This is a genomic window from Bacillus benzoevorans (assembly GCF_014207535.1).
GTDB lineage: Bacteria > Bacillota > Bacilli > Bacillales > Cytobacillaceae > Bacillus_BD > Bacillus_BD benzoevorans.
In genome coordinates this window covers 57,672-115,342 of sequence record NZ_JACHGK010000008.1, presented here as the reverse complement: position 1 = coordinate 115,342, position 57,671 = coordinate 57,672, and the positions used below count along the sequence as shown (strand labels likewise).

Here is a 57,671-nt window from a genome sequence, read left to right as displayed (position 1 = left end):
ATGCCGATAATTCCGCCTAATTCCTCCCCCGCAAAAAGTGCCAGCATAATCATCAGCGGATGCATGTGCAGGCTCTTTCCTACAATCAATGGAGAGAGGACATTCCCCTCTAAGAACTGCATCGCAAATACAATTATGACAGTAATGACCATCATCTTCATTGAAATCGTTGAAGCAATAATGACAGCTGGTATCGCCCCGATCACCGGTCCGAAATACGGAATGATATTGGTAATACCGATAATAAGCCCCAGCAATAGCGGGTACTTCATATGGAAGAGCCAAAAGAGAAGTGCGGAAGCCGAGCCGATCAACACACACACAAGCAGCTGTCCCCTGATATAGCTGCCAAGTGATTGATCCACATCACGTAAAAACAAAATTCCTTCTTTTCTCCATTTCCTTGGCGTTAAATACCACACAGCTCTCTTGATTGTTGTATAGTCCTTCAGCATATAAAAGGAGATAAAAGGGATCAGGGCGATCGTAAAGACAGAGTTTACAACCTCAACCATTGAATTTAAGACATTGGTCAACATTTCATCGATCCCTTTTTCAACCGAGACGATACCAGCATCCACCCGTTCCTGGATTCCTTCCGGCCATGCTGATGTCTTTTCCTGAATCAGCGCAACAAAGCCTTTATACTGTTCCCCCAGCGCAGGAATGCTTGTCGTTAAATCCTTTATCTGTCTAACAATTTCCGGAAAACCCTTATAAACCGCAAAACCAATTCCACCGAAAAAAATAATATATATAATAAATACAGCTATTCCTCGATGAAAACCGCCGGCATGGATCCGTTCCACAATGGGATGCAGAAGATAGGTGATAAATGCCGAAATGACAAATGGCAGAAGAATATTGAAAACAACCGTGACGATCGGCAGCCAAATCCCCTGTAATTTGATAAAGATAAATACAGTAATAAATAAAAGGAGTAAAAATCCAAGACGGTAATACCATTTAATCCGGATATCCAATCAACTCGCCTCCTTTTACTATTGTGAAGACAAGTGATATTTTTATACATGAAAAGGGACAACCTGATACGGTCATCCCTTTGCCTTTAAAACATTGATTTGATTCCTTTTTTCAATCTTCTCATATTCCGGTTTGAAATGACATTATTTTTTTGGAGATAGTTATAGGCAACAAAACCTGCTCCTAAAGTCAGCATGGAAGTTAATGTTTTATTCATCATTTTCACCCCTGGATTTTATAAGATAAATCTCCGTTCATCCTCTTCAAACAAATCATCAAGGGAGCTTAAGGTGCCATCTTCTTCAACCTGATGGGTATGAATGAGACCTTTGGCTAAAGTCAATTCAATAAAACAATTCCAGCAATAATACTGATTGATGCCAATTTTGCCTATATCCTTGCTTTGGCAGTTGGGACATGTAAGCATCGGGAAAAAACACCTCACCATTATTTTACATTTATTATGATGGCGTCCTTCCCAATTGCTGGCGGCTGCTCGGCTCTGATCACACGTTTACCTTCCATAATATCTGAAAAGAAGCCATCCGATATCTCATACCCTATAATCGTTCCCACTTCTTCCAGAAAATATACATCCTCTAAAAAGCCGAGTCTCTCGCCCTCTGTTGTCATCATCATTCTGCCTAAAAGCCGTTCTCTATTTTCGATTGTGTAATTGTCTGATACCTGTAAAGGCTCCATTACAGCCCTATCTTCAATCATGACCCCATCAAAGCCAAACGAAGATACTTTTTGCACGTCTAAAAATAAGGTTTTTTTGAGTATTAGCCCTTTTTTTACGAGCAGTCCCTTAACCATTCCCTTACTGGATACACATAAATCATTGACTTCTCCGATTTTGGCACCTGTTTTTAATTCAAATATCGGAAGACCTTTTAATAACGAAAATGTCCGCAAAGTTAGTCCCACCCTTCGAACATTTATTATCTTTGGTCTTAATGCAAAAAATCATGTGAAGTAAGGTTTTCCATTCATTTTTAAGCCATAAAATGATACGGGGTGATATCATCCATGCCAATCATGGGATCGACATTCATCAGCATTTCTTCATAGGATAAATTCAACAATGGGTCTTGATCTTCTCCGCGGGCTTTTTCCGCAAGCGGGGGACATTCAGCGATCAGCTTTTCTGAAAGGGTCGTCAGACGGGTTTGCTCATCAGCCCGCTGAATTCCCTGCCTGAATGCTTCCTCTTCCCCGCATATAATCAAAAACCTTTTACTTCTTGTAATCGCCGTATAAATCAGATTTCTTCGCAACATCCGGTAATAGCTTTTGACGATTGGCAGGATCACAATTGGAAATTCACTTCCCTGTGATTTATGCACCGAACAGCTGTAAGCAAGGGTGATTTGGTTTAAATCCTGTCTAGTATACGTCACTTCTATCCCGTCAAAGGAAACGACCAGCATATCCTGCTTCTCCGTATTTTCCTTTGCATAAAATACAGCCACAACTTCCCCCATATCGCCATTAAAGACATGATTTTCCGGCTGGTTTACGAGCTGTAATACTTTATCGCCGACGCGGTATTTGGTATCGCCAAAGGAAAGTTCTTTCCGGGAACCGTCAGGGTTTCCATTTAATACTTCTTGAAGGATCGTATTAAGGCGGTCAATCCCGGCAGGTCCCTTGTACATCGGGGCCAGCACTTGAATATCACGGGGAGGAAATCCTTTTTTGACCGCGTTCAGGACCACTTTTTCAATCACATTGGCTACTTGTGCACTATTACATTTAATAAAGGACCGATCAGCCTGCTGGGCAGTGACATTTTCCGGAAGCCTTCCCTTTTTTATTTCATGCGCCAGGTCAATAATCGAAGACCCTTCTGCCTGGCGGTAAATATCGGTTAAACGAATAACAGGGATGACTTCAGAGCGAAGCAAATCCTTTAATACTTGTCCGGGACCGACCGATGGCAGCTGGTCTTCATCTCCGACAAGGATGACTTGAATTTTTTCCGGCAGCGCCTTAAATAAGCGGTTCGCCAGCCAGATATCGACCATCGAGGTTTCATCGACAATTAATATTTTTCCCTCTAATGGGTTTTCCTCATCATGATCAAAGCCGCCGCTTCCGTTCCAGCCTAATAAACGGTGAACCGTCACGGCAGGGAGTCCAGTGGATTCCGTCATTCTTTTAGCGGCCCTTCCCGTTGGGGCACAAAGGATGAAAGGAAATGGCTCTTCTTTCTTATAGTCTTTCGGATCGAGCGAACAGCCGTGAAGGTCCGCGTATAATTCAACAATCCCTTTAATGACCGTCGTTTTCCCAGTACCGGGACCACCGGTTAAGATTAACAAGGGGGACATTAATGCCGTTTGGATCGCCTCTTTTTGGGTTGGGGCATACTGGACGGAGATCCGTTCTTCCAGGTTTCCAAGTGCAAGCAGGAATTCCGACTCAGGAAATTGCTGTTCATATTCTGTTTGTTCAAGCAGTTTTTTGATGCTGGTTACGAGCCCTTTTTCGGAATAATAAAGAAAAGGCAAATAAAAGCGGCTCTCTTCCACAATCATTTTTCCTTCTTCCTCAAGCGCAAGCAATTGCTTATTGATATCGGCAAATCCAATTTGGTCACGTTGATTTTCTTCAAGGAGTTTCTGCACGCTGAGAAGCAGATTTTCCGCCTGGACATATACATGCCCCGTCTGCATGCATTCTCTTTCCAAAATATACAAACAGCCTGCTTTGATCCGATCAGGATGATTACCGCTGATTCCGAGCTGGAATCCAAGTTCATCGGCACGGGCGAAGCCGATTCCTTCCACATCTTCGACCAATTTATATGGATTCGTCTGAATCACATCAATGGTGGTTTCTTTGTAAGCCTGATAAATTTTCATCGATAATTGCGGCCCAAAGCCGTATTGATTTAAGATAATCATTGCCTGCTCAAGCCCTTGATGCTCCATGAGAGTATCGTATAACTCCTTCGCTTTATCAGGGGCCAGTCTCGGAACCGTATCTAATAAAGAGGGCTGATTTAAAATCTTGGAAATGGCGTTTTCCCCCAGCGTTTCAACAATTTTTTCAGCTGTTTTCTTTCCAATCCCTTTAAACAACTCACTGGAAAGATAACTGATCACTCCTTGCTTTGTCTGTGGGATATCCTTGCGGAAATGGGTGGCATGAAATTGTAGTCCAAATTTAGGGTGATCCTTTAGTTCACCAAAAAACATATAATTCTCATGCTCATGAATTTTTGGAAAATAGCCGGTGATCACCGCTTCTTTATCATGATAATCTTCATTCGTCTCTTCCAGTCGAATGCGCAAAACAGTATATAAATTTTGCTCATTATGAAAAATCGTGACAAGCGGCTGCCCTTTCATAAACTTTCCTTGTTCGGCAAATAAATCAAGCGAATCCTGCCTTTCCACTAAAAACACCCCCTTTATATAGTCGAAATCGAAGCTGTGCAAACAATCTTTTAACTTGGTACTATTAATGCTTCAAATGGTCAATTCCCTTTTCGATTAAATCTTTGCCATAGCCTGCTAATAAATGGTCCGGCTGAATTTGCAGTGCTTTTTCAAACATTAAGAGCGCCTTGTCGCCTTTTTCTTTATAGCCGTAAGCAACACCTAAATTATAATAGGCATCGGCATGCTCAGGCTCCATACTGATGCATTTCTCAAATTGAACCATCGACTCTTCGATATACAGCTGATTTGCGAGGCAAAGTCCATACTGGAAGAAGCCTTCTGCATCGTTTGGATTTAATTCAGTGCATCTTTGAAAATACGGGAGAGCCTGAAGATGCTGCTCGAGACCAAGCAGCGACATGCCAAGCATAAAAAAGTTATCGGCTGTATCCAATCCTTTTTTCAGGGCCGTTTCATAAAAAACTTTTGCCTGCTCGTAATCTTCCTTTTCATAAAATAAGTTCCCTGCGCTGTAATAAGCAGCAGCGGAATTTTCATCTAAAGAAATCGCTTTTTGGAAAAATTTTAGCGCCTTGTCATCATTACCTGTTGCTGACAGAACATTGCCGAAATTTATGTATAAAACAGGGTTTTCCGGATCTGCCTCGATCGCTTCCATAAAGGCCTTCGCGGCCTCTTCCCATTTTCCTTCCTGCATATATTGAATTCCTAATTGGTTCTTATCCATTTTTTCACTCCATCTTATCGTCATAAATAGTCTTTTTTCTAACATAAAAGTATAGCATAGTTTTATCGATAAAATAACAATAACCCTGATTCTGTGCAGAATCAGGGCAAACTTTTAGCCAACATAAGTAAGACGTTCATTATTTTTAAAAACATGATCAATAGTTCCGCCGCCAAGACATTCGTCCCCGTTGTAAAAGACAACAGCCTGTCCAGGTGTAACGGCGCGAATCGGTTCAGCAAAGATCACTTTCACCTTTTGATCCTCTAATATTTCAACCGTTACCTCATTGTCCGGCTGGCGGTATCTGAATTTCGCCGTACAAGAAAAACTTGCCGGCTTTTCACTGTCAGACACCCAGCTGACGTTGACGCCGATAATAGAGGTGGAATATAGTTTTTCATGATGGAAGCCCTGCCCGACATAGAGAACATTCCGCTTTAAGTCTTTGCCAATGGCAAACCACGGCTCCCCTGCACCGCCGATGCCAAGACCGTGGCGCTGACCGATCGTATAATACATGAGACCATCATGCCGGCCGACCACTTTGCCATCAAATGTTTCCATATTCCCCGGCTGGGCTGGCAAATACTGACTCAAAAATTCTTTGAAATTTCGTTCCCCAATAAAACATATGCCGGTACTGTCCTTTTTCGCTGCCGTTGCCAGGTTTGCCTCTCTGGCGATCTCTCTTACTCTTGATTTTGGCAAATCACCAATTGGAAACATCACCTTAGATAATTGCTCATGTGTCAGCTGATTCAAAAAATAGGTCTGATCCTTATTCTCATCTACACCACGAAGCATTTTATACTCACCATCGCGGAATTCCACTCTGGCATAATGTCCTGTTGCCAGATAATCAGCTCCGAGATTCATCGCATGCTCCAAGAAGGCTTTGAATTTAATCTCCTTATTGCACATCACATCAGGGTTTGGTGTTCTGCCTGCTTTATATTCATCTAAAAAGTAAGTAAATACTTTGTCCCAATATTGCTTTTCAAAATTTACAGCATAGTATGGAATGCCGATTTGGTTGCATACCCGGATCACGTCATTATAATCCTCTGTGGCAGTACAAACACCAAACTCGTCTGTATCATCCCAGTTTTTCATAAAAATGCCAATGACATCATATCCTTGCTGCTTTAACAATAGGGCAGCAACTGAAGAGTCGACACCTCCGGACATCCCCACAACTACACGTGTATCCTTTGGTTCCTTCACAGTGTCTCCCCCTTTCTATCCTTTTATTTTTTCGTCAGACGGCGAACGATTTTCACCATCTCTTCTCCGACCTGTTTTATCTGTTCTTCTGTATTATCCATTCCAAAACTAAAACGAATAGAATTTGTCAATTCCTCTCTATCCTCGCCAAACATGGCGACAAGGACGTGGGAAGGTTCAACAGATCCCGCTGTACATGCCGAACCGCTGGACGCTGCAATTCCGGCCAAATCAAGATTAACAAGCAGTGCTTCCACATTTGTACCAGGAAAGCTGATATTGATCACATGAGGCAGGGATTTCTCTAACGTGCCATTCAAATGAAACGCGGCGTTTCCAGCCTCTAATTCTCCTAGCAGTATTTGTTTAAATTGTGAAAGTTGTTGTTTTTTGGCATGAAGCTGCTCCCCAGCGATTTGAGCTGCTGTGAAAAAACCAGCAATAGCAGGAACATTTTCTGTCCCTGCACGTCGTTTTCGTTCCTGTTCTCCGCCGTAAAGACGCGGGGACAACTTCAAACCTGACTTCACATATAAAAAACCAATGCCCTTCGGACCATTGATTTTATGGGCTGAAGCACTTAGCAAATCCACTTTAAGCTCATGAACATCAAGCTTCTCCACTCCATAAGCCTGTACAGCATCTGTATGAAATAAGGCCTGATGCCCGGCAAGCAATTCCCCTATTTCGGCAATCGGCTGAATGGTTCCGACTTCATTATTTCCATACATAATCGTAACCAATATGGTTTCATCACGCAGTGCCTGACTGAAGTCAGCAAGTGAGATGGCACCTGTTTCATCGACAGGTAAATAAGTCACCTCATAGCCTCTTTTCTCTAATTCATGGCAGGCATGAAGAACGGCGTGATGCTCGACTTGAGTTGTAATAATATGGTTTCCCTTATGAATATTTACCTCAGCGGCACCAAAGATAGCGAAATTATCGGCCTCTGTACCGCCGCTGGTAAAAACGATCTCCGCTTCATCAGCACCAATACTTTTGGCAATACCGAAACGAGCTTCATCAACTATTTTCCTTGCCTCCCGTCCAAAGGAGTGAATACTGGATGGGTTTCCAAAAATATCTTTCATCGTCTGTGTTATTTTTTCAATAACTGCCGGGTGCATGGGTGTTGTTGCCGCATGATCGACATAAATCCGTTCCAAATTTTCCACCTTCTTTTAAATGTAGAACATATACGAATCGACATCGCCTTCGTCTTTATGGTTAGCCAAATCTTCGATCGTTGTACTGTCTAGTACATCTTTGACAGCATCCCTGATTCTTATCCATAATGCCCGTTTTACCGGTTCTTCATCTTCAATTCCCTCAACCGGGGTAATCGGTCCTTCGAGAACGCGGATAATATCGCCTGTTGTAATTTTTGATGGCTTATCCGCTAAAATATAGCCGCCATAGGCGCCGCGGATGCTTTTTACCAGTCCCGCATTACGAAGCGGAGCAATCAGCTGCTCCAAATAATGTTCGGACAGGTCATTCGCTTGGGCAATGGATTTAAGCGAAACAGGTCCCTCGCCGTATTTTTTTGCCAATTCAATCATAATGGTCAGGCCATAACGACCTTTAGTAGATATTTTCATCATTGCACCTCTCTTTAAAGATTAATAAATTCCTTGATGAGTCTCTTTATTTAATTTTGTTAAAATGATATCCGTCAAACGCTGGCATTGCGGCAGAGCATAACCAGAAATCGTGCCAAGCATAAAGCTAATCACAATCGTTCCCCAATATACCGGACCGCCTATGAGCCAGCCGGAAATTAACGCAAGGATCTCCATGGCATTTCGGACATACCCGATCTTCCAGCCTGTTTTCGAAGTTACCGCCAGCATTAGGCTGTCCCGGGGTCCTGCCCCCAGCTGGGCCGAAATATAGATCCCCATCCCATAGGCGCTGAGGATTAAGCCGGTGGCAAACATCAATATTTTTCCAATAAGAAAAGATGGAGTTTGCATAAAAGGCAACAGCATATACATATCGATAAACAAACCAACGAGAATCATATTAAGAAATGCACCAAATTGTGGTATTGATTTGGAAATAAGGGCTGAAAGCGTTAAAATAAAAAGACCTGCGATAATATTCCAGGTTCCAATTGTTAAACCAAATTGCAAAAATAATCCTACATGCAGTACATCCCAAGGTGATGGTCCAAGATCCGCGATAATGAGGAAAACAATTCCTAAAGACATAATTAATAAACCGATAAGGTAAATCATAAACCGCGGACCAATTTGACCTTTTCTTTTTTGCATCAATATTTCCAACCTTATTTTATAAAATAAAAAGCCGATAATCCGTAGTATTTAAATAGACTTTTACAATTATATCACAAATTCTATAAATAAGGCACCGTTTTAAAGGAAAGCCGAAGCCGTTAGCTCCTTAGCGATATTCATGTCTATTGCTGCTTTTTAAATTGCTGCAGTTTATGATAAATCGCCGCCATTCTTTTTTCTTCCCCCGCGTCCAGCGGATGATAATATTCGGTCCCTTTTAAATTAGAAGGTAAATAATCCTGATTCACCCAGCCGCCAAAGGTACCGAGCGGAAAATCATGCGGGTACTGATAACCAGTATGACCAAGCTCCTTCGCCCCTGCATAGTGGGCATCGCGCAAATGTTTTGGAATTTCTCCTACTTTCCCCTTGCGTATCCCGTCAATCGCCTCATCTAATGCTTTATAGGCTGAATTGGATTTCGAAGATAAGCACATTTCCACCACGGCCGCTGCAAGCGGGATCCTTGCTTCAGGCAGACCAAGACGTTCACTAGCCATGGCCGCCGCCAGTACATGACTTCCGACAGCAGGATTGGCAAGACCAATGTCTTCAAAAGCAATAACCAGCAAACGGCGGTTAACGGAAACTAAATCGCCGCTCTCTAACAGGTGGGCTAAATAATATAGGGCGGCGTTGACATCACTGCCGCGGATGCTTTTCTGCAGGCTTGATAATAAATTATAATAATGCGAGCCCTTCTTATCCCCATACACACCGACTTTAGTAATCATCCCTGCAATCGTCTCATTCTCTATGATAAATGTTTCATTTTCCTGATCGGAAGCGTACACAATCGATTCAAGCATGGTAAGGGCTTTGCGGGCATCGCCGTTCGCTCCTTCGGCGATCATCTCAATCTGCTTGTCACTTATTTGGATCGCGTGTTTTCCAAGACCCTTTTTCTCATCTTTTATCGCTCTTTGAATTACTTCTGCAATATCCGCACTTGTCAGCCGTGTCAGCTGCAGAATTTGTCCGCAGCGGCTGCGAATGGCCGGATTCACATCATGGAATGGATTTTCTGTGGTTGCTCCAATTAATACAATGGTTCCATTCTCTACATGCGGGAGAAGATAATCCTGCTGTGCCTTATTAAAACGGTGGATCTCATCTAAAAACAGGATCAACTTACCAGTCAGGCGTGCTTCCTGGACAACCTCCTCAACATCTTTTTTCCCTGATGTTGTAGCATTTAAGGCAATAAAGGGGATTTTTGTTGTACCTGCAATGGCATGTGCCAAGGATGTCTTTCCAATTCCCGGTTCGCCGTATAACAGCATCGACGGGACATAGCCATTTTTGATCATTTTATAAAGGGAAGTATTCTTTCCAATAATATCCTTTTGACCGGCAACCTCATCAATCGATTCCGGCCGCATGCGATACGCCAGTGGTTCTCCATTCAATCCGATAACCCCCATTTAACTTCTTTACCAATTATATCGTAAAGTCCAATCCCATTAAAGCTAGCTGACCGATTAGAAATGCCGCAATGAAGCGATAAAACAGAAGGAGAGTTATCCGAAAAAGTGCAAAAAAGACGCTGGATTTAAGCGTCTTTTACATCTTTAACCGTTTGGATTTTAATATCGCTTAGTAACTGCCTTACCACATAGCTAGCCATGATCAGTCCGGCCACGGAAGGGACAAAGGCATTGGAGGAAGGAGGCATTTGTGCCTTGCGGATTTCTGCGTCATCTTTTCCAACCACCTTGCGCACATCTTCACGGATGACAATCGGACTTTCATCTGAAAAAACAACCGGAATGCCTTTCTTTATTCCCTCTTTTCTTAAACGGGTGCGAATCACTTTAGCGATTGGATCGGTATGGGTTTTTGAAATATCGGCAATTTGGAAGCGAGTTGGGTCCATTTTATTGGCCGCTCCCATGCTTGAAATCAGCGGAATTTTTCTTGCTAGACATTCTTTCATCAAATGAATTTTATATGAAATTGTATCAGAAGCATCGACAACAAAATCCAATTGATGAGAGAAAATCTCCTCATATGTTTCTTCTGTATAAAACATCTTCAACGCAATAACTTCACAATCCGGATTAATATCAGCGATTCTTTCCTTCATTAATTCTACCTTTGGTCTGCCAACCGTCGAAAGCAAAGCGATAATCTGACGGTTCACATTGGTAATATCGACATCATCCTTATCAATCAGAACCAGTTTGCCGACACCCGAACGTGCCAGCGCCTCAGCAGAAAAAGTACCAACTCCGCCAATACCCAAAATGGCCACGGTGCTGTTTTTTAACTTTTCCAAGCCTTCTTTTCCTATCGCTAATTCGTTTCGTGAAAATTGATGTAACATAAAACCAACTCTCCCCTAATATCCTACTTATCTTATATATTTTCCTGATAATTAATATATCATACCTCAGGTGAATTCGAAATTCATATTTCAGCAAGAGTCATGAAAAAAAACCATGCGATAATCGCATGGTTTTTAATACTTAAATTATGTATTGAGAGAGTCCCAATTGTGCCGTAGTTAGATTCCCTCGTTTTGATCCTGCTCTCAGCAGGTGGGTATTCTGTCCCGATTGTTGTAAGTCCTCGTGGAAAGGCATTTACGCCAAACGGTCACTCCGAATTCCCAAGGGTAAAATGTTAGGTCAAAATTTCAGGTTACCCAACGAACACTTCAGGACTCTCTTAAAGCTTGTCTTTATGATAGCATAATTCTAACATTCATTCAATAAAATCACTTGTGAATCTTCTGTTCACTTTTTGATATTTGTTGAAAGATGCAGTTCAATTAATTGCGCGGTACTTACTTCACTAGGCGCATCTGTAAGCAAATCGCTGGCGCTCGCCGTTTTCGGGAATGCGATTGTATCACGCAGATTTGTTCTTCCTGCCAGCAGCATGACAAATCGGTCAAGACCCAGGGCAATTCCGCCGTGCGGAGGAGTACCGTAATCAAAGGCATCTAATAGGAAGCCGAATTGACTGATTGCTTCTTCCTCTGTAAAACCTAATGCTTTAAACATTTTGTTTTGTACATCTCTTTCATAAATACGCAGAGAGCCTCCGCCAAGCTCGTAGCCGTTTAAGACAATATCATACGCTTGAGCACGTACTTTTTCCGGTTCTGTTTCAAGAAGAGGAACGTCTTCGCGTACAGGCATTGTAAATGGATGGTGGGCCGCAGAGAAACGGCGTGCATCTTCATCATACTCCAAGAGCGGCCAATCTGTAACCCAAAGGAAATTGAATTTACTTTCATCAATTAAGCCCATATCTTTTCCAATTTTTAAACGTAATGCTCCTAATGCATCGGCAACAATTTTCTTCTTATCGGCAACAAAAAGAATCAGGTCATCTTTTTCTACACCCAAAACTGTATTCAATGCTGCAAGCTCTTCTTCACTAAAGAATTTCACAATTGGCCCTTTTAAGCCGTCATCTTCGGCTTTTAACCACGCAAGTCCTTTCGCGCCATAACGAGCTGCAAATTCAGTCAGACCGTCAATATCTTTACGTGAGTATTGAACCGCGCCGCCTTTGACATTAAGTGCTTTAACCTGTCCGCCTTTTGCCACGGCACCGGCAAATACTTTAAAACTGGAGTTTTGGAATACTTCGGAAAGATCATTTAATTTCAGTTCAAATCTCGTATCCGGTTTATCTGAACCATAGCTTCCCATTGCTTCATCATACGAAATACGAGGGAATGGAGCCGGAATATCGAGACCTTTTACTTCCTTCATAATTCTTACGATCATCTTTTCAGTGAGCGTTTGGATTTCCTCAGCACTTAAAAAGCTTGTTTCCACATCCAGCTGGGTAAACTCAGGCTGGCGGTCTGCGCGCAAATCCTCATCACGGAAGCAGCGGGCAATTTGATAATAACGTTCCACACCGCTGACCATCAATAATTGCTTGAATATTTGCGGAGACTGTGGCAGCGCATAAAATTCACCTGGATGCACACGGCTTGGCACTAAATAGTCACGGGCACCTTCCGGAGTACTTTTCGTTAAAATAGGTGTTTCGATATCAAGGAAGCCTTCCCCATCAAGATAATCGCGCATCACTTTTGTTACTTGATGGCGCATTTTCAACGTATTAAACATCGCCGGTCTTCTTAAATCGAGGTAACGATATTTCAAACGTACATCTTCTGAAACCTCTACATCATCTTCAATCATAAATGGCGGTGTTTTTGATTCGTTAATCACCGTCATTCTATCAACCTGCACCTCAATCGTTCCTGTTGATAGATTTGGATTGTAGGTTTCTTCAGCACGGGCAATAACCGTACCTTCTACTTCAACAACATATTCACTGCGGACTCTTTCCGCAACTTCTAATGCAGCTTTATTCACTTCAGGATTAAACACAACCTGTACAATTCCAGTTCGGTCACGTAAATGGATAAAAATTAAACCGCCAAGATCGCGGCGTCGTTGCACCCATCCTTTTAAAATTACTTTCTCACCTATTGCATTTGCAGGTACTTCTCCGCAAAAATATGTTCTTCCTTGCATGGATACTTCCTCCTATTGGTTCAGTTCTTGAAATTTTTCAACAAAGCTTTCTAAATCAATCTGTTTCTGTTCCCCAGATTCCATGTGCTTCACATTGATCACTTTATTATTCAATTCTTCATCGCCTAAAATTGCGACATATTTCGCATTTAAGCGGTCAGCTGCCTTCATTTGCGCTTTAATTTTGCGTTCTAAATAATCGCGCTCCGCAGAAAAACCAGCTAGACGAAGTTTTTGTAAAAGGACGACGGTATAATCCTTTGCATCTTCTCCTAAAGAAACAAGATAGCAATCGATGCCTTTGTTTACCGGAAGTTCAATCCCCTCGGCATTTAAAGCAGCAATGAAACGTTCAATACTAAAGGCAAAGCCTATTCCCGGCGTTTCGGGTCCGCCAATTTCCTCGGTAAGACCATTATAACGGCCTCCGCCGCACAACGTCGTAATCGCGCCGAAGCCCTCTGCATCACTCATAATTTCAAATGCTGTATGATTGTAATAATCCAGTCCTCTTACGAGATTTGGATCGACCGTAAAGGGAATATGTAAATCCGTTAAATATTTTTGCACCTTCGCAAAATATTCTTTGGATTCAGCGTTTAAATAGTCAATGATCGACGGAGCCGATTTCATTAGTTCATGGTCTCTGTCCTGTTTACAGTCTAAAATCCGCATCGGATTCTTTTGCAGGCGGCTTTGACAGTCTTTACAGAACTCACCAATTCTTGGTGTGAAGTGCTCCATTAGTGCAGCGCGATGAGCAGCACGGCTTTCTTTATCACCAAGACTGTTGATAATAAGCTTCAATTTCTTCAAGCCCATACTGTGATAAATGGACATCGCGAGGGAAATAACTTCGGCATCAATCGCCGGGTCTTTGCTGCCTAATGCCTCTACACCGAATTGGACAAATTGGCGGAAACGGCCTGCCTGCGGGCGTTCATAGCGGAACATCGGTCCCATATAAAACAGCTTGACCGGTTGATTGGGACTGCCATACATTTTATGTTCAACAAACGAACGGACCGTTGATGCTGTTCCTTCCGGGCGTAATGTCAGGCTGCGGTCCCCGCGATCCGTAAAGGTATACATTTCTTTTTGCACAATATCAGTTGTGTCTCCTACTCCTCTAGTAAACAATTCCGTATGTTCAAAAATTGGAGTTCGAATTTCGTTATATTGAAATTTTCCACAAAGCTCACGGGCTTTGTTTTCAATATATTGCCACTTTTCTACTTCGCCAGGCAAGATATCCTGGGTTCCTCTTGGTATTTGAATAGACATATAGGTCACTCCTTTCCTTCTATCAGCTCACCTTTATCCTTAAGGCATAACGGAATATGCCCGAAACAATTGGTCTAGAGCAAAAGATAATCAAGTAAAAGTTTTTTCCTTTATAAAGAAGCATACGCAGCAGAAATCTATGAAAGCAAAATAAAAAAGCCCCCGCCGCTTGTATTCATCTGTAATACAAGGGACGAGAGCCTGATTCCCGTGGTGCCACCCTAATTGAAACAATAAATCATTGATCATTTATCATTTCCACTTTTCCAGTTAACGCCTGTACACGTTCCGCCCCTAATAGAGCCATCAAGCATGGATCCTCGTTCAGGGAGAAGCCTTCGAAGTGTTCTTCATTAAGTCATCATGCAGAATCGCTTTCAGCCTACGGCGGTTCTTCTCTATCCATGTGAGATTTAATTACTTTTCTTCATCATCAGCTATTGAATATTTCATTTTCATTTTATCTCTATAATATTACGAAGCTTCCTAACAAATGTCAATAGTGTACAGCTAATTTCGTTCCATTTGCTTCTTCATTTTTCTTACTTCATTGGTAGAAATGCCAAATTCCGAAGCTAATTCCGTGAGACAAGCATTTTGATCTTTTTGGATAAAATCATGAAAATCCATGCCATATAATTGATTTTCACCGGCATGAACAGCCATCCCTTTATTGTTTAACCGCATGTATTGCCCTCCGTTTCATTTAACGGTTATTTTGTTATTTCATCTTCCATAGTTAGTTTTCCCAGATTCCGTAAAAATTTTCATGCGCCGTTTATTTATTCAATTACTTCGAATCTATCTATTCCGATATTCAAGCAGGAAAAGGTCCGTATTGAAGCGAAATATATGACAGACCTGCCTTTGACTTCTGAACTCACGAATGATGATAAAGGGGGATTTGGTCTTGAAGACAAAGTCTGCCATGAAGTGGCTTTTCTGCATTGTTTTCTTACTTCCATGGATAACACCCGAAACGAAAGCAAAGGAACCTGAAAGTACTGTTACAGTAGAAACTGATGATTTAAATGTCAGAAGCGGTCCGGGAATGCACCATGATATCGTCACTACATTAGCAAAAGGGAAGAAGTATCCATTTATTCAACGAGAAAAGGATTGGATTCAAATTCAACTGCCAGATGAAAAAAAAGGCTGGGTTGCCGATTTCCTCGTCACCGTCAATCCAGCTGATGATGGATCCGAAAAAAAATTTACCCATACAACACTGAGTATTTTACATAACGGGACGAATATTAGACAAAGTCCGAGTACTCAGGCGATGATTGTGGAACGGTCCAATGAAGGCGATACGTACGAAGCCGTCCAATTAAAAGATAGCTGGTATCAAATCAAGCTGTCTAATGGGGAAAGCGGTTATGTCGCCAGCTGGATTGTTTCTGAAATAAGCGCTGATTCAAGGACAAAAAAAGAACAGCAAGACAGCAGAGTTTCATTAAAAAATAAAACGATTGTCATAGACCCCGGTCATGGAGGAGAAGATGGGGGGACAGTCGGGAAATACGGCACATTAGAAAAAAGGCTGACTCTCGAAACAGCCAAACAATTAAGCCGTAAATTAGAGGAAGCCGGGGCAAATGTGATTTTAACAAGGAACGGCGATCTCTATCTCCCCTTAACATCAAGAGTCGAAACAGGGTACTACAGAAATGCTGATGCCTTTATCAGCATCCATTATGACAACTCTAAGGATAAAAGTGTCCGCGGCTTAACAACCTACTTTTATCATTCATGGCAAAAAGAACTGGCGGTTGAGCTTCATTCAGCTGCAGTGGATCAAACAAAACAGGAAAACCGCGGAGTCCGTTTCGGCGACTACTACGTCATCCGGGAAAATAATAAAAAAGCCGTGTTAATTGAACTTGGTTACTTAAGCAACCCAGCCGAAGAACTGCTGGTTCGTTCCGATGAATACCAGAAATCCGCCGCAACCGGGATTTACGAAGGTTTAGGGCGCTACTTTAATGAATAGAAAAAAGAGAGCAGACCCATTTAAGTCGGTCAGCTCTCTTTTTTTCAACTCTCCAATAGTAATGTTACCGGTCCGTCATTAATCAATTGAACATCCATCATCGCACCAAATTCTCCCGTTTCCACTTGAACCCCTTTCAAGCGCAGGAGTTCATTAAAGCGTTGATAAAGTTCCAAGGCATAATCGGGCTTTGCTGCGGCCATAAAATTCGGACGACGTCCTTTGCGGCAGTCTCCGTACAAAGTAAACTGAGATACGGAAAGAATACTGCCGCCAACATCTAAGAGTGACAAATTCATCTTGTCGTGCTCATCTTCAAAGATGCGGAGATTAACCACTTTGTCGGCAAGAAATACAGCATCCTCTTCTGTATCATCATGGGTAATCCCGACAAGCAGGACAAGCCCTTTGGCAATACTCCCGACTAGTCTTTCATTTACTTTAACACTTGCTTCCTTGCTTCTTTGGACAACAATGCGCACACGATCACCTTAATTCATAATTCTTCGCACCGCATACAAATCAGGGATTTGTTTAATACGGTCTACTACCTTTTGTAAATGGCTGACATTTAAGATCGAAATCGACATCGTAATCGTCACCATCTTATTGCGGTCTGTCTTCCCTGACACAGCTGAAATATCCGTTTTTGTCTCATTGACTGCCTGAAGTACCTCATTTAGCAGACCTCTTCTGTCGAAACCGGTTATTTCAATTTCCACATTATATTCTTTGCGATCATTCAAGCCGGATTCCCACTCTACCGGGATCAGTCTATCCTTTGCATCATCTGCGACAATGTTTGGGCAGTCTTTTCTGTGCACAGAGACACCACGGCCTTTTGTGATAAAACCAACAATTTCATCCCCTGGTACAGGATTACAGCAGCGGGAGAGACGAATGAGCAAATTCTCAATGCCTTCTACTCTGACCCCGGATTCCCGTTTTTTCTTCGGAGGCAAAGTCTTTAATTCCGATACTGCTTTTGCGACATTTGCTATCTGCTCCTGATCCCGCTTTTTACGCCACTTCTCTGTCAAACGATTTGCCACCTGAAGCGCCGTAATGCCATTATAGCCAACAGCCGCATACATATCTTCTTCGCCGGTAAAATTGAACTTTTCTACGACGCGCTTGACATTATCAGCTGCTAAAATTTCCTTTAAATCAAACTCCATCAAGCGGATCTCTTTTTCAACCGCTTCACGGCCTTTTTCAATATTTTCTTCTCTTCTTTGCTTTTTGAAAAACGCTCGTATTTTATTTTTCGCTTGTGAGGTTTGAGCCAGCTTAATCCAGTCCTGGCTTGGACCGTAAGAATGCTTCGAAGTGAGAATCTCAATGATATCCCCTGTTTTCAATTTGTAATCGAGGGTGACCATCTTTCCATTCACCTTGGCCCCGATTGTTTTGTTGCCGATTTCCGAGTGGATGCGGTAAGCAAAATCAATCGGCACTGAACCGGCAGGAAGTTCAATGACATCCCCTTTTGGGGTAAAGACATAAAGCATGTCAGAGAATAAATCTACTTTCAGCGATTCCATAAATTCCTCGGCATTTGCCGTATCATCCTGGAATTCAAGAATTTCCCGGAACCACGTCAAATTATCCTTAAAGGAGGAACCTTCATTGATCGTTTTTCCTTCTTTGTACGCCCAGTGTGCAGCAATCCCGAACTCAGCTGTGCGGTGCATTTCAAACGTTCGAATCTGGACCTCAAGAGGTTCACCTTTCGGACCAATGACGGTTGTATGCAATGACTGATACATATTAGGCTTTGGCATCGCAATATAGTCCTTGAATCTGCCCGGCATCGGCTTCCAACAGGTATGAATAATCCCTAGTACGGCATAGCAGTCCTTAATCGAATTCACAATGATTCTTATCGCAAGCAAGTCATAAATCTCATTAAATTGCTTATTTTGCAGCGCCATTTTTCGATATATACTGTAAATATGTTTCGGGCGTCCGGAAATATCCGCTTTAATCCCGACATCGTCCATCTGCCCGCGGATTTCCACAACCACATCATCTAAATATTGCAGCCGTTCGGCCCGCTTTTTTTTCATTAAGTTGACAATGCGGTAGTATTGCTGCGGGTTTAAGTATCGTAATGCCGTATCCTCAAGCTCCCATTTTATCTTTGAAATCCCGAGCCTGTTTGCCAGCGGTGCAAAGATTTCCAACGTTTCATTGGAGATTCGTCTTTGCTTTTCAGCCGGGAGATGCTTTAATGTCCGCATATTATGAAGCCTGTCAGCTAATTTAATCATGATGACCCGGATCTCTTTAGCCATAGCGACAAACATTTTACGGTGATTCTCCGCCTGTTGTTCTTCATGTGATTTATATTTAATTTTACCGAGCTTCGTAACGCCATCGACCAGCATTGCCACTTCGTCGCTGAAGGTCTCTTTTAAATCAGCAAGAGTTGCTTCTGTATCTTCAACTACATCGTGGAGAAATCCGGCGGCCACTGTAGGAGGATCCATTTCCAAATCAGCAAGAATTCCTGCCACTTGTATGGGATGGATAATATAGGGTTCACCAGATTTTCTATATTGAAAACGATGAGCATGCAAAGCAAATTCATAAGCCTTTTTAACAAACTCTACATCCTCATCTTTTAAATATGCCCTTGTTCGGTCGATGACTTGTTCGGCGGTTAAAACTTGATCGTTCGCCATAGAATCACCTTTTTATTCAAAATAATCCTTCTTTCATGCTGAATGAAGTTTAAAAGATTGTATTTATTATCGAAAAAAATAGTCAATATGTAAAGCAATAGATTTCATTTTCCAGCAAATAATAAAAATAGAGTAAATACAGCAAAAGAGCGCCCTTTTTTGTAAGCGCTCTTAACCTCTTAAAATGACATTAAGGTTAAAATATTATGACCTTCAAGTTTGCTGCGTCCATCTAATTCAGTTAGTTCAATGAGGAACGCAATTCCCGCTACAACGCCGCCTAACTTTTCCACCAATTGAATTGTAGCTTGAATTGTGCCCCCTGTAGCGAGCAAATCATCTGTAATGAGCACTCTCTGTCCAGGCTGAATGGCATCCTTATGGATCGCCAAAACATCATGACCGTATTCAAGACCATAATTTACTTTAATCGTTTCACGAGGCAGCTTGCCTTCTTTGCGGACGGGTGAAAACCCTAAACCAAGGGCATAGGCCACAGGACAGCCGACAATAAAGCCCCTTGCCTCAGGTCCTACAATCAAATCCACATTCCGTTCACGGGCATACTCTGCAATTTGATTAGTAGCGTATTTAAATGCTTCTCCATTATCCATTAATGGTGTAATATCCTTAAAGCTTATGCCAGGTTTCGGATAATCTTCCACAATTTTAATAAACTTTTTTAAGTCCATTCTTACTTTCTGCCTCCTCTAATTTCACCGCTCCATGAATGACCTGATCAAACCAATTTTTCAATTGCGGATACGATGAAAATAACAATTCCTTTTCCAGTTGAATCTGCGACTGTTTTTTCTGATAGGAAAAGGACTCTGCTAGATCACGTTTAGGTACATTTTTATTTAAAGTAATGAGTCCATTGTTTATTGTAACAAAATCAAGTTCAAAAAACACCTTTGACATAAAATCTACCGTTTCTCTGGTCCAGCCGCGATGCTTTGCCAAATCATTCCCGTATTGCTTCAAGTCAAATGGATTCCTTTTCAGTAATAGGGCATAATACCATTTAAAATGCTCTCTTGTCGGCATAGTCGAGAAAAAGTCGCTTTCTTGTTTATAAAAATGAGCATAGATTCTAGCCGTTTGTTTCCCGGACAGCAGACTGAGCAGCAAATCCTTCTTGTACGGTAAATCAAACAGGACAACATTGCATAAATCAAGGACAGTTTCTTCAGCATATGCAGCGGAGGAAATCCAGATAATTTGCTCATTCGCAATTTTTTTCTGTAATGGAATGACGTTTTCCTGTTGGAAGACAATCCATTTCGTTTGTTCCTGCGGTAGGGTCTCTGACAGTTGCTGAAGATTTCTCGTCCCGCGGCAGTCAAATAACTGCCACTCCTTCACGGACAGATCCTGAACAAAAATTTGCGGCTTTTTTATATTATTCCATTCATTTACAGATAGTTCCCCAATCACCGAAATCTTTGAAGCTGGAGAAATATGATCAGTTAGTTCTCCCAGACCAAAACCAACACCGTCCAGTTTGCTGCCTTCCTGTTCAAATGTGATCTTTAAATGGTTCTTATCTGAACCGATTTTCCTCAGGTTAGCATAATCAACATCATGAATCACAACTTTCGGCTTCGGATTATCCATTCCGTATGGAGCCAATTTATTCATTTCCGCAATCGATTGCAAATGGATATCCGCAAGTCTTACTTCCGTATCAATATTGGTGACTGGAATCAAGTCCTCTTCTTTCAGCTGTTCGTGTGCCAGCTGATTTAACCGAGTGCGTAATTCCTCCACATCACTAATCTGTAATGTCATACCGGCAGCCATTGTATGGCCGCCAAAATGAGGCAGAATATCACGGCAGGTGGACAGGTTTTCAAATAAGTCGAATCCGAGAATGCTTCTTGCCGAACCTTTTGCAAGCCCTTTTTCATTATCATAGCTGAACACAATGGTCGGACGATAATATTTTTCCACAAGCTTCGAAGCAACGATTCCGATCACGCCGGAATTCCAGCCTTCATTCCCGACGATAAGAAAGCGGTTTTCCGCAATGGGGAATTGTTCCTCTACCATTCTCACTGCCTCTTCTGTAATCGCATTGACCAATTCTTTTCGTTCTTTGTTCAATTGTTCAATTTCTTCAGCCATCATTTCAGCCTCAAACGGATCATCAGAAAGCAATAATTGAACAGCCTGATCAGCACTGTCCAGCCTTCCTGCTGCATTAATCCTAGGGGCAATGGAAAAACCGATGGACTCTTCATTCACCGCTGGCTGCTCCACGCTAGCCATTTTAAACAGTGCCTTCAGACCAATATTTTCCGTGTTTTTTAGTTTCTTTAATCCCTTTTGCACAATCAGGCGGTTTTCACCCTTTAGCGGCACTAGGTCAGCAATGGTTCCAATCGCGGCAAACTCAATTAAATGATCAGGCACGCTGCCTAAGAGGGCATGGGCGAATTTAAAGGCGGTTCCTACTCCAGCCAGATGGTGAAAGGGATACGTGCCATTGATAAGCTTAGGATGAATAATAGCTTCCGCCAGAGGCAATTCCGGGCCGGGTTCATGGTGATCCGTGATGATTAAATCGATGCCCAATTCCTTTGCCACAGCTGCTTCATGAAGTGCGGCAATTCCAGTATCAACGGTAATAATGATGCGGAAACCCATCTCATGCGCATGGCGGAAAGCTCCTTCATTCGGTCCGTAGCCTTCAGTAAAACGGTTCGGGATATAAAAATCCACCTGGGCGCCGAGTTCCCTAAGCGTTTTCATCATCACCGTTGTACTCGTTACCCCGTCACAATCATAATCGCCAAAAATCAAAATCGGCTCTTCCTTTTCAATGGCACGGCGAATTCGATTGACTGCACGCTCCATTCCGTCAAAGAGAAATGGATCATGAAACTCCTGCTGCTCGGTATATAAAAAGGCTTTAGCTTCTTCCGGTTCCACTAAGCCTCGATTGACAAGAAGCGATGCCACTAATGGTGTTACTTGTATAGTTTCCGCCAGCCGTTCAATTTGATCTTGTCTGGTTTTTTGCACCATCCAGCGCGTTTTAGATTTTAACATACGTTCACCTCTTTAGATTTCTCATTATACAAAAGTGTTTGTCCAGTTTCAATTTATCTTCCTTCGAGGGACCAATAACAGCTCGAAAAAATAATAACCGCAGTAATTAGATACTGCGGTTAAAGGTGAAAGGATTAAACGACCGGTTCGTCCGTGCGTTTTTTCTTCTCTTTAAATGTAACAAGAACGCCTTTCTTTTTCAATTCCTTCTGTTTCCATTCCACCCAAAGCGGTGTGGCAATGAAAACGGAAGAATACGTACCCACCAAAAGGCCGATTGTTAACGCAACGGCAAAAGAACGAATCGATTCATTGCCGAAAATCATCATGGCAACAACAGAAAGGACAACCATTAATACGGTATTAATGGAACGGCCCAGGGTTTGGCGTAAACTCACGTTGGCAATTTCAATAATTTCCTCTTTCGTTTTGATTTTTCTCCGTTTCTGCATATTTTCCCGCATCCGGTCAAAGGTAACGATCGTATCATTGATCGCATAACCGACAACGGTCAATAATGCCGCAATAAAGGTTAAATCTACCTCCATCCTTGTAATGCTGAAGAATGGAATAATGAAGAATGATGCATAAAGCAAAGCGATTACCGCGGCAACCGCCATTGGCAGTTCAAATCTGAAGGCAACGAAAATAATTAAACCAAGGCATGTAATCAAAAGTCCTTTAAGAGCATTTTTAGCAATTTCTTTTCCGACCGCTGGTGTCACATTGCTGACGTTCGTATCTGCTCCCCATTCCTTGTTAAAATGTGCTTTAATTTCAGCAACCTTCGTTTTGGATAAAAATTCTTCTTTGTCCCCTTTGAAGCGTGCCACCCCGATATTTTGCTTATCTCCGGAAATGACAATGTCATCTGTTACCAGATCCAGCTTCTTCAACTCAGCGGCGACTTCCTCTTTTGTGATCGACTCATTGGCCAAAATTTCTACCCGGGATCCACTGGTAAAGTCTATCGCTAAATTCAATTTCAAGACGGCCAGTAAGATAATTCCGAGTACGAGTAATGCCGCAGAAGCAGTAAGGAATTTTTTCCGCGGTTTAATAAAATCAAAGCGGTCAAATTTAGTTGAAAGGTCAAGCGTATCGATATTTTCTTTCAAATCATGGATGGCTGATTTTTTCACACCGAACCAGAAAGGTTTATCAAATAAACCGCTGTTGACAAATAAACCTAAAAGCCAGCGGGACAAATATACGTTTGTAAAGAAGCTTCCTAATGTCCCAATGATCAATCCTGTAGCAAACCCTTTTACCGAGCTTGTTCCATAAAAGAACAGAACAACAGCCGCTAATAGGAGTGTCATATTGGCATCGGTAACTGTTGAAAATGAATTCGTATTTCCCGCTTTAAAGGCGGATTTAATCGATCGCCCAACTCTTATTTCTTCTTTAATCCGTTCTGCGGTGATAATATTGGCATCAACTGCCGTACCAACCCCGAGAATCAATGCCGCGATCCCCGGCAGCGTCAAGACGACATTCATCCAGTCGAAGATGAGAACCGTTAAAAATAAATAAACGACTAACGTAATGGTGGCAACAAAACCAGGCAAACGATAGTAAAAAATCATAAAGAGGAAAATGGCGGCAATACCAATAATCCCGGCGAAAATCGTTTGCTGCATCGCATGCTCACCGAATTGCGCACCGACGGAAGTTGAATAGATTTCATTTAGTTTTACAGGAAGAGCACCTGCATCTAATATGTCGGCAAGATTAGCCGCTTCTTCGATTGTAAAATTGCCGACAATCGATACGGTATCTTGAGTAAAGACTTCTTTTACAGTTGGAGCCGAAATAAATTTTGGCTTTTCCTTCGCGACTTCATTCTTGAAGGAATCTTTTCCTTCTTCATAGTCTAGCCAAATAACAAGGTAGTTGTTAGGTGCCATACTTACAATTTCCCGGCTGACATCCTCAAATTTCTTGGCACTTTTCAGTTTTAAGGAAACACTTGGATTTCCATTTTGATCGAAGGTTTGCTTTGCCCCGCCTTCCGCCAGGTCAGCACCATCCATCATCAGGCGGTCGTTCGCATCACGAAATGTAAGGTTGGCTTCCGTTGAAAGAATTTCTCTTGCCTGATCCTGGTCTTTCACCCCGGCCAGCTGTACGCGGATCCGGTTATTGCCCTCAATATCAATCTTTGGCTCACTGACACCAAGAACGTCAATACGGCGGTTTAAAGCTTGGACCGTACTGGTCATGACCTCATGATCAATTTTCTGTCCTTTTTTAGCCGGTTGTACTTCATAAAGCACCTCAAAGCCGCCTTGAAGGTCCAGACCTAATTTGATATTACCCAGTATATCTTTTCCTGTTGTCCCAATTAAACCTCCCATCAGGATCATAAAGAGCACAAAGGTAACAATTCGACTTTTTTTCACCATTATGTAAAGCTCCTCCCTAAATCAAAAGCAATAAATAAGAACATAGCAAACTGCCCTGCAAGCTTAAACATCCAGAGTTCGGCAGGCATTATTCTTATTCTGGAAAAATTTGAAATATCCTTCGAGTCAATATTTACATTATGAAACTTTTTATTCTCACTGTCAATTTTGTTCACAAAAACAAAAAAGGTTTGGATATATTATCCTAACCCTTAAACTAAATTCAGTATGATTATTTAAGAAGTTCCAAACGTTCTTCCTCATTTTCCAGTGAAAAATCCGCTGTTTTTAATGCCTCAATGGCAGCAAAGTTCATGTATTCTCCTACTTTAAGAGCAAGAATTTGCTGCACCATTTCATGCAGCTTTAGCGGCTCTGCCGCTTTACGCCATTTTTTCCTTCGCAAATATTCCCAAATATCATCTTCAGTTACATTATCGTAACCGATAAGGAAAAATTCCTCCTGCTTACTTCTCAAAGCCGGGCTGACCTCGATCTTGATTCGATCATATTCATGGCTGCCTTCCATTTAGCCGCCTCCCCTTTTTCTTGTCATGCTTCATCCATGTACAAGCATATAGATAATTGTAAATGATATTACCTTTTTTGAGAAGGCAGGGAATGCAATGTCGAAGTTTTTAAAAGGGACGATAATTTTATTAGCAGCAGGACTTATAACACGTGTACTAGGATTTATTAACCGCATTGTGATTGCCCGTTTTATCGGGGAAGAAGGGGTCGGATTGTATATGATGGCCGTGCCGACCTTTATTCTTGCCATTACCATCACCCAAATCGGGCTGCCTGTAGCCATCTCAAAAAATGTCGCAGAAGCTGAGGCAGCAGGTGATACAGGCAAAATAAAAAAAATACTCGTCGTTTCATTAGCCACGACGATTACTTTATCGATTATTTTCACGCCCATATTGCTTTTCGTTGCACCGCTCTTGGCTGAGACGCTATTAACCGATTCAAGAACATTAATGCCCCTTTTAGCCGTGGCTCCGGTGGTGCCGATCGTCGCCATTTCGTCTGTGATCAGGGGCTACTTTCAGGGCAGACAGAACATGAAACCTGCGGCATTATCACAGTTAATGGAACAAGTTGTCCGGATTGCCCTGATTGCCCTCTTAACAAAAATGTTTTTGCCTTACGGGATTGAATACGCCGCTGCGGGGGCGATGGCTGCATCGGTTGTTGGCGAACTGGCCTCGCTCCTCTATCTCCTAACTACTTTTAAACTGAAAAAAAAATTCCGTGTCAGAAGGCAATTTTTCAGTTTCGTTAAATCAGGCAAACAAACATTTAAAGAATTAATGAGTATTGCTATGCCTACAACAGGGAGCAGACTAATCGGTAACCTTGCCTGGTTTTTTGAGCCGATAGTCGTCGCACACAGCCTGGCAATAGCCGGTGTGGCAACGATTGAAGCAACGAAGCAATACGGAGCCCTGACAGGCTTTGCCCTGCCGCTGTTAATGCTCCCTTCTTTCGTCACTCAGTCATTAGCCACGGCTCTCGTTCCTGCCATCAGCGAAGCCAATGCGCAGAATAATCAGGGTCTGATCGAATACCGGCTGCAGCAGGCATTAAGATTGTCCCTCTTGACCGGAGGATTGGCTGTCATCATTCTCTTTGTCCTGTCTCATCCCTTAATGCTGGTCATGTACGGCTCGGCCAGCGGGGCAGGGTTTATTCAATTGATGGCCCCTTTTTTTATTTTATTTTATTTTCAGGCACCGCTTCAGGCAACTCTGCAGGCACTTAATTTAGCAAGAGCGGCCATGATTAACAGCCTGATAGGTGCTCTTGCGAAAACCGCCGTCATTTTTGTACTGGCCAGCCAGCCGGCTTTTGGAATCTATGGAGTAGCAATGGGACTTCTTGTTGGATTTGTTCTTGTCACTTTGCTCCATTTTGCCACCATTTTGAAAAAGATTTCATTTACTTTTTATATTCGTGATTATGTAAAAACCTTTCTCATTATGGCTCTATCCGGCTGGACAGGCTCTTGGTTTTTCCTTCATTTCCCGCTCCAAACCGGATTAGCACTGAAGGTATTGCTTGTGACCATTGTCATCAGTATCCTCTACTTTTTCATGCTTCTGCTTTTAGGTTTGCTGCATAAAGAAGAACTAAACCGCATTCCATGGATCGGAAAACCATTAGCAAAACTGACCTTCCGCTGAATCTAAAGCAGCCGGGCCTCCCGGACTGCTTTCCTTATTCCTTGTGAAACGTATCAATATAGAACTGGTTATTTTGGTAGCTGCAAAAAGAAATATTATGGATATCCTTTTGATCAAAACCCTTTTTCTGCAATTCTTTTCTTAACCAGTCCTCTGTTTTTTGGATTCTTTCTAAATGATCTTGTTGAATGATACCATCTATAATGAGCGGCAGTGTTATATCTCCGTCCTTATTGCTGTTCTCTCTTTCAAAAACAGATAATTTTCCAGAGGGCTCGAGAATGGCAAATTCTACATCTGAAATGTTCCGTACGTCTTTTTCACGTAATTGCTGCAGTAAGTCATCAAAATTATAACGCTGTTTTTTCATCGCTTCTTCGTCAATCTCGCCTTTATTAATGATAATCGTTGGTGAACCGTCTATGAGATCCCGGAACTTTTTGCTTTTGAGCGACAGCCGAGCCATACCAATCTGGATGATCATTAATAAAAAAATCGGCACAACGGCAGCCGCCAGGGAAAAATCCTTTTCATCTATCGCCATCACAGCCATTTCAGCAATCATGATATTTACCACTAAATCAAATACACTGAGTTCACCAATTTCTCTTTTTCCCATTAAACGAAAGACAAATAATATCACAAAATATAATAATAACGTTCTTAAGATCATTGTCCAAATATCGTTCATGGTCTTTTCCCCCCTTCTTCCTCAACAAGTTTATTCTGTGCTGTAAAGTTAAAAACATGATAAGAAAAATCACTTCTATTTCGGACATTTCCTGAATAAGCATGTACAAAGTAAAAGGGTTGAAATTTCTATTCGGCCTGAAGTAACTTAAAAGGGGATGGGTATCATAGAAGAATCAAAAAATTTAGCCAGTGCGATACTATTTGGAACGTTAACCATCTTTATCTTCCTTATATCATGCAGTATTATTTTTTCTATATTATTAAGATTTACATCGCTGCAGGAGTCATCCATCCAATGGTTAGTAACGGCCATTTCATTTATAGCGATATTTACCGGGGGCTTTATTTCAGGAGGAAGAGGAAAGGAAAAAGGGTGGCTGCTCGGAGGGATGACAGGGTTTATCTATTCGCTTATTATTTTTCTATTTCAATTTCTCGGCTTAAACAGCCTCTTTGACTTTGAACAAATCATTTATCATATTTGCTATATTTTAATTGCCATGATGGGGGGCATATTAGGGGTCAACCTGGGAGGAAGCTCACGGTCAGCAGTCTAGTGTAATGGAACAGGAAACCGCTTATAACCATTCTGATATATAAAAAATAGGAAGCTAATAGCGCTTCCTATTTTTTATATATCATGAAAATTATTGCGCAGATTCTACTACTTCGCGGACTGCGTTTCTGTCATATGTGAGACGGCTTCCATCACCGCATTTAACGACGATTTTACCTTCATCAACAGAATCAACAATCCCATGAAGACCGCCGATCGTTACGATCTTGTCACCCTTCTTTAATTCGTTCTGCATTTGTGAAACAGCTTTTTGTCTCTTCTGCTGCGGGCGAATTAATAAGAAATAAAATAGGACAAACATTAAAATAATGGGTCCTAAAGTTGTTAACATCTCCATTATTTTCCCTCCTTTCGAAATCTATTTAAAAGTTTTTCGCATTCGGCTTATTAAACCCATATTCTTCAAAAAACTCTTCTCTAAAGTCCCCAAGACGATCTTCTCTTATCGCTTGTCTGACTTGCTCCATTAATTTTAACAGAAAATATAGGTTATGATAAGAAGTAAGCCTTATTCCGAAAGTTTCGTCACAACGAATCAGGTGGCGGATATAAGCACGGCTGTAATTGCGGCATGTATAGCAGTCGCATTTCTCATCGATTGGTCCAAAATCTCGGGCATATTTCGCGTTTTTCACAACAAGCCGGCCGCTTGATGTCATTAAGGTGCCATTTCTGGCAATGCGGGTCGGCAGAACGCAGTCAAACATATCAATTCCGCGGATGGCTCCATCCACTAATGAATCTGGAGAACCTACTCCCATTAAATAGCGCGGTTTATTTGCCGGCAGCAGCGGTGTCGTATACTCCAGCATGGCGTTCATTACATCTTTTGGTTCACCGACCGAAAGACCGCCAATCGCATAGCCCGGAAAATCAAGCGACACTAAATCTTTAGCGCTCCGCTTCCGCAATTCTTCATATCCTCCGCCTTGAACAATCCCGAATAACCCTTGTTCATTCGGCCGTTGATGGGCTTTTAAGCATCTTTCCGCCCAACGGGATGTTCGATCCACTGATTTCAGCATATAGTCATATTCGGCCGGGTATGGAGGACATTCATCAAATGCCATCATAATATCAGAGCCAAGAGCATTTTGAATCTCCATCGCTTTTTCAGGCGAGAGAAACAGTTTGTCTCCATTCAAATGATTGCGGAAATGAACCCCTTCTTCTTCAATTTTGCGGAACTCACTTAAACTAAACACCTGAAAGCCCCCGGAATCCGTCAATATCGGACGATCCCAGTTCATAAACGAATGCAGGCCCCCTGCTTCTTTGACAATATCATGTCCCGGACGGAGCCATAAATGATAGGTGTTGCTTAAGATAATCCCGGCTCCCATTTCCTTCAGCTCTTCCGGAGACATCGTTTTAACCGTTGCCAAAGTACCGACAGGCATAAATGCCGGCGTTTCAAAGGAGCCGTGCGGTGTATGAACACGGCCTAATCTGGCACCTGTCTGCTTACAAGTTTTAATTAATTCATAGGTTACGGCTGTCAATGAAAATTTCTCCTTCTTGTCTTAATCTTTTAAAAAATTTGCTTAAATAATGAGCATCGCATCGCCGAAGCTAAAGAAACGATATTTTTCGCCCACAGCGGTCTCATATGCATGAAGGACCGATTCCCTGCCCGCTAAGGAGCTGACCAGCATAATCAGCGTTGATTTGGGCAAATGAAAATTTGTAATCATGCCATCAATCGCCTTAAACTCGTATCCCGGATAAATAAAGATATCCGTCCAGCCGCTCATTTCCTTAAAATGACCGCTGCACGCGGATGCTATCGTTTCAAGTGTCCGGGTCGAAGTCGTGCCAACAGAAATAATCCTTCCGCCTTTTTCTCTTGTCTCATTCAACATATGCGCAGTGCCGGCTGTCATTTGATAAAATTCCGAGTGCATTTCGTGCTTGTCAATATCATCGACACTGACAGGGCGGAATGTTCCTAAACCGACATGAAGGGTAATAAAAGCAATGCTAATTCCGGCTTCTTTTATTTCCTGCAGCAATTCTTCGGTAAAATGCAGCCCTGCCGTCGGCGCAGCAGCAGAGCCGCGCTCCCTGGCATAAACAGTCTGATAGCGTTCCTTATCCTCCAGCTGCTCCTTAATATACGGCGGCAGCGGCATTTCGCCAAGCTTGTCAAGCACTTCATAGAAAATACCCTCATATTGAAAATCGAAAATCCGACCGCCATGCTCTAATTCCTCCGTACAAACGGCCGCTAACAGCCCATTGCCGAAATGGATTTTCGTTCCCTTTTTTATCCGCTTCGCCGGCTTCACCAAGGTTTCCCATGTATCGCCCTCCATTTGTTTCAACAGCAGCACTTCAATTTTTGCTCCCGTATCTTCTTTTTCGCCAAACAACCGGGCCGGAAGCACCTTGGTATCATTCAGGACAAGGCAGTCACCCGGCTGTATATAGGTTCTAATATTTTTAAAAATATCATGCTCAATCTGACCGGTCTTTTTCCGCAGCACCATCAGCCTGCTGCTTGAACGGTCTGCCAGCGGCGTTTGCGCAATCAGTTCATCTGGTAAGTGAAAATCAAATAAATCTACTTTCATGCTGTTTGTCACCCAATCTATTAACGAAATTTCCCAATAAAATAAAAAATCAAAGATAGCACAATACTTAAAATAATCGACGTCATAATCGGAAAATAAAAGGTTGCATTCCCTTTTTTAATGACAATATCCCCTGGCAGCTTGCCAATATGGATAAATTGCATAAGAAAACCAATAATAAAAAGGACAGCACCGACGATCATAAGCAATTTGGCCATTCCCGTCACTTCCCAGGCACCTCCCGCCCTAAATGACGATAGGCAAGGTCCGTAACGATTCTGCCTCTTGGTGTCCGCTGTAAAAAACCAATTTGCAGCAAATAGGGTTCATAGACATCTTCAATCGTAGCAGCTTCTTCACCAATAGTAGCCGCTATCGTTTCCAGCCCTGCCGGACCGCCGCGAAAACGATCGATGATCGCTATTAGTAATTTATGGTCAATATGGTCTAATCCTAAACGGTCTACCTGCAAAAGCTCAAGGGATTTACGGGCTATCTCCATATCAATAAACCCATTTCCCCGCACCTGAGCAAAATCCCGCACTCTTTTTAACAGCCTGTTGGCAATCCGCGGTGTCCCGCGGGAACGCCCGGCTATTTCGACTGCAGCAGATTGGTCGATTTCCGTTTCCAATACATCAGAAGTCCGGATCACAATCTCCTCTAGCTGCTCCTTCGTATAGTATTCCAGGCGGCAATGCACACCAAAACGATCGCGTAATGGAGCAGATAAAGCCCCTGCTCTGGTGGTTGCACCTACTAAAGTAAATGGAGGCAAATCAAGGCGGATGGAACGGGCACTCGGACCTTTTCCGATCACAATATCAAGACAAAAATCTTCCATTGCCGGATACAGCACTTCCTCTATCGCACGAGGCAAACGGTGAATTTCATCAATAAACAATACATCACCCGGTTGTAAAGATGATAAAATCGCCGCCAGGTCACCCGTTCGTTCGATAGCGGGCCCGGCTGTTGTCCTGATATGGACGTTCATTTCATTTGCAATGATAGAAGCCAGGGTTGTTTTCCCCAGGCCCGGCGGACCGTAGAGCAGCACATGATCCAGTGTTTCCTGACGGAGCTTAGCTGCTTCAATAAAGACAGACAGATTTTCCTTCACTTTATCCTGTCCGATATATTGCTGCAATCTCTGCGGACGGAGACTGGATTCAAATGATAACTCGCCTATATCGGCCTCACTTGAAATAATACGTTCTTCCATTCATTTTCACCTCCGGCTAATCAAGCAAATTTTTACGCTCGAAGCAGCAATTGGAGCCCTTTGCGAATGTATTGATCCGTTGTCATTTCTTCTCTGCTTAACTCTGCTGAGATTTTTTTAATTTCCTTTTCAGAGTAACCAAGGGCTTTTAATGCCAGAATCGCTTCTTCGAATTCTGCGTGCTGACGAGGGTTACCTGCTTCCAATTCCGGATGAAATAAATCAGGGAAAAAGTCCGGCAGCACATCCGGCAGCTTCCCTTTTAAATCGAGAATCATTTGCCGTGCCGTTTTTTTGCCCACACCCGGGAATTTTACAAGGAACGCTTCATCCTCGTTTTCGATGGCCTGTACCACTTGCTGCGGTTCTCCGTAAGCTAGAATCGCCAATGCCCCTTTAGGACCAATCCCCGATACATTTAACAGCTTTAGAAACAGCATTTTTTCTTCCCGTGATTGAAAACCGTATAAAGCAAGAATATCTTCTCTGACATATGTATAGGTATAGATCGTGATCTCCTGCCCAAATTGCTTCGTATAGCTGAATGGATTTGGCGTAGCAACTTGATAGCCAATTCCATTATTTTCAATGACAATATATTCAGGTCCAATATATTGAACCGTTCCCTTTATAAACTCATACAATATCCTCTCTCCCTTAATCGCTGTACATCATTTTATCATACAATACATTGCCGAATAAGGGAAATGTTACAATTATCTTATTATTCCTAACCTTCCTTAATAGAAAGGCTCTATTAAAATTGGTTGTTGATTTCCGTTCCAGGCACTTCGCTTTCCGCGGGCGACCGCCGAGCCTCCTCGCCACTTCGTGCCTGCGGGGTCTCGTCTGTCTCGCTGTTCCCGCAGGACATTGAATAAGCTTCCTCGAATCCGCCCACGCACGATGAAAATGCGCAGCATTTTCGGAGGAGTCTTCGTGCCTTCCACTCCAATCAACAAGGGAATAAATATCAACATTGACATTTAAACAAACAGAAAAAAAGAACCTGACACAAGGTTCTTTATCGCGCTTCCATTTCCTCCAACGTATATGATTTAAAGGTCTCTAATACTTTAACATACCGGTCCTTTGTTTTAATTGGGATACCTTTTAATAATTCCTCTCTTTTTCTGCTTTCCAATTTCCCGACATCAATTTGGAAGAACGAATGAATAATATTTGATTTATACGGTCTGCCATTAAAGATAGTCAGAATGCCGTCCTCCGTAACACCAAAATATCCGTTCGTTTTTAATAAGGGTGAAATATCATCGACTTTTTTTTGAAAAACCATTCTATCATTCTCCATACCGACAAATTGCCATTCATCGAATTTAGCCCAAAAGTTTTCATAACTGTAAATCGTCTCTCTGACTGCTTCTTCGCTGATTTCCCCGTCTAAGTATTCACATTTTAACATGACATCTAGTTCTACCGGCAGCTTTTGACCTTCTTTTACGAAACCTCTCGTATATCCTTTCTCTATTCCATCCGCTAGAGAAAATCCGGCAAGATTGATCACCCATACAACTACAAATAAAGGTATCACCCGAAATAATAGATTGTATTGCATAGATAATCACCTCTTTTCTAAAAATTATTTCATAGCTTTCAGGATCTAGCTCATTCATATTTTCACCTTATCATTCTTATTTATCCTTACAATTTCTCGTAAAATGAAAACTTCTAATTTCTTCCGATAAAATGGCTGAATCAAAAAAACAGCATATCCCAAAAGATATGCTGCTGTATAAAATGAAAGAATTTATTGACCACGCTGGTTCAGCAAACGGATTAATTTTTCAATGTCCGTATTCATTTGTTCCCTGCTAACGCCATTTTTTAAGTCATTGTCCATTGCTTTCAGGGCATTAAAACGGCTTTCATTTGTTACATAATAAACCGTCCTGCCATCAACATGGCGCTGTACTGCCTGTTGGATATTTTTCTTTGTTTCCTCGGCAAGATTTCCATTAGCCAACTGGACACCGATGATGACATTTTTCCCATAAACGATCGTTCGGGCATCCTTTACATTTTGCACCCCCATAACCGCGGTTGTGACTCTTTCAGCAAATTTCCCTTCATAGCCTTCATAATAGCTTTGACGCTGTATCCTATCTGCATTACTTAAATGACCATGATAGTTGATGTCACTCCGCCCGATTAAAGGCTTTACACTTCGTTGATTATTCCGATTGTCCACTGGGGCCAACGAGTTTGATTCTGAATCTGAATTACTGGATCGCATCACTCTTCGGTTATTTTCGCTCTCTTTCCCCAACGTATGATCCAACATTTCAACTGCCGGTCCATCGTTATCAGAACCTTCCAAAATAATCGCATTGCCACCGTTGTTTTCATGATTTTCGTTTGAATAATAACCGATTGGCATCGTTCTGTCAGTTCGTTTATCCTGCAAAGCGGTTTCATCATTTGTGTTGCAGCCTGTAAGAGCAATCACTAACGCAGCGAATATCGATGACTTTTTCAAAAACTGCCGCAAATCTTATTACCCCTCTCTCCATATAATAAGCATGCAGCCTTCTCTTGATGATGGTTCCTATTGGTACAATCGCTCATGAAAAAGGGTTCCATGCTCATTATTAAGTTGTGAGGCAGTCGCAATTTTCATTCTGTCAATAAACCCCATCCATTATTTCAGCGTTCTGGCTAATTGCTGAATAAATAAGCTTCTGTATTCATATTTGTCCATGGTTAATGCCATTACCGGACGAACATGATGTGGATCATGATACTTCCGTTCTCGAATCATGCGGTTCCATTCACGAAAGATATCCGTTGGAAAAGCGAGCGCATAGAGGAAAAAGCTTTCCTTTAAAAAGGGGCGAAATTGTCTATGACTCTTCAATGTATCCATACTCCAACTGAATAAGGGAAGAATCCGATTAGCATATTGTAAATAATCATTCACCGCCGGTCCAATGCTGATTAAATCAAAATCAATTAAAAACAAATCGTTATTCGCCGTGCGCAAAAAATTATGGCAGGCTGTATCCCCATGTAAAATCACATTTTGATATTGAGTAAAGGATTCCCAATGCTGCAGTAAACCATTTAAAGACCAATTGGCCCAGAAATACAAATCACGAATGACATCCCGGGGTAAAAAAAAGGAAAGGAGCCGCTCATTTTCTTTAAACTGCTTAAATCTTGCCAGCCATTTATCTTTTAATGTAAAGGCCGACAAATAGGACTGATAGTTGTCCACAAGTTTTGTTGTGGCTTGATGAAAAGTCGTTAAAAGCTCTAAGCCTTCCCGGCATTGCTGCTTCGTATCATAATAGAACGGCTGATTTCCCGGTTCTATATATTCCAAACAGCCATAATACCGATTATCAAAATATAATGGCTCTTTGGAAAAGGAAAGGAATTCGTAGGTTTGCCAAAATCCCTCTTTTTTCAGTGAACGGGTAAAACTCTCTTGTATTTTTAAGGAACGAAGGGATGGAAATCCTTTTAGAATCATTTTCCCTTCCGCTTTTTTAACTTCATAAACATGGCTTCTAATATGAATAACCTCTTCAATTTTATCTGGGAGCGATTTTCTTAAAAAGAAGAGGAGACGATTTTGGCTGCTATCGTCTCCTCCTTTTTTAACTATCAAATTCACCATCTTCTTCAAATTCGGGTCTAAATGGGTCTCCCCATGGCTGGTATCCTGATTGGAATCCCGGCTGGAACCCTGGCTGGTATCCCGGCTGAAATCCCGGCTGGTAGCCCGGCTGAAACCCTGGCTGGTAGCCCGGCTGAAACCCTGGCTGGTATCCCGGCTGAAACCCTGGCTGATAGCCCGGCTGGAACCCTGGCTGATAGCCCGGCTGGAACCCTGGCTGATAGCCCGGCTGAAACCCTGGCTGATAGCCCGGCTGGAATCCTGGCTGATAGCCCGGCTGGAACCCTGGCTGGTAGCCCGGCTGGAACCCTGGCTGGTATTCTGGCTGGAATCCTGGCTGGAATCCTGGCTGGAATCCTGGCTGCATTCCAAATCCTTCTGGATATCCTCCGGTTTTTGGACCGCCGCAGCCACAGTCCTTTTTCATCGGCTGATAGGCAGGCATCTGCTGCATGGGCATATTAGGCTGCAGATTCGCCATTGGCGGCTGTTCAAATTGATCAGATACTCCCTGAACATGCGATTCAACAGGAGCCCCCATCCCTGGAAAATATGGCATGCCTGGGGCGGCGTGTTGTGCTGCAAAATATGGCATTGAGTCACCTGGTCCTTGAATTGGATTCACTTGCGGCATAATTTCTGAAGATTCATCGTACATAGTTGGATATTCTGCACCTGGCATCATACTTTGATGCATTGGCATCGTTTGATGAATCGGCATGGATTGCTCTATTGGCATTTCATGACCCATTGGCATCGTGTGAGTCATTGGGAATCCCTGATTTATCGGCATTTCCTGGTTCATCGGCATCGTTTGGCTCATTGGAAATCCTTGATTCACGAGATTTTGCTGCGGTGCCGTCTGCACTCCTTGCACCTGTGGATATGCCATCGCTTGCGGATAACACGGATCTTGTGCGTATGGCTGCATCATTGGATAACATGGATCCTGTGCATAAGGCTGGATCATCGGATAACATGGATCGAAACAAGGGTTAAAAGCGGGCATCATTGGATACATAGGCGGGCACTCCTCTCCTATTGGTTCTTGTACTGGCATTTCCGGTAGTGGCGAAATATTTACTGGCTCTGGAAGCGGCAGATTTTCTGGGAACTTTTGTGCTGGAAGTGGAATTGGGGCTAGAGGCGGAACATTTATAGGTTCATTGTGATGTACATTTGTTAAGTAATAATTATTGATATCAGGCACCTTTGGCATTTTTGGAACATGTGGCTTTTTTGGTTTTGCCTTCTTTGACGGTATATTTTCCATTGGCGGTATATTTGCTTTTGGCGGTATGTTTGCCTTTGACGGTATATTCGCCTTTGGCGGTATGTTTGCCTTTGGCGGTATATTCGCCTTTGGCGGTATATTCGCCTTTGGCGGTATATTCGCCTTTGGCGGTATATTTGCCTTTGACGGTATATTTGCCTTCGGCGGTATATTTGCCTTTGACGGTATATTTTCCATTTGTGGTATGTTCGCCTTTGGTGGTACCATTTCTGTTGGAATTTCTTTTGGAATTTCTTTTGGAATTTCTTTTTTATATTCTTTCTTCGGCATTTCCTTTTTTGAACCCATGTTGATTTTGGTTCCGGTTCCCCCAATTGGAGCTTCTTTCTTTATACCGCCGCCTGTTGGGACTTTTATTTTCATGCCGGGCATAATCATATCAGGGTTACTAAGCTGAGAATTCATTTTTTTCAGCTCTTCAAAATTTACGCCGTACTTCTTGGCGATCTTCCAAAGAGTATCCCCTTTCTGTACGATATGGATCTTCACTCTGATTTCCCCTCCTATGCGTAAGTCCATACATTCTATGTTGAAATGGGCAAATTGCTAACAGACTTCATAAAAACTTATGCTTTATTTTGCTTAAATATGTTTAAGGCTCCATGCAATCCGAATTTTACAATGGAATTCACCATGAACATTCAGCGGGTTAAGAGTCCATGGCAGGCAGACCGTTTAACAAAAAAGGCAGACGATTAAATCTCTTCAATCATCTGCCTTTTGCTGCAATTATTTGGTTTGCAGCATTCTGTCTAAAGCTAGTTTAGCTTTTTCAGCAACACCTTTATCTACTTCAATAATATTATGGATTTCTCCTTGTTCAATGGAATCCAGACACCAAGCAAGGTGCGGAAGATCAATACGGTTCATTGTCATGCATGAACACATATATGGATTTAATGAAATGATCTGACGATCAGGATATCTCTTAATAATCCGGTTTACTAAGTTTTGCTCCGTACCAATGGCCCAAGAGGTTTGGGGATCAGATTCCTCAATCTTCTTGATGATGTAGTTCGTTGAACCAGCCATGTCGCTCAACGCCACTACTTCACGGCTGCATTCCGGATGAACAATAATCTTCATCTTAGGATATTTTTCCCTTACACTACGAACATTTTCTACGGTAAAGTTTTCATGAACGCCGCAATGACCTTTCCATAAAATAACCTTTACTTTTTCTACAGGCCCATCGAATATAAGTTTATGCTGAATCGGATCCCATACAGCCATTGCATCCAATGGAATACCAAGATTGAAAGCAGTATTTCGGCCTAAATGCTGGTCTGGAAGAAATAATAATCTTTCCTTTTGCTCAAAAGCCCATGATACCATTTTCTCAGCATTAGAAGAAGTCACTGTTGCACCGCCGTGTTCTCCGACAAATGCTTTAATTGCTGCAGTTGAATTGATATAGGTTAATGGCAGAATCGTATCCCCAAAGGTTTCCGTCAATTCCTTCCAGGCTCTTTCGGTCTGATGAATATCAGCCATATCTGCCATGGAACAGCCGGCACGCATATCCGGCAGAATCACTTTTTGCTCATCCGTTGTGAGAATATCAGCTGTTTCTGCCATAAAGTGAACACCGCAGAAAACAATATATTCCGCATCACGATTCTTTGCCGAAAGCTGAGCCAATACTAAGGAATCGCCTGTTGCATCAGCAAATTGAATGACCTCATCTCTTTGGTAATGATGTCCTGGAATAAATAATTTGCTCCCTAATCTTTCCTTAGCTTCTCTTACTTTATTTTCTAATTCTTCATTTGACATTTGATTATATTTTTCAGGTATTAATGTTTTATTTACAGTCTGAAAAATGGACATATACCCCTCACCCTTACATTTTATCTTTGGCTTAGCTTTCCTTTAGTTTCTACCCAACTTTTACTTTTACACTGATATCGAGTGCTTTTACAGTATGTGTTAAAAATCCAAGCGAAATCACATTTACCCTAGTATCGCTGTAACCCGCTAAATTTGACAAATTAATTCCACCGGATGCTTCTGTGACAATTTCCTGCGGCACAAGTCCGATCCAAGCCTTAATTTCATCAGGTGTGCGATTGTCAAACATAATCACATCAGCCTTTGCGGCCACGGCTTCACGTACTTGCTCCTCTGTCTCCACTTCCACTTCAATTTTCACCATATGTCCGAGTTGGGAACGGGCCTTTTCCACCGCGTTCGTAATGGATCCGGCGAAGGATATATGGTTATCTTTAATCATCACCGCATCGTAGAGCCCGAAACGATGATTAAACCCGCCCCCAACCGTAACCGCGTATTTTTCCAGCATCCGCAGACCCGGAGTGGTTTTTCGTGTATCTACAATTTTGGTATACGAGCTGTTCAACGTTTCAACTGCTTTTTTTGTCATGGTAGCAATTCCGCTCATCCGCTGCACAAGGTTAAGCACAACCCGTTCACCGGACAATAAACTGGATACATTCCCTTTTACCATGGCAAAGACTTGACCGATCTCAATGCTATCTCCGTCATGAACTTTCATGTCGACAACTGCATTCGAATCTAGAATGGCAAAACCAGTATGAATGACTTCTTCACCGCAAAACACTCCATTCTCTTTTGCGATAAAAACAATCTCACCTTTTTGTTCCTTGCCAAAAATTAATTCACTGGATACATCCCGTTCACCGATATCTTCCAGAAAGAATTGTTCCAGCAGCAGGCGTAATTTCACTTTGTTCAATACGATCACCCTTTAATTGTTGAATAATTTGTCTTTTCTCCCAGCCTGCATCCTCATTTGGATAATCCAATCGAAGATGCCCCCCACGGCTTTCCGTCCTTTTTAAGGCTGCCTTTGTGACAAGCCAAGAACAAATTAACATAAATACTTCATTTAATTCTTCTATCGATAAATCTTCAAGGTCTGCTTTTACCCATTGCGGGGCGGCAAAGCTTTTCAGAAAGTCTAATTGCTTTTCCAGATTTTCCTTCGTACGGGCAATTCCTGTCCGCTCCATCATCGTCGATTTTAACAGTTCGATATCGGGCAGCGCACGTTTTGGCGGTGCTGCTTTTACCTCGCTTAACCATCTTTCCGGCTTTTTCATTTGGGCAGAATTTTCGTTAATAAAATCAGCCAGCCTGTTGCCGAAATAAAGTCCTTCAAGCAGGGAATTGCTCGCTAATCGATTTGCACCATGTACACCCGTACATGCTGCTTCACCGATAGCATATAATCCCGGAATCGTAGTTTGTGCATTTAAATCAGTACGGATACCGCCCATGAGAAAATGACAGCCCGGGACAACAGGGATTCTGCCGCTAGCTAAATCAATTCCATGCTCTATACAAATGGAAGCTACTGTTGGGAATTTCTTCACAAAGTTATCTATCGTTGAAATATCGAGATAGACTGTATGCCCTTCTTTTAACGCTTTATAGATTTCTTGCGAAACGACATGCCGTGGCGATAGATCTTTGTATGGATGAAAACCTTCCATAAGGTAAGTTCCCTCTTCGGTGACTAACTTTGCCCCTTCCCCTCTCACTGCTTCGGAAGCAAGACCGACACCTTTCCCATTTGCCGAAATAAGGGTAGGGTGAAACTGAACGAATTCCATATCTGAAAGTTCAGCGCCCGCACGGTACGCAAGAGCAAGCCCGTCTCCGGTTACCGTTTCAGCACTGGAGGTAAAACTGTAAATCTGTCCAAGTCCCCCAGTAGCGATTACAATATGTTCGGCATAGGCCTGGATTGTATGACCGTCCAGACCTTTTACTTTAACCCCAACACATCTATTTTCTGAAATGATTAATTCATATACAGTCATATTTTCCATCACTGTCACATGATTGATTTGCGTTTGTAAAAAGTCAATCACGGTCTTTCCCGTTGCATCTCCGCCGCCGTGAATGATCCGTTTTTCACTATGAGCCCCCTCAAGCCCCAGCTTTATTTCCCCATTTTCATTGCGATCAAATGGGCAGCCCTCGTTGATCAGCTCTTTAATCAGTTCAGGTGCTTCTTTCGTCATCATGGCAACCGTTGCACTATTATTATGGTAGCGTCCCGCTTCCATCGTATCATGGTAGTGTTTCTCAGCATTATCACTATCCGAAAGCGCCACAGCAATTCCGCCTTGAGCAAGATAGGAATTGCTTACTGTTAGAGTTGACTTTGTGAATACAATCACATGTAAGTTACGACTTAACTTCTTCGCCAATTGTAAAGCAGCTATCCCGCTGCCGATAATGATGACATTCCCTCGCATTTACCTTCATCTACCTTCCCAAGTTAACAGGTGTCTTGACACATATATTTACATAGATTTAAACTATTGACAAGCATTTTTTATTATTTCCAATGGATTCACTATAATTTAAGATAATGATTGACACTAATTGGAAGTAATAAGCTAATAAGTGTAAATTGTAAATGTTACAAAATTGAGTCTATTATTAATACTTTAAACCTATCAATAAGTTTTTTTCAACACAATTATTTCTATTTTTTAAATTTCCCCATTATCCTTTGCCATAAACTTGCTAGGTCTATTATCTGGATGCTTCAGACATCCCGGAGTATAAACAGTATGACCCTATCAATATTTTGCAACAATAGTAAATAAAAGCAGGTGGAACGATTGAAATATTTTGATTATGCTGCTACGACCCCAATGGATCTGGAAGCAGCGCAAATTTATGTGAAAACCGCAACAGAATACTATGGCAATACAGGAAGTCTGCATGATGCTGGCAGTATCGCTAAGGACATTCTCGAGAATTGCCGCAGGGAATTGGCAAAAATGCTGGGGGTAGATTCTTCCGGTATCTATTTTACAAGCGGGGGTTCGGAAAGTAATTATCTCGGCATTCAGGCACTGCTGTCGTCGCAGAAGGCGAAGAATAAGCACCATATTATTTCGAGTCTTGCCGAGCATACTTCTATTCGCAGCACCTTGGAAATATTAGAGGAAAGAGGATATGAAGTGACTCTCCTTCCGTTCAATGAGGAAGGTCAGATTGATATCGCCATGCTGAAAGAAGCAACAAAGGAAAATACCGCATTAATTGCGATTCAACACGGCAATTCGGAAATCGGCACACTGCAGCCGATTGCAGAAATCGGAGAATGGTGCCGGGAAAAAGACATCTTGTTCCACTCGGATTCTGTTCATACATTTGGAAAAATTGATTTACACTCATTTGCCAACAAAGTGGACAGCTTCTCCATGTCGGCTCATAAATTTTACGGACCAAAAGGAATCGGGGTGGGCTATGTCAATCCAAAACTGGCATGGATGCCGCATTATCCGGGCACTACCCATGAAAACGGATTTCGCCCCGGCACACTAAATGTCCCGGCCATTGCTGCGATGACGATTGCAGCTCAGCAAATGACAGCCCGGCAAGAAGAAATCTATGCGCATACGGCACATTTACGACAGCTGTTCATTACTGCTTTAGCTGAAATAAAGGATCGAGTCACCATTTATAGCGCTAAAGGGGAGCAGCAATTACCGCATACACTTGCGATGAGAATACACGGGGTAGAAGGTCAGTGGGCGATGCTTGAATGCAACCGGCGCGGATACGCGATTTCAACAGGAAGCGCCTGCAGCACCGGTCTTAAAGCACCAGCCAAAACAATGACGGCAATGAATGTTCCGGACAAACCAGCCAAGGAAATGATACGAATTTCCTTCGGACGGGATACAAGTGAACAGGATGCTGCCGAGCTGGCAGGAATACTCGTTCAAATTGCCAAGGAAAGTATGCTATAGGGGGAAGCAGAGTGGATGGAAGAAAGAAAGTACTTGGGGAAGAAAGACGTGCATTGCTGCTTAAATTATTAAAGAATAGCCCAACACCTTTAACAGGGAGTGAACTGGCGGCAGAAGCCAATGTCTCAAGGCAGGTGGTAGTCGGTGATATGACCCTGTTAAAAGCAAGAAAAGAGCCGATTATCGCCACTAGCCAAGGCTATTTATATATGAAAAATGACTCTCCTGAGCCTGTTTTTGAGAAAATCATCGCTTGCTCGCACCCGTCTAATCGGACGGAAGAGGAACTCAATTTATTGGTTGATTACGGTGTAACCGTCAAAGATGTCAAAATTGTCCACCCTGTATACGGCGACTTAACCGCATCGGTACAGGTTTCAAACAGAAGCGAAGTAAAGCAATTTATTGAAAGAATCAAAAAGACAAAAGCAGCCTATTTATTAGAATTAACCAATGGTATTCACTTGCACACGATAAGTGCAGCATCAGAAAAGGCTCTTCAGGAAGCGGAGGAAGCTTTAAGAAAAGCAAACTTTCTTGTTGCCGGAAATTAAAAAGATGGAAGTTTCATAAGGCAGCTAAACCTTACGAGACTTCCATCTTTTATTTGGCCTGTATTTGATAATACGGGTAACTGCCTAATATATTCACATGGCAGTCAAGGGCTTCCAGTTCCGCAATCGCTCCTGGAATTAATACTTCGTCGATCGCTGTATCGATATCGATTAAAAAGAAATAATTGCCAAGACCTGTCTTTGTTGGTCTGGATTCAATTTTACTTAAATTCAATTTTCTCCAGGCAAAAGCAGATAATACTTGATGCAGAGCCCCTGAGCGGTCATCAGGCAGCGTCACCATCAAGGTTGTTTTTTGCCCTTTGTAGATTGGACTGTCAAGTGGCAGAGCCACTAACTTCTTTGATAAAACGATAAAGCGGGTGCGATTATAATTATAATCATGCACATCAGGCTGGGCAATAACCAGTCCATATTCTTTAGCCGCTAGTTCATTGGCAATCGCCCCAATCGCCTGATCAGGATTTTCTGCAACATACTGTGCTGCTGCAGCTGTAGATGTAATCGTATGTTTTGGGATTCCTTTTAGTTCCTGATGAAGAAACTTATGGCATTGGGCGATAGCGTGTGAATGGCTGTATACAGCCGTCAGACGCCCGCGCCAATTTTCTAATTGATTCGGATGTACCATAAAGTGCTGGCGTATGGGTGCTGAGATTTCTCCCCTAATTGGAAGATCTACCTCATGAATTAAATAATCCAGTGTGATGTTTACCGTACCTTCCAACGCATTTTCCAGCGGTACAACAGCAACCTCAATTTCATCATCAACCACCGCATCAATACAATCTGGTATCGTTGTATAGGGAATGGCCTCTCCCTCTGGAAATAAAGCACGGACTGCTAAATCAGTAAATGTAGCTCTTGGTCCTAAATAACCTGTCTTCACGCGTATTTGCTCCCTATAGTCTAATTTTTCGTATAACCATTACTTTATCATTTATTTTTCGCCATGTATATTGAAAAGTACCTCTAATCTGTTAAGACATCCTTAAGAAAAAAAGGCGCTGGTAAAGGCACGTGTGATCACGCACCTGAACCGAGCACCTCTATTTTTTCTACAAACTCCAGCCTTCTGAGTTGTTCGAGTAAATCCTCTATATCCATCTCGATACCTGCTGTATTAACGGATAAGGTGACATTCGCCCTTCCCTGGAGGGGGATCGTCTGATGGATGGTTAACACATTGCAGCCGGATGAAGCAACCATTTGCAAAAGCTGCGAAAGGGTACCAGAGCGATCCTCTAAATAAAAGAACAATGTAACGAGACGTTCCTTGACAATCGTGTGGAAAGGAAAGACCGTGTCACGGTATTTATAAAAGGCACTTCTGCTTAAATCGACACGCTGGACGGCATCCCAGACGGATTCCACTTTTCCCCTCTCAATCATTTCCTTTGCTTCAAGTGTTTTCTTCATCGCTTCTGTCAGGACATCTTCTCTGACTAAAAAAAACTTTTTGTTTGATTTATCATGCTTCTTATCCTGCTTCATTCTTCTCCCCCATTATGTTCGAAGGCTACTCAATAAACTCAAACTCGAATTCCAATAACTTAACCGTATCTCCATCTTTGGCTCCTTTTTCGCGCAGCGCCTCATCAACACCCATTCCGCGCAGCTGGCGGGCAAAGCGGCGTACAGACTCGTCTCTCGAAAAGTCTGTCATCTTAAACAGCTTTTCAACAGCATCCCCTGATAATATAAATTTCGCGTCAGGACCCCTGGTAATTTCGAATTCTTTCTGTTCTTTTTCATGTTTATAAAGTACATGGTGTGCCTCTTCGTCCTCTTCAGCCTGCAGTGGGAAATCCGGTGCGTCTTCCAGCATATCCGCAACGGCAAATAACAGTTCTCGCAGCCCCTTCCTCGTCAGAGCAGAAATTGGGAATATCGGGTGATCTTCCTTAAGCCTTTTCTTAAATTCCGCAAGATTTTCCTCCGCGTCCGGCATGTCCATTTTATTTGCGACAATAATCTGCGGTCTTTCTGTCAGCCGTAAATTATATTCTTCTAATTCACGATTAATCGTAACATAATCTTCATATGGATCGCGGCCTTCGATAGCGGACATATCAATCACATGAACAATCACTCTTGTACGTTCGATATGCCGTAAAAATTGATGCCCTAATCCAACACCTGAATGGGCACCTTCAATCAGACCCGGCAAATCAGCCATAACAAAGTCGCGTCCATCCTCCGTTTCTACCATACCTAAATTTGGCACAAGTGTAGTGAAGTGATATTCGGCAATTTTTGGTTTTGCTGATGAAACAACAGATAACAAAGTAGATTTACCGACACTAGGAAAACCAACAAGCCCGACATCAGCTAACAGTTTTAATTCGAGAATAACTTCCCGCTCTTGTCCCGGTTCACCATGCTCGGATAACTCAGGAGCCGGGTTTGCAGGTGTGGCAAATCGTGAGTTTCCTCGTCCGCCTCTTCCGCCTTTTGCAATAACGGCGCGCTGTCCGTGCTCGGTTAAATCTGCAATCACAGCATGCGTTTCGGCATCTGTAACTACCGTTCCCGGCGGTACCTTAACAATCATATCCTTCGCATTTTTTCCGTGCTGATTTTTAGACATGCCGTGCTCTCCGCGCGGTGCCTTAAAATGGCGGTTATAGCGGAAGTCCATTAAGGTACGCAGACCTTCCTCCACTTCAAAAATCACATCGGCGCCTTTACCGCCGTCACCGCCGGCAGGTCCGCCTTTCGGGACATATTTTTCACGGCGGAAAGCGACCATACCATTCCCGCCATCTCCGCCTTTAATATAAATTTTCGCTTGATCGACAAACATAAACTTTTTTCCTCCTGTTTACACAAAGCCTGTGTAAACGTTTTATTCTTTCATTTTTGTAACAAAGCATTCAAATGTAAAATCCCGCTCTGTGATTTCCAACTGTCTTTCTATTTGGCCAAAAGAAGCATTTGCAAGATAAGCTTCAATTTGCACGTTATTTACTATTATTCCACTAAAATCAAAAAAGAAACGAATTCCTTCGGGCTGCGGCTCAATGGATATCATTAAATGGTTATCGGCATACTGCTGTACGGCTTCATTTAAGCAGGCAAAAAACATCTCCATCCATTTTGACAGGGCTTTATCGTCCAGTCCGCCGCATTTTAAATCATTTACTACCTCGAATTCAAGCTGGAACGCTTGACTCTTCCAGTTATGAGTCAGCAGCATCGCAGTAAATTGCGGGATGCCCAAATTGGATAACTTTGTTTCATTTTGCGTCTCAATGACAATTTCTTCAATAATTCTGCGCGCATGGTCAATTTTATTTAAATCTATATTTCCTTTAATTAATTGCAGCTTGTTTAACCAGTCATGACGCACATGCCGAAGCATAGCGACCGTATCCCAATCCTTTTTTATCATAAAATAATACTCCCACACAAATAATTAAAAGTCAGAAGACTACTTCTTGCTAGTATATCAAAAAAGTTTGATTGAGTATGTAATTTAGGGGAAAAAAATTGAGTTTTAGGCGGTTTGAGATGAGTATTCATCTATTTGTCATCATATTCAAAGGATACTGCCATGATTAGGAGCGATACATTTCAATTAAAAAGAAAACTCTAACCCATTCAGGTTAGAGTTTTCGAAACATCTTATGCTTCTTGTGCTGCAGGGTATACGCTAACTTGTTTGCGGTCACGTCCTAAACGCTCAAATTTAACAACGCCGTCAACTTTTGCGAATAGAGTGTCGTCACCACCACGACCAACGTTTACTCCTGGATAGATTTTCGTACCGCGTTGACGATAAAGAATGCTTCCGCCAGTTACGAATTGTCCATCTGCACGCTTAGCGCCTAAACGCTTAGCGATAGAGTCACGTCCGTTCTTTGTAGAACCTACCCCTTTTTTAGATGCGAAAAACTGAAGATCTAATTTTAGTAACATCAATTCCACCTCCTAGCTTTTAAAGGTTAATTGTATATGTTCACCATATTGCTCCTCAATTGTCTGTAAGGAAACAACCATTCCTTCAAGAAGGATTTGAATCTTCTCTTGTGCGGACTCTGGAAGATTTTCCGGAATGACACATTTCAAGAAACCATCTTCGCCCTGCTCGATTTCAGGCGTTATCCCTGTTAATCCATGAATAGCATTGATCGTACCAAAGGATACGGCAGATGCCCCGGCACACACAATATCCTGACCATGGTCAGAAAAATAAGCATGTCCGCTCATGGTAAACGATTGAATGGAGCCCGTTTTTTTACGATTAATCGTAATGTTAATCATCGTAATGAACCTTACGCGTTGATTTTTTCAATCACAACTTTAGTGTATGGCTGACGATGACCTTGCTTTTTGTGGTAGTTTTTCTTTGCTTTATATTTGAAAACAATGATTTTTTTAGCTTTACCATTCTTTTCAACTTTCGCTGTAACAGTAGCTCCCTCAACCACTGGGCTTCCTACTTTTACATTTTCACCACCAACGAAAAGAACTTTATCAAAAGTAACTGTTTCGCCTGCTTCAGCATTTAGCTTTTCAATGTAGATTACTTGACCTTCTTCTACTTTTACTTGCTTACCGCCTGTTTCGATAATTGCGTACATAACTGCACCTCCTTATAATCTAAGACTCGCCAATTGCAGGTGTTTTGCACATGCAAACACTTCAAAACCTGTTCTGAGCGGTTGTAGCACGGGTGCTACAAACATAACATGAAAATATTATCATACAGTGAAAGTCTCTGTCAATCATATTTTTCATTGGTTCAAACGCAGCTGCAGGATTTCATAGTATGGCTTCACATGGTTATTGCTTTGAAATTGGAGCGAAAATCCCAGAATTTCTTCCAGCCTCTTTTTATGAATGTTTTGTTCGCCGCAAAAAACCTTTACCACTTCTTCGGTTGTTTCAATTACGGCCTCAGTCACATCGCCATGGCGATATTCATATAATTCCCTTTCGAGACGGAAGGCGATGGTTTCAGCGCTGGGGATGCGTCCTGTGCCGTCACAAACCGGACATCTATCAAGCATCGACTCAGAAATAGACACCTTTGTCTTTTTGCGCGTGATTTGCAGGATTCCAAGTTCAGTAAAACCAAGCAGATTTGTCCTCCGCGGATCACTTTTCAATTCCGCAGCCATTTTCTTCAGTATCTGCATCCTTTCCTGCTCTGTTTTCATATCAATAAAATCGATTAAAATCATTCCGGCGAGATCACGGAGCCTGATTTGCCTTGCCGCTTCCTCTGCAGCCAGAAGGTTCGTTTTCAGAACCGTATCCGCTAAATCCTGTTTTCCGGAAAATTTCCCGGTATTCACATCGATAACCGTTAAGGCCTCTTCCTCATCAATGACTAGATAAGCCCCCTTATCAAGCCACACAATCCGCTTTAAGGACTTTTCAATTTCGCCCTCAAGCTGGTATGCGGAAAAAATGTTTTCCCTTCCCGTGTAAAGTCTAAGCGGCAGCTCAGGAAACTTATGCTGCAGTTTTTCCATCAGTTTGCGCTCATCGGTGATCACTTCCACCTGCTTATGCACCGCTTTAATCTCCTCAGATAATTGAGTAAGAAAAGGATCGCGTTCCAATACCTTTGCCGGTTTTTTCAATAAAGACACCTGGTGTTCAAGATGCTGATATTCCGCTCGTAATTCTTCCACTTCACGATAAAGTTCTTCCTCCGAAGCCCTGTCACTGGAGGTACGGAACAGCAGTCCCTCTTCCGGGCTTTTCATATCATATCCGTAATGGCGCCACTTTTCCCGAACTTCAGGCTGGAGGATTTTTTTGGAAACCGCCACATATCTCCCTTTCGGCATATAAATGACATGTTCTCCGGACAATTCAATCACACCGGTCAAACGCGGTCCTTTCGTTCCTGTTGCATCCTTTTCCACCTGAACAAGCAGCTTTTCCCCCTGATGGACAAAGGAGGAAATACTACGGCTGTCTTTCACAGCCTTTTCAACATTAGCCAACACAAATGAGACCAGTTTATCACGATGGATAAAGCCGTTTTTTCCTTCCCCTATTTCAACAAAGGCTGCATTCATCCCTGGAAGTACCTTTGTTACCACCCCGTAATAAATATTTCCGACAAGTGATACATGCTTCGGCTGGTTGACAAAAAGCCTTTCAAGCTTTTGTTCATCCAAAAGGGCATAACGCTTCTCCCGAGTCAAACTATTAATAATTAATTTCTTCAAGCTTAATTCCTCACTTTACCCAAAAAAGGAGTGGGAACTCTGAAGTTTCCACTCATAAATATTCTTATTTTATTATCGCTATTTAATAAGGATAAAGCAACTCCCCGATTTTTGCTGAAAGCATTTTTTCCGTAAAATAGGCATGAAGGATTTCATTTTCATCCAGCTGCACGGATTCATTATCGTCTTTTTCGATAATGATTAAATGCTTATAGCCGCGCTGAAATTTCTGCAAGACCCGAAGAATCGATTCATCCTCAGAAACATGGATCTGCTTTAATACCTGAAAATCGATTTTCTTCCCATAGTATCGTTCTAACAAAAAACGAACAAAAACAAAACGGCTTTGCTTCCATTCAAAATAAAGGGAAAAGGAAAGAAATGCAATAATCACCCACATATTTAAATTAAAGGGCTGCAATGCGATGACAAGGAGGGTGAATAGCAGCAAACCGATCGCTGATATTGCCATTGTACTGCGGTGGGCGAGCGGAAATGGTTCTTTCAAGCAGCGCCACAAATAGATCAGCTTTCCTCCATCCAGCGGCCAAATCGGCAGCAAATTAAAGATTAATACCATGATATTAAATTCGATAAACTTTTGATATAGCTCCGCTGGAATCCATGAAAACTGAAACAAAAGGAAGGATAGTCCCATCAACCATATATGCTGCAGGGGTCCGGCCAATATCACAATGGCTTCCTCCTTAATCGGCCGGTTTCCATGTTCATCCATCTCAGCGACCCCGCCGAATGGAAGGAGGGAAATCCGTTTTATCCGCCACGATAGAAAAGATGCGGCCACTGCATGTCCCAGCTCATGAATCATGACAATCATTAAAAATAAAGAAAGATCAATAAAATGCCCGGTTACAATTGCTAAAGCGATCATAAGCCAAAGTAATGGATGAATTCGAATATAGGACAACAATTGGAATGCCTTCATCAATTGGAATCACCCGGACTCGGCTGAATCACCTGGATTGGGTCAACAAACTTTTCTCCTTCTTTAATGGCAAAATAAAAGGAGCCATTAGCGCCATTTTCCGGTACGGTTGCTTTACCCACTTGGGTACCCGTTTCAACATATTCGTACAAGCCTACATCTATTTTACTTAAGTTGCCATACCACGATTCGCTTTTATCAGCATGCTGAATAACGACGGTATTGCCAAAGCCTTCCTTTTGCCCGACAAAGCGGACAAATCCTCCATTCATTGCCTCAACAGCCGCATCTTTACCGATTTCAATCGTGATTCTCTGCCCATTTTCGCCAAAATCCTCCAATATCTTTCCTGAAGCAGGCAAAGCATATTGTATTTCCTTCGTGTTTTTCCCTTCTTTACTGCTATCAGTGGAAGGCAGAAGTGCTAATTGTTCGCCAAAGGTATTTTCATACCACTTCGATACAGCCGCAAATTGAAAATCCTCTTCCATCGACTTAGTTACAAATTCTCTTGCCTGATCCAAGGCGGGTGTCTGATTACGAAACATAATCGCAATGATCAGGACGAGACAAACGGATGCCAACAGCTTAAAGATCCAGACTTCCTTACGAAACAGCGGATGGCCTTCTTCTTCGATTGGGCCGCTTTCATAGGATTCAAGTCTTTGAAACCCATATCGTTCTTCATCCTCGGTCCATGGCAGCTGGGTTTCGATCTGTTTTGTCATCCGCTCCCGATCTTTCTTTCGCCTTTCAATCCTTTTTCGAATATCATCCCTTCTTGAATGCATGATGATCCCCACCATTCTTTTCACCATAATAGTAGTACAAGTTTATGACTCAGAAGCTGGGAATATGACTGCATCTGGAGGGTCTGATATTTGATGGGTTCAAAGACAAAAAAACCAAGGAGTGAATGTCCTTGGTTTATTTACCGCCAAATAACCGCTTTAGTTTGGAAAATACGCCTCTTGGTGCCTCTTCTAATTGCTGAAGCGGTATCGATTCACCTAATATGCGTCTGGCAATATTGCGATAGGCAATGCTCGCCCGGCTGTTCGGATTAAAAGCGATCGGTACACCGTTGTTAGCCGCTTTAATGACTTCCTCGTCATCGGCAACGATTCCCAGCAATTCAATCGATAAATGGTTCGCCACATCATCGACACTCCACATATCGCCATCTTTCATCATATGGCTGCGGATGCGATTAATAATAAGCCGCGGCGGCTCAATATTCTCTTCTTTTTCCAATAAACCGATGATTCTATCGGCATCTCTTACTGCCGGAGCCTCCGGTGTTGTTACGACAATTGCTTTATCGGCACCGGCCACAGCATTTTTATAGCCCTGTTCAATCCCCGCAGGGCAGTCAATAAGAATATAATCATAATCTTGCTTTAGGCTGTCAATCAGCGCCTTCATTTGTTCGGGTGTTACCGAATTTTTATCACTTGTCTGTGCCGCCGGCAAGAGAAAAAGCAGGTCTTCAAATCGTTTATCCTTAACTAGTGCCTGATGTAATTTACATCTTCCTTCAACTACATCAACCAGATCATAGATAATACGATTTTCCAGTCCCATAACAACGTCAAGGTTACGCAAGCCTATGTCAGTATCCACCAAACATACACGTTTCCCCTGAAGTGCTAATGATGTTCCAATGTTGGCGGAGGTGGTTGTTTTTCCAACTCCTCCTTTCCCGGATGTTATGACGATTGCCTCTCCCATCCTAGAGTCCCCCTTCCAATTTCGTCAGATTCGGTCTGAGCTGCATCAATACTTGCAATCTATCGATAATAATTTGATTGTTTTCATCTATGTAAGCACATTCCATTTCCCGCTTTTCCTGTTCCTTCGTATAGTCAGGGTCAGGAGCACGGTTGATATAGTCGGCTATTCTCAGTTGAGAGGGCATCATCACAGCAGCTGCTATCACTGCTTGCTTATTTCCATTACAGCCGGCATGAGCAATTCCCCTTAAGGCACCCATCACATAGATATTTCCTCCTGCCATCACCGTGCCGCCCGGATTGACGTCGCCGATTAGCAAGAGATCACCCGGAACCTGGATCACCTGCCCGGAGCGAACAATCTTTGATAGGGAAACAACCTCTTGTTCCTGTTTCATTTTCGTGACTTCTTCTATCGTCATGACATTGGAATCAATACCATTCACAATAAAATTCTTTTTTTGTTTAATAATCTCCAAAATTTCTTCTTTTTGCTCTTCTGATAGAAACCGGTATCCCGCTTGAACCTTCACATTAATTAACTGATTGACCTCTTGGGTGCGGGCCGTTTCTGATAATTTCATTTGCAGCTCTCTTTTTAATTCATCATAAGAACAAAGATGATCCAAATGCAGCGTTAAGCCATCCTTCGTTCCTTTTATCGTAACATTTTGATTTTTTATCATTACAAGCAGTTCACCTCGATTAGAGCAACTATCTACCTTTTTATAAACGATATGAAAAAAATACCTTTTTTTACTTCAATTATTATACCATTTACTTATTTTTGCACCATATTTTTCAATATATCATAGAAAAACCGCTGTAATACTTCGACAAAAATCGTTCAAATTCCTTTTTCATCAAAATGTTTTATTTTTATCCATAAAATACTGCCAAATTCATCACTGAAAAATAAAAAAGGAAACGACCAAAGCCCTGCGCTTTAATCGTTTCTTAAAGCTTCCGCATAATTCTCTAAGTACTTTTTCAGCGGGAAAGCAATGATGATGATAAAGATCAAGTTCATTATTAAAGTTGGCCATAATCGCAAATTAACGTAATCAGAAAAGCTCATTTCTGTCAGTTGGATTAAAAAGTTCATCTCGTATACCCCTAGTTCTAAGAGGGTTACCCCAAATAAAGTAACGATGGAGGAAATAAAAATATTGGATTGCAGTATTTTCATCACCCAAGCGATGATATAGACAATTAATGGAATCATGAAAAGATAGATTCCGATAATTTCGGTGTATACGACATCAAAAAAAAGCCCGAAAAGAAAACCATACATGATCCCTTGCTTCCTGCCCACATAAATGGTGACAAAAAGGATAAGAATCAGTAAAAAATGCGGCACGATGATCCACTTGCCGTGAAAAAGATTGACCGGCCATAATTCAACAAACAAACTCTCCAGGAGAAAACAAAAGGTGATTAGGAGAGGAAGAAGAATTTTTTTCACTTTTCCTCCTCCTCTTTCCCGCCGATCATATCAAGTAATTCCGGCTGTGTCATTCCGCGTTTCACGACCATGACATGCTCAATATCATAAAAATCAGCACCCGGTTTCACATAAGCCATTTGCGTTAAGCCGTATTCATCCGGTACGACTTCCTCAACCGTGCCAATGATTAATTCAGCTGGAAATACTCCGCCTAAGCCGGATGTCTGGACAATTTGATCCTTTTCAATTTTCGCTTCGTATGGAATCCGTTTCAAGAGCAGCATTTTTTTCTTGCTGTCATAGCCTTCAATTTGACCATAATAGGGCTTTTCTCCGCCAAGAACTACTGCGGAAACCCGGTTCGATGCATCTGTTGAGCTTAAAAGCTGAACGGTTGAAGTAAATTGGCGGCTGTTTTTCACTTTGCCAATCATTCCTGTCGCGGTAATAACTGCCATATCACTCTTGATCCCGTCTGTCGAACCTTTGTTGATGATCAGAAGTTCATTCCAGCGATCAGGATTACGGCCAATAACCGTGGCTTGTGTCGGTTCAAAATCACTTAAGGCTTCTTTTTTATCTAATATTTCACGAAGTTCTTTGTTATCCTTTGTTAAGCTTTGCACCTTTGCTTCCAGTTGTGCTAATTCATTTAGCTTTGCTTTTAATTTTTTATTTTCTTCGTATGTATTTTGCAAGTCGCTGACATTTTCAAAAAAACCGGCAAAATAATGCGCCGGTCTTGACACAAGGGTTTGAACGAGGCCGGCAGAGTCCTTTATAAACTGCTCAGGCCACGTCAACTCTTTACGTTCTTTAAGCGAAAACCCTATTAATGCCACGAGAATAATTATGCTAACAAGCAAAACAATCAAGCGTTTGTTCAAAAAGAACTGTGGCATTCACTTACACCTCTATACTCTTCTTAGCGAGAATCTCGCGCTTTATTTTTAAACAAGTGGATATGATCAAGTGCTTTTCCCGTTCCAATTGCCACACAATCAAGCGGATTTTCGGCAATTAATACAGGCATTTTCGTTTCTTCGCTGATCACCTTATCCAAGTTGCGCAATAAAGCACCTCCACCGGTTAGAACAATCCCGCGGTCCATAATATCGGCCGCAAGTTCCGGAGGTGTTCTCTCCAATGTTTGTTTCACGGCATCGACAATCGAATAAACGGTATCACTTAATGCAGTTGATATTTCTTTCGCTGTAATTTCAATCGTTTTTGGCAGACCGGTTAACAAATCACGGCCGCGAATTTCCATATTTTCAATCCCATCGGCATCACCGGCTGATCCAACTTCCATTTTGATGATTTCTGAAGTCCGGTCTCCGATCATTAAATTATAAGTCTTACGGATATAGTTCACGATGGCATCATCCATTTCATCCCCGGCAATACGGATGGACTGGCTTGTGACAATCCCTCCAAGGGAAATGATCGCCACTTCTGTTGTTCCGCCGCCGATATCCACGACCATGCTTCCTGTCGGCTCCCAAACTGGCAGATTAGCACCAATGGCTGCCGCAAACGGCTCCTCAATTGTATAAGCATCGCGTGCACCCGCCTGACGCGTTGCATCAATAACGGCTCTTTCCTCAACGGCTGTAATGCCGGATGGGACACAAATCATGACATACGGTTTCCCAGAGAAAAGTCCTTTTGATTTTAATGCTTCATTTATGTAATATTTCATCATTGTTGCTGTTGTTTCGTAATCAGCAATTACTCCATCCTTCATTGGCCGGAGTGCCACAACATTTCCCGGTGTACGCCCAATCATATTTTTCGCATCATTACCAACCGCTACAATCGTTTTCGTGTCTTTTTGAATCGCTACTACAGAAGGTTCCCGTACAACGATCCCCTTTCCTTTCACATACACAAGTGTATTTGCAGTACCTAGATCTATTCCAAGATCTCTAGTGCCAAGTCCAAACATGGTCGTATCTCCCTTTCTCCAAACAAAATCCATCACTCTCAAGATATGGTCCATTTATCCTTAACTTTTCCGAATCGCCTATACTTGATTATTGTTAGTGAAATCCCGTCTTGTATGCACCAATTGTTAAAGTATATTTTTCAGGACAATTAACCTAAGACAAATGATATCCCCACCAAGGTTCTCAAAGCATTTCGAATAAAGAAAACCCATTCATTGAGGTTTCATTTTATTATTTTTTTAATGTGCTTTTTTCTCTCCGGCATTTTAACCCAGACGGTAATTTTGTTTCAAAAATTAGCAAAATTAAACAATAAACAGCAAAAAATCACAAACTATATTATAGACCAACCTGCGGGAAAATCATAGTGTTATAAATACCCTTTCTCCTTCAAACTGACAAATTTATTTTCGCCAATGATGAGATGGTCCAGCAGCTCAATGCCAATTATTTTACCGCATTCATTTAATCTTTTGGTCACTTCGATGTCCTCCCGGCTTGGCGACGGGTCCCCCGAGGGGTGATTATGAAGGCAAATCAGCGAAGCTGCCGAGCGGCGGATAGCTTGTTTGAATACTTCTCTTGGGTGTACGATTGAGGCGTTCAGGCTGCCGATGAAGATTGTTTGCTTATGCAGCACTTGATTCTTCGTATTCAAATAGAGGGCCACGAAATGTTCCTGGGTCAGAAATCTCATGTCATTCATCATATATTTGGCACCATCTTCAGGGGAACGGATGACATAACGGTCATCATAATTGAGGTTGGCAATACGCCGGCCGAGTTCGACAGAGGCTAATAATTGAACAGCTTTTGCCATTCCGATTCCTTTAATAGAGGTAATTTCATTGAGTGTGGCATCCTTTAACAGCCTCAGACCCTCAAAATGCGTCAGAAGGCGATTCGCCAGCTGCAGGACCGATTCATCCTTTGTCCCTGTCCGCAGCATCAGAGCAACGAGTTCATGATTTGCCAAACTTTCCGGACCATTTTGGATAAATCGTTCCCTTGGCCGTTCATCCTTTGGAAAATCCCGGATCATTAAAGATTCATTCTGTAACATCTTTTCCTCCCTTTCGCAGTGCGGGAGGCAGAAGAGGTTCAAACGGTATATCCCGCTTTGGCTAATTCCCTTACCGTTCTGGCCACAGGAAGACCGACCACAGCAAAATAATCTCCTTCAATTCCTTTCACAAGGAGACTGCCAAAGCCTTGAATACCATAGGCTCCCGCTTTATCAAACGGTTCACCGGTTTCAATATACCGATTGATCTCTTCATCTGACAACTCCCAAAACACTACATTTGTTTTCTCGAAAAATGCCGTTTCGTTTTCAGATGAAACAATGGCGACTCCGGTATAGACTGAATGGGTTTTTCCGGAAAGACTCTTCAGCATCGAAAAAGCCTCCTCGCGGCTGCTTGGCTTTCCTAACACATCGTTACCGATGGCGACAACCGTATCGGAACCAATGACATAGGAGTCAGGATATTCTTTGGCAACAGACCTTGCCTTTCTCAAGCCCAGCTCTGTCACGATTTTGTCAGGAGTCCATTCCGGCGGATAACTCTCATCTGCATCGCTGCTTACGGTCATAAAGGATACATGAAGATTTTCCAGAAGTTCTTTTCGGCGTGGAGATGACGAGGCTAAAATGAGGTTTTGCATTTTTTCACCTTTCCTTTGATTGAAGTTAGGAAGATACTCTTTTATGTTATCACGATTTCTATTGGGTAACAATGAAGTTTCTGGTACTTCTTAATAGAATTTACTATCCTGCAAAATTTATCCATGTCTGCTAATATCGCAGCATCCTGAGCTGAAGCTGCCGTTTAAAAAGAGGAACTTCTTAAACGGCAGTAATCCTGAACCCATGTTTCGCTTCAAACATTTTTCTATTTCAATATAATATTACAATTATTTCCTGGGAAAAGCAGCTCGTTATAACTCCTGATAAAGCGCGAGAAAGGCTAGTAAATGCTGCTGAACGGCTGTTTCTGTACCACTATCAAGTTTATCTTCATATTTCATGAACTGGGATGCTGCTGCAGTTGCTTCCGCATATAGTTGAACTATTTTCTCCGTTTTTAGATTATCCTTTTTTATCGCTGCAAGACTTTTCTCCTGCTTGGCAAAAGCCGCTTTATTTTCTGGAGATATCTTTGCATCTGCCCTCCCATCACTTAAGTTCACCGTCATCGTTTGAAATATCTGCGGAGCAATTTCCAGCAGTTTACTTTCTTCACCGCCAATCCCTTTGACTGTTTTTTCCCCAATTGTGATTTCCTTGGC

Annotated in this window: 58 protein-coding genes, 1 other RNA gene and 2 other annotated features (2 of these 61 cut by a window edge); of the genes, 5 read left to right on the top strand and 54 right to left on the bottom strand. The window is 42.2% G+C overall.

Annotated features, from left to right (window positions below):
* The 16 genes from HNR53_RS12525 to HNR53_RS12450 all read right to left on the bottom strand — a co-directional run.
* A protein-coding gene (locus tag HNR53_RS12525) for an AI-2E family transporter (RefSeq protein ID WP_184526427.1) crosses the window boundary here: on the bottom strand, window positions 1-983 show its 5' portion. 97 nt of this gene lie to the left of the window's left edge; 983 of the gene's 1,080 nt are visible here — the first part of the coding sequence; its start codon is at window positions 981-983; the stop codon falls past the left edge of the window.
* 86 nt (window positions 984-1,069) lie between these two features.
* Window positions 1,070-1,204, bottom strand: coding sequence for a YrzQ family protein (locus HNR53_RS12520; RefSeq protein WP_246439557.1), 135 nt, complete (start codon window positions 1,202-1,204; stop codon window positions 1,070-1,072).
* A gap of 15 nt (window positions 1,205-1,219) precedes the next feature.
* The gene (locus tag HNR53_RS12515) at window positions 1,220-1,411 is read right to left on the bottom strand and encodes a hypothetical protein (RefSeq protein WP_184526425.1); all 192 of its coding nucleotides are present in this window, start codon (window positions 1,409-1,411) and stop codon (window positions 1,220-1,222) included.
* Window positions 1,412-1,431: 20 nt separating this feature from the next.
* Complete coding sequence (locus HNR53_RS12510) at window positions 1,432-1,902, bottom strand: PRC-barrel domain-containing protein (protein WP_184526422.1); 471 nt, start codon at window positions 1,900-1,902, stop codon at window positions 1,432-1,434.
* Between the two features lie 80 nt (window positions 1,903-1,982).
* A complete protein-coding gene (recD2, locus tag HNR53_RS12505; RefSeq protein WP_184526420.1) occupies window positions 1,983-4,391 on the bottom strand; it encodes an SF1B family DNA helicase RecD2 in 2,409 nt (802 codons plus the stop codon).
* A gap of 64 nt (window positions 4,392-4,455) precedes the next feature.
* Complete coding sequence (locus HNR53_RS12500; RefSeq protein ID WP_184526418.1) at window positions 4,456-5,124, bottom strand: tetratricopeptide repeat protein; 669 nt, start codon at window positions 5,122-5,124, stop codon at window positions 4,456-4,458.
* Window positions 5,125-5,238: 114 nt separating this feature from the next.
* Window positions 5,239-6,351 carry a tRNA 2-thiouridine(34) synthase MnmA gene (gene mnmA, locus HNR53_RS12495; protein WP_343065327.1) on the bottom strand — a complete coding sequence of 371 codons (1,113 nt, stop codon included), beginning with the start codon at window positions 6,349-6,351 and terminating at the stop codon, window positions 5,239-5,241.
* A gap of 23 nt (window positions 6,352-6,374) precedes the next feature.
* Window positions 6,375-7,520 carry a cysteine desulfurase family protein gene (locus HNR53_RS12490; RefSeq protein WP_184526416.1) on the bottom strand — a complete coding sequence of 382 codons (1,146 nt, stop codon included), beginning with the start codon at window positions 7,518-7,520 and terminating at the stop codon, window positions 6,375-6,377.
* 15 nt (window positions 7,521-7,535) lie between these two features.
* Window positions 7,536-7,955: a cysteine metabolism transcriptional regulator CymR gene (gene cymR, locus HNR53_RS12485; RefSeq protein ID WP_184526586.1), complete on the bottom strand. Its 420-nt coding sequence runs from the start codon at window positions 7,953-7,955 to the stop codon at window positions 7,536-7,538.
* 21 nt (window positions 7,956-7,976) lie between these two features.
* Window positions 7,977-8,633 carry a YczE/YyaS/YitT family protein gene (locus HNR53_RS12480; protein WP_184526414.1) on the bottom strand — a complete coding sequence of 219 codons (657 nt, stop codon included), beginning with the start codon at window positions 8,631-8,633 and terminating at the stop codon, window positions 7,977-7,979.
* A 143-nt stretch (window positions 8,634-8,776) separates the two neighbouring features.
* The gene (locus HNR53_RS12475; protein WP_184526413.1) at window positions 8,777-10,063 is read right to left on the bottom strand and encodes a replication-associated recombination protein A; all 1,287 of its coding nucleotides are present in this window, start codon (window positions 10,061-10,063) and stop codon (window positions 8,777-8,779) included.
* Between the two features lie 143 nt (window positions 10,064-10,206).
* Window positions 10,207-10,980: a tRNA threonylcarbamoyladenosine dehydratase gene (locus tag HNR53_RS12470; protein ID WP_184526411.1), complete on the bottom strand. Its 774-nt coding sequence runs from the start codon at window positions 10,978-10,980 to the stop codon at window positions 10,207-10,209.
* Window positions 10,981-11,138: 158 nt separating this feature from the next.
* A non-coding RNA gene (gene ssrS / locus HNR53_RS12465) (6S RNA) lies at window positions 11,139-11,323 on the bottom strand.
* Between the two features lie 69 nt (window positions 11,324-11,392).
* Complete coding sequence (aspS, locus tag HNR53_RS12460; RefSeq protein WP_184526409.1) at window positions 11,393-13,162, bottom strand: aspartate--tRNA ligase; 1,770 nt, start codon at window positions 13,160-13,162, stop codon at window positions 11,393-11,395.
* 12 nt (window positions 13,163-13,174) lie between these two features.
* The gene (hisS, locus tag HNR53_RS12455) at window positions 13,175-14,446 is read right to left on the bottom strand and encodes a histidine--tRNA ligase (protein ID WP_184526407.1); all 1,272 of its coding nucleotides are present in this window, start codon (window positions 14,444-14,446) and stop codon (window positions 13,175-13,177) included.
* Between the two features lie 186 nt (window positions 14,447-14,632).
* Window positions 14,633-14,889 (bottom strand) — a binding site (T-box leader).
* 67 nt (window positions 14,890-14,956) lie between these two features.
* Window positions 14,957-15,133, bottom strand: coding sequence for a hypothetical protein (locus HNR53_RS12450; RefSeq protein ID WP_184526405.1), 177 nt, complete (start codon window positions 15,131-15,133; stop codon window positions 14,957-14,959).
* A 223-nt stretch (window positions 15,134-15,356) separates the two neighbouring features.
* On the opposite strand from HNR53_RS12450, the gene HNR53_RS12445 reads away from it, so the two are divergent.
* On the top strand, window positions 15,357-16,439 hold the full coding sequence (locus HNR53_RS12445; protein ID WP_184526403.1) for an N-acetylmuramoyl-L-alanine amidase family protein: 1,083 nt from the start codon (window positions 15,357-15,359) through the stop codon (window positions 16,437-16,439).
* Window positions 16,440-16,483: 44 nt separating this feature from the next.
* Here the strand turns inward: HNR53_RS12445 and dtd are convergent, their stop codons facing one another.
* From dtd to HNR53_RS12415, 6 genes are all read right to left on the bottom strand, one after another.
* Window positions 16,484-16,921 (bottom strand): D-aminoacyl-tRNA deacylase, encoded by a 438-nt coding sequence (gene dtd / locus HNR53_RS12440; protein WP_184526401.1) that lies wholly within the window; start codon window positions 16,919-16,921, stop codon window positions 16,484-16,486.
* A gap of 9 nt (window positions 16,922-16,930) precedes the next feature.
* On the bottom strand, window positions 16,931-19,126 hold the full coding sequence (locus HNR53_RS12435) for a RelA/SpoT family protein (protein WP_184526399.1): 2,196 nt from the start codon (window positions 19,124-19,126) through the stop codon (window positions 16,931-16,933).
* A 179-nt stretch (window positions 19,127-19,305) separates the two neighbouring features.
* Window positions 19,306-19,818, bottom strand: coding sequence for an adenine phosphoribosyltransferase (locus HNR53_RS12430; protein ID WP_184526398.1), 513 nt, complete (start codon window positions 19,816-19,818; stop codon window positions 19,306-19,308).
* Complete coding sequence (gene recJ / locus HNR53_RS12425; RefSeq protein ID WP_184526396.1) at window positions 19,796-22,180, bottom strand: single-stranded-DNA-specific exonuclease RecJ; 2,385 nt, start codon at window positions 22,178-22,180, stop codon at window positions 19,796-19,798. Before recJ ends, HNR53_RS12430 begins: the two co-directional genes overlap by 23 nt.
* Window positions 22,181-22,314: 134 nt before the next feature.
* Entirely contained in the window at window positions 22,315-24,588 is a 2,274-nt protein-coding gene (secDF, locus tag HNR53_RS12420) for a protein translocase subunit SecDF (RefSeq protein ID WP_184526394.1), read from the bottom strand.
* 232 nt (window positions 24,589-24,820) lie between these two features.
* Entirely contained in the window at window positions 24,821-25,117 is a 297-nt protein-coding gene (locus HNR53_RS12415) for a post-transcriptional regulator (RefSeq protein ID WP_184526392.1), read from the bottom strand.
* Window positions 25,118-25,214: 97 nt separating this feature from the next.
* Between HNR53_RS12415 and spoVB the strand changes: the two genes are divergently transcribed.
* Window positions 25,215-26,777, top strand: coding sequence for a stage V sporulation protein B (spoVB, locus tag HNR53_RS12410; RefSeq protein WP_184526390.1), 1,563 nt, complete (start codon window positions 25,215-25,217; stop codon window positions 26,775-26,777).
* Window positions 26,778-26,811: 34 nt separating this feature from the next.
* On the opposite strand, the gene HNR53_RS12405 is transcribed toward spoVB, so the two are convergent.
* On the bottom strand, window positions 26,812-27,468 hold the full coding sequence (locus tag HNR53_RS12405; RefSeq protein ID WP_184526387.1) for a DUF421 domain-containing protein: 657 nt from the start codon (window positions 27,466-27,468) through the stop codon (window positions 26,812-26,814).
* A 157-nt stretch (window positions 27,469-27,625) separates the two neighbouring features.
* On the opposite strand from HNR53_RS12405, the gene HNR53_RS12400 reads away from it, so the two are divergent.
* A complete protein-coding gene (locus HNR53_RS12400; RefSeq protein ID WP_184526385.1) occupies window positions 27,626-28,027 on the top strand; it encodes a TIGR04086 family membrane protein in 402 nt (133 codons plus the stop codon).
* Between the two features lie 90 nt (window positions 28,028-28,117).
* Here HNR53_RS12400 and yajC read toward each other — a convergent pair whose 3' ends face one another.
* The 13 genes from yajC to nadB form a co-directional block, all read right to left on the bottom strand.
* On the bottom strand, window positions 28,118-28,384 hold the full coding sequence (yajC, locus tag HNR53_RS12395) for a preprotein translocase subunit YajC (protein WP_184526383.1): 267 nt from the start codon (window positions 28,382-28,384) through the stop codon (window positions 28,118-28,120).
* Window positions 28,385-28,409: 25 nt separating this feature from the next.
* Window positions 28,410-29,549 (bottom strand): tRNA guanosine(34) transglycosylase Tgt, encoded by a 1,140-nt coding sequence (gene tgt / locus HNR53_RS12390; RefSeq protein ID WP_184526381.1) that lies wholly within the window; start codon window positions 29,547-29,549, stop codon window positions 28,410-28,412.
* Between the two features lie 42 nt (window positions 29,550-29,591).
* The gene (gene queA, locus HNR53_RS12385; RefSeq protein ID WP_184526379.1) at window positions 29,592-30,620 is read right to left on the bottom strand and encodes a tRNA preQ1(34) S-adenosylmethionine ribosyltransferase-isomerase QueA; all 1,029 of its coding nucleotides are present in this window, start codon (window positions 30,618-30,620) and stop codon (window positions 29,592-29,594) included.
* Window positions 30,621-30,640: 20 nt separating this feature from the next.
* The gene (locus HNR53_RS12380; protein ID WP_221452318.1) at window positions 30,641-30,838 is read right to left on the bottom strand and encodes a DUF2905 domain-containing protein; all 198 of its coding nucleotides are present in this window, start codon (window positions 30,836-30,838) and stop codon (window positions 30,641-30,643) included.
* Between the two features lie 5 nt (window positions 30,839-30,843).
* Window positions 30,844-31,845: a Holliday junction branch migration DNA helicase RuvB gene (gene ruvB / locus HNR53_RS12375; protein ID WP_184526374.1), complete on the bottom strand. Its 1,002-nt coding sequence runs from the start codon at window positions 31,843-31,845 to the stop codon at window positions 30,844-30,846.
* A gap of 32 nt (window positions 31,846-31,877) precedes the next feature.
* Window positions 31,878-32,489 carry a Holliday junction branch migration protein RuvA gene (gene ruvA / locus HNR53_RS12370; RefSeq protein ID WP_184526372.1) on the bottom strand — a complete coding sequence of 204 codons (612 nt, stop codon included), beginning with the start codon at window positions 32,487-32,489 and terminating at the stop codon, window positions 31,878-31,880.
* A 380-nt stretch (window positions 32,490-32,869) separates the two neighbouring features.
* On the bottom strand, window positions 32,870-33,421 hold the full coding sequence (locus HNR53_RS12365; protein ID WP_184526370.1) for a BofC C-terminal domain-containing protein: 552 nt from the start codon (window positions 33,419-33,421) through the stop codon (window positions 32,870-32,872).
* Window positions 33,422-33,613: 192 nt separating this feature from the next.
* Window positions 33,614-34,354 carry a YhcN/YlaJ family sporulation lipoprotein gene (locus tag HNR53_RS12360; protein ID WP_184526368.1) on the bottom strand — a complete coding sequence of 247 codons (741 nt, stop codon included), beginning with the start codon at window positions 34,352-34,354 and terminating at the stop codon, window positions 33,614-33,616.
* A gap of 150 nt (window positions 34,355-34,504) precedes the next feature.
* Complete coding sequence (locus HNR53_RS12355) at window positions 34,505-35,476, bottom strand: phosphotransferase (RefSeq protein ID WP_184526366.1); 972 nt, start codon at window positions 35,474-35,476, stop codon at window positions 34,505-34,507.
* On the bottom strand, window positions 35,466-37,268 hold the full coding sequence (gene safA / locus HNR53_RS12350) for a SafA/ExsA family spore coat assembly protein (protein ID WP_184526364.1): 1,803 nt from the start codon (window positions 37,266-37,268) through the stop codon (window positions 35,466-35,468). Before safA ends, HNR53_RS12355 begins: the two co-directional genes overlap by 11 nt.
* 240 nt (window positions 37,269-37,508) lie before the next feature.
* A complete protein-coding gene (gene nadA, locus HNR53_RS12345; RefSeq protein ID WP_184526362.1) occupies window positions 37,509-38,609 on the bottom strand; it encodes a quinolinate synthase NadA in 1,101 nt (366 codons plus the stop codon).
* 49 nt (window positions 38,610-38,658) lie between these two features.
* The gene (gene nadC / locus HNR53_RS12340; protein WP_184526360.1) at window positions 38,659-39,495 is read right to left on the bottom strand and encodes a carboxylating nicotinate-nucleotide diphosphorylase; all 837 of its coding nucleotides are present in this window, start codon (window positions 39,493-39,495) and stop codon (window positions 38,659-38,661) included.
* Complete coding sequence (gene nadB, locus HNR53_RS12335; protein ID WP_184526358.1) at window positions 39,437-41,026, bottom strand: L-aspartate oxidase; 1,590 nt, start codon at window positions 41,024-41,026, stop codon at window positions 39,437-39,439. The genes nadC and nadB overlap by 59 nt, the downstream gene beginning before the upstream one ends.
* Before the next feature lie 363 nt (window positions 41,027-41,389).
* Between nadB and HNR53_RS12330 the strand changes: the two genes are divergently transcribed.
* The gene (locus HNR53_RS12330; RefSeq protein ID WP_343065323.1) at window positions 41,390-42,538 is read left to right on the top strand and encodes an IscS subfamily cysteine desulfurase; all 1,149 of its coding nucleotides are present in this window, start codon (window positions 41,390-41,392) and stop codon (window positions 42,536-42,538) included.
* Window positions 42,539-42,549: 11 nt separating this feature from the next.
* A complete protein-coding gene (locus tag HNR53_RS12325) occupies window positions 42,550-43,092 on the top strand; it encodes a 3H domain-containing protein (RefSeq protein WP_184526354.1) in 543 nt (180 codons plus the stop codon).
* Window positions 43,093-43,141: 49 nt separating this feature from the next.
* On the opposite strand, the gene pheA is transcribed toward HNR53_RS12325, so the two are convergent.
* From pheA to HNR53_RS12235, 18 genes are all read right to left on the bottom strand, one after another.
* Window positions 43,142-44,002, bottom strand: a complete 861-nt coding sequence (pheA, locus tag HNR53_RS12320; RefSeq protein ID WP_184526353.1) for a prephenate dehydratase — start codon at window positions 44,000-44,002, stop codon at window positions 43,142-43,144.
* Window positions 44,003-44,139: 137 nt separating this feature from the next.
* Window positions 44,140-44,607, bottom strand: a complete 468-nt coding sequence (locus HNR53_RS12315) for an ACT domain-containing protein (protein ID WP_184526352.1) — start codon at window positions 44,605-44,607, stop codon at window positions 44,140-44,142.
* A gap of 25 nt (window positions 44,608-44,632) precedes the next feature.
* On the bottom strand, window positions 44,633-45,919 hold the full coding sequence (obgE, locus tag HNR53_RS12310) for a GTPase ObgE (RefSeq protein WP_184526351.1): 1,287 nt from the start codon (window positions 45,917-45,919) through the stop codon (window positions 44,633-44,635).
* A 42-nt stretch (window positions 45,920-45,961) separates the two neighbouring features.
* The gene (locus HNR53_RS12305; RefSeq protein ID WP_221452316.1) at window positions 45,962-46,507 is read right to left on the bottom strand and encodes a sporulation initiation phosphotransferase B; all 546 of its coding nucleotides are present in this window, start codon (window positions 46,505-46,507) and stop codon (window positions 45,962-45,964) included.
* Between the two features lie 233 nt (window positions 46,508-46,740).
* Window positions 46,741-47,034, bottom strand: coding sequence for a 50S ribosomal protein L27 (gene rpmA, locus HNR53_RS12300; RefSeq protein WP_184526348.1), 294 nt, complete (start codon window positions 47,032-47,034; stop codon window positions 46,741-46,743).
* Window positions 47,035-47,046: 12 nt separating this feature from the next.
* Window positions 47,047-47,379 (bottom strand): ribosomal-processing cysteine protease Prp, encoded by a 333-nt coding sequence (locus HNR53_RS12295; protein ID WP_184526346.1) that lies wholly within the window; start codon window positions 47,377-47,379, stop codon window positions 47,047-47,049.
* Window positions 47,380-47,390: 11 nt separating this feature from the next.
* The gene (gene rplU / locus HNR53_RS12290; protein WP_184526344.1) at window positions 47,391-47,699 is read right to left on the bottom strand and encodes a 50S ribosomal protein L21; all 309 of its coding nucleotides are present in this window, start codon (window positions 47,697-47,699) and stop codon (window positions 47,391-47,393) included.
* Window positions 47,700-47,711: 12 nt separating this feature from the next.
* Window positions 47,712-47,792, bottom strand: a sequence feature (ribosomal protein L21 leader region).
* 60 nt (window positions 47,793-47,852) lie between these two features.
* Window positions 47,853-49,304: an Rne/Rng family ribonuclease gene (locus tag HNR53_RS12285; protein WP_184526342.1), complete on the bottom strand. Its 1,452-nt coding sequence runs from the start codon at window positions 49,302-49,304 to the stop codon at window positions 47,853-47,855.
* An 82-nt stretch (window positions 49,305-49,386) separates the two neighbouring features.
* Complete coding sequence (locus HNR53_RS12280) at window positions 49,387-50,253, bottom strand: M50 family metallopeptidase (protein WP_377802143.1); 867 nt, start codon at window positions 50,251-50,253, stop codon at window positions 49,387-49,389.
* Window positions 50,250-51,041 carry a M23 family metallopeptidase gene (locus HNR53_RS12275; RefSeq protein ID WP_184526337.1) on the bottom strand — a complete coding sequence of 264 codons (792 nt, stop codon included), beginning with the start codon at window positions 51,039-51,041 and terminating at the stop codon, window positions 50,250-50,252. The genes HNR53_RS12280 and HNR53_RS12275 overlap by 4 nt, the downstream gene beginning before the upstream one ends.
* A 136-nt stretch (window positions 51,042-51,177) precedes the next feature.
* Window positions 51,178-51,981 (bottom strand): septum site-determining protein MinD, encoded by an 804-nt coding sequence (gene minD, locus HNR53_RS12270; protein WP_184526336.1) that lies wholly within the window; start codon window positions 51,979-51,981, stop codon window positions 51,178-51,180.
* 1 nt (window position 51,982) lies between these two features.
* Window positions 51,983-52,669 carry a septum site-determining protein MinC gene (minC, locus tag HNR53_RS12265; protein ID WP_184526334.1) on the bottom strand — a complete coding sequence of 229 codons (687 nt, stop codon included), beginning with the start codon at window positions 52,667-52,669 and terminating at the stop codon, window positions 51,983-51,985.
* 260 nt (window positions 52,670-52,929) lie between these two features.
* Window positions 52,930-53,448 carry a rod shape-determining protein MreD gene (mreD, locus tag HNR53_RS12260; RefSeq protein ID WP_184526332.1) on the bottom strand — a complete coding sequence of 173 codons (519 nt, stop codon included), beginning with the start codon at window positions 53,446-53,448 and terminating at the stop codon, window positions 52,930-52,932.
* Entirely contained in the window at window positions 53,445-54,332 is an 888-nt protein-coding gene (gene mreC / locus HNR53_RS12255; RefSeq protein WP_184526329.1) for a rod shape-determining protein MreC, read from the bottom strand. The genes mreD and mreC overlap by 4 nt, the downstream gene beginning before the upstream one ends.
* 23 nt (window positions 54,333-54,355) lie before the next feature.
* Window positions 54,356-55,378 (bottom strand): rod shape-determining protein, encoded by a 1,023-nt coding sequence (locus HNR53_RS12250; protein ID WP_184526327.1) that lies wholly within the window; start codon window positions 55,376-55,378, stop codon window positions 54,356-54,358.
* Window positions 55,379-55,749: 371 nt separating this feature from the next.
* Complete coding sequence (gene radC, locus HNR53_RS12245; protein ID WP_246439555.1) at window positions 55,750-56,442, bottom strand: RadC family protein; 693 nt, start codon at window positions 56,440-56,442, stop codon at window positions 55,750-55,752.
* 38 nt (window positions 56,443-56,480) lie between these two features.
* Complete coding sequence (locus HNR53_RS12240) at window positions 56,481-57,047, bottom strand: Maf family protein (protein WP_184526326.1); 567 nt, start codon at window positions 57,045-57,047, stop codon at window positions 56,481-56,483.
* A gap of 273 nt (window positions 57,048-57,320) precedes the next feature.
* Window positions 57,321-57,671 carry the 3' portion of an SPOR domain-containing protein gene (locus HNR53_RS12235; RefSeq protein WP_184526324.1) on the bottom strand. 786 nt of this gene lie beyond the right edge of the window, so 351 of the gene's 1,137 nt are visible here — the last part of the coding sequence; its start codon lies off the right edge, out of view — the gene reads right to left on this strand; the stop codon is at window positions 57,321-57,323.

Excerpts from the sequence above, each read along its gene's own strand:
- HNR53_RS12520 (WP_246439557.1), bottom strand. The coding sequence starts at position 1,204 with ATGATGAATAAAACATTAACTTCCATGCTGACTTTAGGAGCAGGTTTT.
- HNR53_RS12515 (WP_184526425.1), bottom strand. The coding sequence starts at position 1,411 with ATGCTTACATGTCCCAACTGCCAAAGCAAGGATATAGGCAAAATTGGC.
- HNR53_RS12500 (WP_184526418.1), bottom strand. The coding sequence starts at position 5,124 with ATGGATAAGAACCAATTAGGAATTCAATATATGCAGGAAGGAAAATGG.
- cymR (WP_184526586.1), bottom strand. The coding sequence starts at position 7,955 with ATGAAAATATCTACTAAAGGTCGTTATGGCCTGACCATTATGATTGAA.
- HNR53_RS12470 (WP_184526411.1), bottom strand. The coding sequence starts at position 10,980 with ATGTTACATCAATTTTCACGAAACGAATTAGCGATAGGAAAAGAAGGC.
- aspS (WP_184526409.1), bottom strand. The coding sequence starts at position 13,162 with ATGCAAGGAAGAACATATTTTTGCGGAGAAGTACCTGCAAATGCAATA.
- hisS (WP_184526407.1), bottom strand. The coding sequence starts at position 14,446 with ATGTCTATTCAAATACCAAGAGGAACCCAGGATATCTTGCCTGGCGAA.
- HNR53_RS12450 (WP_184526405.1), bottom strand. The coding sequence starts at position 15,133 with ATGCGGTTAAACAATAAAGGGATGGCTGTTCATGCCGGTGAAAATCAA.
- HNR53_RS12435 (WP_184526399.1), bottom strand. The coding sequence starts at position 19,126 with ATGGCGAACGATCAAGTTTTAACCGCCGAACAAGTCATCGACCGAACA.
- HNR53_RS12430 (WP_184526398.1), bottom strand. The coding sequence starts at position 19,818 with ATGGACTTAAAAAAGTTTATTAAAATTGTGGAAGATTATCCGAAACCT.
- recJ (WP_184526396.1), bottom strand. The coding sequence starts at position 22,180 with ATGTTAAAATCTAAAACGCGCTGGATGGTGCAAAAAACCAGACAAGAT.
- secDF (WP_184526394.1), bottom strand. The coding sequence starts at position 24,588 with ATGGTGAAAAAAAGTCGAATTGTTACCTTTGTGCTCTTTATGATCCTG.
- HNR53_RS12415 (WP_184526392.1), bottom strand. The coding sequence starts at position 25,117 with ATGGAAGGCAGCCATGAATATGATCGAATCAAGATCGAGGTCAGCCCG.
- spoVB (WP_184526390.1), top strand. The coding sequence starts at position 25,215 with ATGTCGAAGTTTTTAAAAGGGACGATAATTTTATTAGCAGCAGGACTT.
- HNR53_RS12405 (WP_184526387.1), bottom strand. The coding sequence starts at position 27,468 with ATGAACGATATTTGGACAATGATCTTAAGAACGTTATTATTATATTTT.
- HNR53_RS12400 (WP_184526385.1), top strand. The coding sequence starts at position 27,626 with ATGGGTATCATAGAAGAATCAAAAAATTTAGCCAGTGCGATACTATTT.
- yajC (WP_184526383.1), bottom strand. The coding sequence starts at position 28,384 with ATGGAGATGTTAACAACTTTAGGACCCATTATTTTAATGTTTGTCCTA.
- queA (WP_184526379.1), bottom strand. The coding sequence starts at position 30,620 with ATGAAAGTAGATTTATTTGATTTTCACTTACCAGATGAACTGATTGCG.
- HNR53_RS12380 (WP_221452318.1), bottom strand. The coding sequence starts at position 30,838 with ATGGCCAAATTGCTTATGATCGTCGGTGCTGTCCTTTTTATTATTGGT.
- ruvB (WP_184526374.1), bottom strand. The coding sequence starts at position 31,845 with ATGGAAGAACGTATTATTTCAAGTGAGGCCGATATAGGCGAGTTATCA.
- HNR53_RS12365 (WP_184526370.1), bottom strand. The coding sequence starts at position 33,421 with ATGCAATACAATCTATTATTTCGGGTGATACCTTTATTTGTAGTTGTA.
- nadA (WP_184526362.1), bottom strand. The coding sequence starts at position 38,609 with ATGTCCATTTTTCAGACTGTAAATAAAACATTAATACCTGAAAAATAT.
- nadB (WP_184526358.1), bottom strand. The coding sequence starts at position 41,026 with ATGCGAGGGAATGTCATCATTATCGGCAGCGGGATAGCTGCTTTACAA.
- HNR53_RS12315 (WP_184526352.1), bottom strand. The coding sequence starts at position 44,607 with ATGAAGCAGGATAAGAAGCATGATAAATCAAACAAAAAGTTTTTTTTA.
- obgE (WP_184526351.1), bottom strand. The coding sequence starts at position 45,919 with ATGTTTGTCGATCAAGCGAAAATTTATATTAAAGGCGGAGATGGCGGG.
- HNR53_RS12305 (WP_221452316.1), bottom strand. The coding sequence starts at position 46,507 with ATGATAAAAAAGGATTGGGATACGGTCGCTATGCTTCGGCATGTGCGT.
- rpmA (WP_184526348.1), bottom strand. The coding sequence starts at position 47,034 with ATGTTACTAAAATTAGATCTTCAGTTTTTCGCATCTAAAAAAGGGGTA.
- HNR53_RS12295 (WP_184526346.1), bottom strand. The coding sequence starts at position 47,379 with ATGATTAACATTACGATTAATCGTAAAAAAACGGGCTCCATTCAATCG.
- rplU (WP_184526344.1), bottom strand. The coding sequence starts at position 47,699 with ATGTACGCAATTATCGAAACAGGCGGTAAGCAAGTAAAAGTAGAAGAA.
- HNR53_RS12275 (WP_184526337.1), bottom strand. The coding sequence starts at position 51,041 with ATGCATTCAAGAAGGGATGATATTCGAAAAAGGATTGAAAGGCGAAAG.
- minD (WP_184526336.1), bottom strand. The coding sequence starts at position 51,981 with ATGGGAGAGGCAATCGTCATAACATCCGGGAAAGGAGGAGTTGGAAAA.
- minC (WP_184526334.1), bottom strand. The coding sequence starts at position 52,669 with ATGATAAAAAATCAAAATGTTACGATAAAAGGAACGAAGGATGGCTTA.
- mreC (WP_184526329.1), bottom strand. The coding sequence starts at position 54,332 with ATGCCACAGTTCTTTTTGAACAAACGCTTGATTGTTTTGCTTGTTAGC.
- HNR53_RS12250 (WP_184526327.1), bottom strand. The coding sequence starts at position 55,378 with ATGTTTGGACTTGGCACTAGAGATCTTGGAATAGATCTAGGTACTGCA.
- radC (WP_246439555.1), bottom strand. The coding sequence starts at position 56,442 with ATGTTACAGAATGAATCTTTAATGATCCGGGATTTTCCAAAGGATGAA.
- HNR53_RS12240 (WP_184526326.1), bottom strand. The coding sequence starts at position 57,047 with ATGCAAAACCTCATTTTAGCCTCGTCATCTCCACGCCGAAAAGAACTT.